Source organism: Streptomyces sp. Act143, assembly GCF_003143935.1.
Classification (GTDB): Bacteria; Actinomycetota; Actinomycetes; order Streptomycetales; family Streptomycetaceae; genus Streptomyces.
Map to the genome: position 1 here is coordinate 8,735,059 of NZ_QFRX01000001.1, position 56,284 is coordinate 8,791,342.

A 56,284-nucleotide genomic window follows, 5' to 3' on the forward strand; every position below is an offset into this window, starting at 1 on the left:
GGCCGCCACCTCACCTGGTACGGCCCGTCCCTCAGGGAAGCGCCACGGGTACTGGCCGCGGCCCTGCGAGCAGCGCACCGCTGACGACCCCGCGCACGGTGTGCAGGGCGGCGACGCCCCAGGCGGCGACGAGGACGGCGTACAGCCCGATCGCGAGCCACTCGAGGACGGCCAGCCCGGTGTGCCGGGCCAGTCCCTCCGCCCCGGTGACACAGGTCCCGACGGGGAAGGTGAACGCCCACCAGGTCATCGCGAACCCCATCCCCTCCCGGCGGGCCCGCAGCACATGCGCGACGGCGAGGGCGGACCACAGCAGCGCGAACCCCATGACGGGCACGCCGTAGAGCACGGCGAGGACCGAGAACCCGTCGCTGTACGGGGCGGGCACCACGCCGGGGGCGACGTCCGCGAACTTGTCGACCGCGGTGGTGGACTGCCCGAGCGGCCCGAGGACGAGGAACAGGGTCGGGGTGAGGGCGAGCGGCAGCGGCCCGCCCGTGATCAGCCGGCCGAAGACGAGGGGGAGCATGAGCAGCGTCGCGAGCAGCGAGACCCCGAACAGGCCGACGCAGCCGAGCAGCAGCGTCTCCCGCGCCTGACCCGCCGGGAGATGGGGCACGAGGAGCGGCCCGAGCGCCGCGGACACCATCGGCGCGACGAGCGGCAGCAGCCACACGGGGGTCGCCTGCCCCGGCTCGACGCGATGGCGTACGGCCATCAGGTAGGGGACGGCGACGGCCGCCGCGAGTCCGACGACCGTCCCGGCGGTGAACAGCACGGCGTCGACCGCCACCGCCGCCTTCGTCCCGGTCCAGTCCGCCCCGAGGGTGAGCGCACCGCCGCCGACGGCGAGCAGGGCCATGGCCAGGCAGCCGTAGAAGGGCGCCATGGCGGGGTCGAGGAGGTGGGCGCGGGCCTGGTCGCGGTGGTGCGTCCAGTGCAGGGCGCGGGCGCAGAGCAGCGCGAGGAGGAGGACGAGGGAGAGCGCCCAGACACCGGTGAGGGCCGTGCGCAGACCGGGGACGGCGGCGGCGCCGGGCAGGCCCGCGCCGGCGGTGGCGAGGATGGCGGTGCCCATGACGGTGGCGTACCAGTTCGGTCCGAGGTGACGGACGGCCCCGGCGCGCGGGGGACGTGCGGTGGCACGTGGCGGGAGGAGAGGCTGGGCTGCGGTGACCATGCTTCGAGCGTCCCGTCCCGGAGCGTTCCCCACCAGGGACGATGTCTCTATGAGGGCATAAACTGGATTTATGAGCAGTGCGCAGCATGATTCCCCGCCGTCCCCGGCCGGTTCGCTGGCACACCGCGTGCCCGACCTGGGGGCGCTGGAGCTGCTGCTCGCGGTGGCGCGACTGGGCAGCCTCGGCGCGGCGGCCCGCGAGGTCGGCATCACCCAGCCCGCGGCCAGCAGCCGCATCCGCTCCATGGAACGCCAGTTGGGCGTGGCCCTGGTGGACCGTTCACCGCGCGGTTCGCGACTGACGGACGCCGGGGCGCTGGTGACCGACTGGGCGCGGCGGATCGTGGAGGCGGCCGAGGCGTTCGACGCGGGCGCGCAGGCGTTGCGCGACCGGCGCGACTCCCGGCTGCGGGTGGCGGCGAGCATGACGATCGCCGAGTACCTGCTGCCGGGCTGGCTGCTCGCGCTGCGCGCCCAGCGCCCCGACACCGCGGTGTCGTTGCTGGCGGGCAACTCCACGGCGGTGGCGGCACGTCTGCTGTCGGGCGAGGCGGACCTGGGGTTCGTGGAGGGGCTCACGGTTCCGTCGGGCCTGGACTCGGTGGTCATCGCCCACGACCGCCTCATCGTCGTGACCGCCCCGGCCCACCCGTGGGCCCGGCGCCGACGCCCGCTGGCCGCCGGGGAGTTGGCGACGACCCCGCTGATCCTGCGGGAGAAGGGTTCGGGCACACGGCAGGTGCTGGACGCGGCACTGGGCGGCCTGGCCCGGCCCCTGATCGAGCTGTCGTCCACAACGGCGGTGAAGGCGGCGGCGGTGAGCGGGGCGGGGCCGGCGGTGCTGAGCGAGCTGGCGGTGGGCGAGGAGATGGCGATGCGGAGGCTGGTGCGGGTGCCGGTGGAGGGGGTCGCGCTGGCCCGTGATCTGCGGGCGGTGTGGCCGACCGGACACCGACCGGTGGGGCCGGCCCGGGAACTGCTGTCGCTGACGCGGGGGTAGGGGCTTTCCTCCGCCCTCGTCCTCACCCGCCGGACGGGCTCGGAGACCCAGCCCGTCCGGCGGGTGAGGACGAGGCCCGTTCGGGGCCGAAGCGGGGGTACGGGGGCGGTAGCTCCCAGGGGCGGGACGGGTAAGGGGGCGGCAGCCCCCAGGGACGCGACGGGTCAGGGGGGGGGCGGCAGCCCCCAGGGACGCGACGGGTCAGGGGGCGGGGGCGAAAATGCATGGTGCGCGACCACCCCCGACCTGCACCATTCCCTACATGCCACCCACCGCCCCGCCCGCCGCAGGCGTCCGCACCCCCTGGGAAGACCTCCCGTCGCACGTCCACGCCGCCGTCGCCGGCATCCTCGGCGCCCCCGTCGTCCACGCCACCACCCAGCCCGGCGGATTCTCCCCGGGCACGGCCGCCCGGCTCCGGACCAGCCGCGGCCACCGCGCCTTCGTGAAGGCGGTCAGTGCGCAGGTCAACGCGGCGAGCCAGGTGTTCCACCGGCGAGAGGCCCGGCACACCGCCGCCCTCCCGTCCGCCGTCCCCGCGCCGCGTCTCCTCGGCAGCCACGACGACGGCATCTGGACCGTGCTGGTCCTGGAGGACATCGAGGGCCGCCAGCCCCGTATCCCCTGGCGGCGACCGGAGTTGACCCGCGTCCTGGGCGCGGTGACCGACCTCGCCCACGCCCTCACCCCGTCCCCCGTACCCGACGCGCCGCTCGCCGCCGACGCCCTCGCCGACCAGTTCGACGGCTGGCAGCGCCTCTTGGCGGAGCCGGCCCCGGCGGGACTCACCCCCGACGCCCTCGGCCCCTGGTCCATGGCCCACCTCCCGCGCCTCGCCGAACTCGCCGCCCCCTGGCCCGACGCCGTCGCCGGCGACACCCTGGCCCACGGTGACCTGCGCGCCGACAACATGCTGCTCACCGACGACGACCGCGTCGTCTTCGTCGACTGGCCGCACATCGTCAGGGGCGCCCCCTGGCTCGACCTGCTGCTGATGCTCCCGTGCGTCAGGGCCCAGGGCGGCCCGGACCCCGAGGAGCTGTTCGCCGCGCACCCGCTCGGCCGCGCCGCCGACCCGGACGCCGTCACCGCCGCCCTCGCGGGCCTGGCCGGCTACTTCGTCCACCGCTCGCTCCAGCCCCCGCCCCCGGGCATCCCCACGGTCCGCGCCTTCCAACGCGCCCAGGGCGAGGCGGCGTTGGAGTGGCTCAGGAAGCGGCTGTGACCAGCCCCCGCACCACCCGCAGATCCGCGCCCATCTCCGGATGCCACTGCACCCCCAACGCCCAGTCGGCGGTGGGCAGTTCCACCGCCTCCACCGTGCCGTCCGCCGCGTACGCCGAGGCCAGCAGCCCGGTGCCGAGCCGGTCCACGGCCTGGTGGTGGTACGTCGGTACGGACGTCTCCTCCGGGACGAGCCCGGCGTACAACGTCCCCGGCACCGGCTTCACCGCATGCCGCCCGAAGACGCCGACCACCTCCGCGTGGCCCTCGATGTGCTGGACGAGCGTGCCGCCGAGGGCGACGTTCAGCAGCTGCATGCCGCGGCAGATCCCCAGCAGCGGAACGCCCGCCGCCAGGGCCGCGTCGATCAGCGCCAGCTCCCAGGCGTCCCGTTCCCGCGCGGGCGGGCCGGTGCGGGGCTCGCGCTCGGCGCCGTAGCGGACCGGCTCGACGTCCGGGCCGCCCGCGATCACCAGCCCGTCGAGGCGGGCCACCGTCGCGGCGGCGTGCTCGGGCGCGTCCGGCGGCAGCATGGCCGCCAGCCCGCCCGACCGCTGGACGAGCCGCGGATATCCGGCGGGCAGCAGCGCCGCCTCCAGCTCCCACACGCCCCAGCGCGCCCCGGCCTCCAGATACGTACTGATGCCGATCAGCGGCCTGCCCGCCATGCGCCCTCCCGGTTCGGCAAAGGATTGTTTCCATACCTTTGTCGACGGAAGGTATCCAAAACAAGTCCCCGGCGGCCTCTTCCGCGCCTGCTACGCCAGGAATCCCCTGAGCAGCGCCGCCGTCCCCGCGCAGTGCTCCCGCATCATCTCCCGCGCGCCGTCCGCGTCCCCGTCCAGCACCGCCTCCACCAGCGCGCCGTGCTGCCGCTGGGAGTGCTCCAGGTTCCGTACCAGCAGCGGGATGCAGTCCAGCAGGTCGTTCACCGTGGCCCGCACCGCCGCGTACTGCGCGGTCAGCGTCGGCGAGCCGCACAGCTCGGCCAGCGTCAGGTGCAGCAGAGTGTCCAGGCGCCGGTAGTCCGTCAGCGGCGCGTCCTGCGTGCGGGCCAGGGCCTCGCGCAGCCGGTCCGCCTGCTCGTCCGTCAGTCCGTGCGCCGCGCACAGGCCCGCCGCCCCGACCTCCAGCACCTCCCGGAACCGGAGCACGTCCTCGATGTCGACCTCGGCGATCCGCCGCCGCAGCTCACCCTCGCCGAGGTCGCCCGCGTCCGCGCGCGGCAGCACGAAGGTGCCGCCGTACCGCCCGCGCCGCGACTCGACCAGCCCCTGGTCCTGGAGGACCTTCAGCACCTCGCGCAGCGTCACCCGGCTGATCCCGAGCCGCTCCGCCAGCTCCCGCTCGGCCGGCAGCCGCTCGCCCCCCGGCACCAGCCCCAGCCGTACGACCTGCAGGATCTGCTCCAGCGCCTCCTCGAACCCGTTGCCCGCCCGCACCGGCCGCAGCACCGGCGTCAGACGGTCCTCCGGACCGGCCTGCGGATCCAGCGACATCCCGCCGCACCCCCTTCCCAAGCAATGGTTCTCCGCAATACCTTATGGCTTCCGGCCGGGCCGAAAAAAGCGCAGAAGCCGAAGGAGCTCTCCCGTGGCAGACCGCACACCCCCGCTGAGCGTCGAGGAGCTGCACGCCCTCGTCGCGAGCGGTGAGATCGACACCGTCGTCCTGGCCTTCCCCGACATGCAGGGACGGCTCCAGGGCAAGCGGTTCGCCGCCCGCTTCTTCCTCGACGAGGTACTCCACCACGGCACCGAGGGCTGCAACTACCTCCTGGCCGTCGACACCGAGATGAACACCGTCGACGGCTATGAGATGTCCTCCTGGGACCGCGGCTACGGCGACTTCGCCATGCACCCGGACCTCTCCACCCTCCGCCGCGTGCCCTGGAACGCCGGAACCGCGATGCTCATCGCAGACCTCGCCTGGGAGGACGGCTCCCCGGTCGTCGCCGCGCCCCGCCAGATCCTGCGCCGCCAGCTCGACCGCCTCGCCGAGCACGGCTACACCGCCCAGGTCGGCACCGAGCTGGAGTTCATCGTCTTCAAGGACACCTACGAACAGGCCTGGGACGCCAACTACCGGGGCCTCACCCCGGCGAACCAGTACAACATCGACTACTCGGTGCTCGGGACCGGCCGTATCGAGCCGCTGCTCCGCCGCATCCGCAACGAGATGGCGGGTGCCGGCCTGACCGTCGAGTCCGCCAAGGGCGAGTGCAACCCCGGACAGCACGAGATCGCCTTCCGCTACGACGACGCCCTGCGCACCTGCGACCAGCACGCCGTCTACAAGACCGGCGCCAAGGAGATCGCCGCCCAGGAAGGCGTCTCGATCACCTTCATGGCCAAGTACAACGAGCGCGAGGGCAACTCCTGCCACATCCACCTCTCCCTCGCGGACGCGGCGGGCAACAACGCGATGGCCGACGACGGCGGCATGTCCGACGTCATGCGGTACTTCCTCGCCGGACAACTGGCGGCCCTCCGCGACTTCTCGCTCCTCTACGCGCCCAACATCAACTCGTACAAGCGCTTCCAGCCCGGCTCCTTCGCCCCGACCGCCGTCGCCTGGGGCCACGACAACCGCACCTGCGCCCTGCGGGTCGTCGGCCACGGCCGCTCGCTGCGCTTCGAGAACCGGCTGCCGGGAGGCGACGTGAACCCCCACCTGGCGGTCGCGGGCCTGGTGGCGGCCGGGCTGTACGGCATCGAGCAGAAGCTGGAGCTGCCGCAGGCATGCCCCGGCAACGCCTACACCGGCGAGTACGCGCACGTCCCCACCACCCTCCGCGAGGCCGCCGAACTCTGGGAGAACAGCCCCATCGCCAAGGCCGCCTTCGGCGACGAGGTCGTCGCCCACTACCGCAACATGGCACGCGTCGAACTGGACGCCTTCGACGCGGCCGTCACCGACTGGGAGCTGCGCCGCTCCTTCGAACGTCTGTGAAAGGTCCTGCGTTGTCGTACGAGCATGAGCTCAAGATCCTGAACCCGGCCACCGAGGAGATCATCGCCACCGTTCCCGCCGCCACCGCCGCCGACGTGGACGCGGCGGTCGCCCGGGCCACCACGGCACAGGCGAAGTGGGCCGCACTGGCACCCGCCGACCGGGCCCGGCTGCTGCGCCGGTTCGCCGACGCGGTCGACCGACACGGGGAGGAACTGGCCCGGCTGGAGGTCCGCGAGGCCGGCCACCTGCTCGGCAACGCCCGCTGGGAGGCGGGCAACGTCCGGGACCTGCTGGAGTACGCGGCCGGGGGAGTGGAGCGCCTGAACGGCCGGCAGATCCCGGTCCCCGGCGGACTCGACGTCACGATCCTCGAACCGCTCGGCGTCGTCGGGATCATCGCCCCCTGGAACTTCCCGATGCCCATCGCGGCCTGGGGCACGGCCCCCGCCCTCGCCGCCGGCAACGCGGTCCTCCTCAAGCCCGCCGAGACCACCCCGCTGACCGCCCTGCGCCTCGCCGAACTGGCCCTTGCGGCGGGCCTGCCGGAAGGGCTGTTCCAGGTGCTGCCCGGCCACGGCCCGGTCACCGGCAACGCCCTGGTCGAACATCCCGGCGTCGCTAAGATCGTGTTCACCGGGTCCGCCCGCACCGGCCACGCGGTCATGGAGCGCTGTGCCCGCCGGATCAAGCCGGTCACCCTCGAACTCGGCGGCAAGAGCCCCAACGTCGTCTTCGCCGACGCGGACCTCGCCGCGGCGCTCGACCCCTTCTCCTTCCTCGACAACTCAGGCCAGGACTGCTGCGCCCGCACCCGCATCCTGGTCCAGGAGTCCGTCTACGACGAGGCGCGCGAACTGCTCGCCGGCGCGCTGAAGGCCGTCGTCGTGGGCGACCCGGCCGACGAGAGGACCCAGATGGGCCCGCTGATCTCCCGTCAGCAGCTCGACCGGGTCAGGGCATTGGCACCCGAGGACATCCCCGGCCTGCGCGGCAGCGCCCCCGACGGCCCCGGCTTCTGGTTCGCGCCGACCGTGCTCACCGGCGCGACCCCCGACTCCGAGGCCGCCCGCGAGGAGATCTTCGGCCCGGTCGCCGTCCTGCTGCCGTTCACCGACGAGGCGGACGCGATCCGCCTCGCCAACGACACCCCGTACGGCCTCTCGGGCTCCATCTGGACCCGGGACGTGGGCCGCGCCCTGCGGGTGTCGAGCGCCGTGCGGGCCGGCAACCTGTCCGTCAACTCCCACTCCAGCGTCCGCTACTGGACCCCGTTCGGCGGTTACAAGCAGTCCGGACTCGGCCGTGAACTCGGCCCGGACGCCCTGACCGCCTTCACCGAGACCAAGAACGTCTTCATCAGCAACGTCTCCCCGAGCACGGAGGGCCCCGCACAGTGACCGAACAGATTGTGTGCCGCCGCCTGGTCGGCCGTACGGCCGTCATCACCGGCGCCGGCAGCGGCATCGGCCTCGCCACCGCACGCCGGCTCGCCTCCGAGGGCGCCCACGTCGTCTGCGCCGACGTCGACGAGGCCCGCGGCAAGGCCGCCGCGGACGAGGTCGGCGGCCTCTTCGTGAAGGTCGACGTCACCGACGCCGAGCAGGTGGAGGCGCTGTTCAGGACGGCCTACGACACCTACGGCAGCGTCGACATCGCCTTCAACAACGCGGGCATCTCCCCGCCGGACGACGACTCCATCCTGGACACCGGCCTGGAGGCATGGAAGCGCGTCCAGGAGGTCAACCTCACCTCCGTCTACCTGTGCTGCAAGGCTGCGATCCCCTACATGCGGCGGCAGGGCAAGGGTTCCATCATCAACACGGCGTCGTTCGTGGCACGCATGGGCGCGGCGACCTCGCAGATCTCGTACACCGCGTCCAAGGGCGGCGTCCTGGCCATGTCCCGCGAGCTGGGCGTGCAGTTCGCGAGGGAGGGCATCCGGGTCAACGCCCTCTGCCCGGGCCCGGTCAACACCCCCCTCCTCCAGGAGCTGTTCGCCAAGGACCCCGAGCGGGCCGCCCGGCGCCTCGTCCACATCCCCGTGGGCCGGTTCGCCGAGGCCGAGGAGATCGCCGCCGCCGTCGCCTTCCTGGCCAGCGACGACTCCTCCTTCGTCAACGCCAGCGACTTCCTGGTGGACGGCGGAATCTCCGGCGCCTACGTCACGCCGCTGTAGGCCGCGCCCTACAGTGCCGGGATGAGCATGACGCCCCCGCCCGGCTGGTACCCCGACCCGCACGCCCCGCACCTGGAGCGCTGGTGGGACGGAACCACCTGGACCGAGCACCGGCGCGAGCCCGCACTCCCGGGCCCGCCGGTGCCGGTCGCGGCCGACGGCACCTCGGGGCGGGCCAGGGCGATCGCCCTCACCACCGCCGGGGCGGTCCTGGTCGCCGCGATCGTCACGGGCGCGTTCGTACTGCGTGAGGACGACGGCGGCGAGGGCACCGGGGCCGACGTGGCCGCGACGGAGTCGATCACCCCCACTCACGCGCCGACCAGCGAGCCACCGTCACCCGCGGACACCGCCCCCGAACCCGCCGCCGACGACCCGGCCGTGGTGGAGGACCAGCTCAACGGCATCACCGTGCCGCTGCTCGACGGCTGGGTGCGCCCGCAGTACACGGTCGACGACGACATCCTCATGACCACCGACGGCACCTACGACTGCCCCGGCGACCCCGGCGTCTGCCGACATGGCCTCGTCACCTCCCGCACGGTCACCGACAACGACGAGACGTCCCCCGAGGCCCTCGCCGAGGCGGACATCTCCGAGGCCGCCGACGCCGCCTACGACCGCGACCTGATCGGCAAGCGGCCCTTCGGCGGCATCGAGTCCCACCAGCTCGTGAAGTCCGGGCCGGTCGCGGTGGCGGGGCGGGCCGGCTATTTCGTGCGCTGGCGCGTCAAGACGGCCGAAGGGCCCGGCGGTTACGTGCAGTCCCTCGCCTTCCAGTCCAGCGTCGGCACCGAGGCCCCGGTCATCGTGCGCTATGTCTTCGACGCGGGCGAGGACGGTCCGCCGCTCGCCGACATGGACCGGATCACCCAGGGCATCCGGTCCCTGTCGGGCACGGCGGACGGCGGCGTGGGCAGCAGCATCGGCCCCACCGGCTGACCTACAGGAAGGTCTGCCCTTCGCCGCGATACGTCGGCACGGTCGCCGTCACGGCATCCCCCGCCACGAGATGCAGCGCGTCGAACCGCTCGCACAGCTCACCGGCCTTGGCGTGCCGGAACCACACCTTGTCGCCGATGAGGAGGTCGTCGGCGGGGGAGCCCAGCAGCGGGGTCTGCACCTCGCCCGGACCCTCCTGAGGGTCGTACTTCAACCCCTCGGGGAGGTAGGGCACGGGCAGCCGGTCGGGCCCCGGGGCACCGGAGGCGGGGTAGCCGCCGCCGAGGACCGTCACGACCCCGACCCCCGGCCGCCGCACGACGGGCTGGGCGAACAGGGCCGCCGGGCGCCCGCTGAAGGACGTGTAGTTGTCGAACAGCCGCGGCACGTACAGCCCGGACCCGGCGCCGATCTCCGTGACGGCGTCCTCCGCGGCCGTGGTCTGCACACTGCCCGTGCCACCGCCGTTGACGAACTCCAGATCCGGCACGACGGCCCGCAGGGCGCGCACCACCCCAGCCCGCCGCTCGGCGAGCTCACGGCGCGCGGTGGCCTGCATCAGCCGCACGGCACGCGACCGGAACGGATGCCCGGCGACGGAGTCGCCCACCCCGGCGATATGCCCCTCGTACGCCATGATCCCGACGACCTTGAAGCCGGGCCGCCGGGCCACCGCCCGTGCCAGGTCGGCGACTTGGGCGGGGGAGTGCAGCGGGGAGCGGCGCGCCCCGACCCGCACCCGCCCGCCGAGAAGCCTGAGCGAGGTGTCCAACTCCAGGCAGACCCGGACGACTTCACGCCCGCCGTCCCGGGAGCGGTCGATGAGATCGAGCTGGGCGACGTCGTCGACCATGACGGCGACGGCGGAGGCGAGCTTGGGATCGGAGGTCAGTTCGGCGAAACCGGCGCTGTCCGCGGACGGGTAGGCGAGCAGGACGTCGTCGAATCCGGACCGGGCCAGCCACAGCGACTCGGCGAGGGTGAAGGACATGATCCCCGCGAAGCCGTCCTTCGCGAGTACTCGTTCCAGCAGCGCCCGGCACCGCACGGACTTGCTGGCGACCCGGATCGGCTTCCCGCCCGCCCGGCGGACGAGATCGTCCGCGTTGGCGTCGAAGGCGTCGAGATCCACGATCGCGAGAGGGGCGTCGAGGTGGGCGGTGGCCCGGTCGTAACGGGCCCGGTCGGCGGCGCGCGCAGTCATGAACGAAGCCTGCCAGACAGGATTACCGCAGGGTAGGGGGACGTTCCGGGCAGATGCCCCGGGCTCGTGGACTGGTTCCCGCTCGCCCGGGGACAAGCCGTAGAGTGACGCGCACGTACGAAGGGTGTGCCGGGATGCCGGGCCATCCGCGCGGGTATGCGTGCCCGGGGACGGAGAACGACGGAGAGCTCCGCCCGCGCCCGGGCGCCCGCGTACGACCACAGGCCCGGGCACGAGGGAAACGGGGGGCGCATGAGCACGGAAGCGCGGCACGCCTCCATCCCCCCACGCCCCACCACGCCACCCCGCCCCACGGCCCCGAAGCAAGCCGAACCCTCCGAACGGCCCGCGGGTGCGCAGGGCGAGGCAGGGGCAGGCGCTGATATGACGGACGGCGGCCGACAGGTTTCGCGCGAGTCCGCCCCCGAGCGCCCGGCGGCCCCCACCACCCCGGACACCCCGCCCCGCTTCCCACCCCTGCGCACCCCTACGGCCAACCACACCGCCACCACACCTACGCCCCCGCCGCCGGCTTCCGCCGAGGGCGCGGGGCCCACGCGCATGTCTCCGCCTGCGTCTCCGCCTTCTGCTTCCGCCGAGGGCGGAGCGTCGACACGTATGTCCCGTCCTGCTGCTTCCGCCGAGGGCGCGGGGCCTGCGCGCATGTCTCCGCCTTCCGCTTCCGCCGAGGGCGCGGCGTCCACGCGTACGTCCTCGTCTCCTGCCTCCGCCGAGGGCGCGGCGTCGACGCGCCTGACCCCGCCGCAGGCCTCTGCCGAGGGCGCCGCGTCCACACGTACCCCCCCGCCGTGTCCCTCCGCGGGCGGCGCCGCCACCCCCCGTGGGCCACTGCCCCCGCCTCGTGCCTCGGCACGCTTTCCGGACGCTCCACCGGTTGCCGGGGGCGGTGCGCGGGACGGCGCTGCGGGGAGCGCGGGCGGCGCGGAGGCCGACGGCGACGGACCCGGCCGGCCCGGCGGGGCCGGCGCGGCTGGCGGGGCAGGGACGGTCGTACCGCCGCGTCCGGCACACCGGCCCTCGGTGTCGCCCGAGCCTTCGGTGTCGCCCGAGCCTTCGGTGTCGCCCAAGTCCTCGGTGTCGCCCCAGCCTCCGGCGCCGCCCCGGCCTTCGGTGTCGCCCCGGCGTGGCGGTGTGCCCCCGGCGTCCGCGGCGGAGACGACGTTCCGGCTGCGCCCGGTTCCCGCGGAGCGGGGAGGCGAACCGGACGTCCGGCGCGGCCCGGCCGCGGCCACGTCGGCCGGTTCCGGCGCCGCGGCCCCCATCCACCCCGACCCCGCCCTCTCCTGGAGCGCTCCCCTGACATCCGGCCCTACACCTGGAGAAACCCTCGGATCCGGGCGACCCGTCGTGTCGTTCGGGGAGCCCGAGGGGTACGACGAGAACGCCCGGCCCCGGCCACTGGGCATGCGGGCCGGAGCGCGCACCGCCGCCGTGGCCGTCTGCCTCGTGCTCGGCCTCGGGCTCATCGGCGGTGCGGTGACCGGGAGCTGGCTCGTCGGCGACTCGGCCGCGGCAGGGGAGAAGGATTCCTTCACCGCCGCCGAGGCACTGTGGCACAGCGTCCCCGTGGACCAGCTCTTCCCGCCCACCGTGCAGGGCCGCGGCGCCGGACCCGGCGGCGCCGACCGCACCTGGACGCGGATCGCCGTCGCCCCGGACAGCGGCTGCGAGGACGCCTTCGACCCACTGCTGAAGAAGGCGCTCGCCCCCGTCGGGTGCCGACGCCTCCTGCGCGCCACCTACACCGACGCCACCCAGAGCCATGTCACCACCGTCGGCCTCCTGTTCACCAAGGCCGACGCGACCGGCATGGCCGCCCTCGACACCCGCTTCACCAAGGAACGTCTCGGCGACCGCGCCGACCTGATGCCCCGGACGTACCCCGCGAAGGGCACGGCCGCCGCGGACTTCGGCAGCGGGCAGCGCGCCTCCTGGGCGATCTCCGTCCTCACCGACGCCCCCGTCGTCGTGTACGCCGTCTCCGGCTGGGCCGACGGCCGCGCCGTCGACGAGCCGCAGTCCGCCACGGCCGCCATGCAGTCCGGCGCGACCACCCCCGTCGCCCAGGCCGGCCTCGGCCACGAGGCACAGGGCCTCGCCGACCGCGTCGAACGCGGCCTGCGCAAAGCCGTCGGCTCCCCGGCCACGGAGGGGACGGGAAAGACCTCATGAGCGCCGCCACCCACACCCGCCGGGCCGGCATCGTCAGCGCCCTCCTCGCCGCCTCCCTCGCCCTCGTCCCGGCCACCGCCGCGCACGCCGACGGCATACGCGCCAAGCAGTGGGCCCTCGACGCCATGCACACCCAGGAGGCCTGGCAGACCACCAAGGGCAAGGGCGTCACCGTCGCCGTCCTGGACACCGGTGTCGAGGCGGACCACCCCGACCTCGTCGGCAACGTCCTCGACGGCAAGGACATGGTCGGCTTCGGGGCGAGCCGCGGCGACGCCACCTGGGCCCGCCACGGCACCGCGATGGCTGGCATCATCGCCGGGCACGGCCACGGCTACGCGAACGGCGACGGCGTCATGGGCATCGCCCCGGAGGCCAGGATCCTCCCCGTCCGCGTGATCCTGGAGGACGGCGACTCCGCCCGCGGCAAGGCCCGCAACACCCGCGGCAACGCCCTCGCCGAGGGCATCCGCTGGGCCGCCGACCACGGCGCCGACGTCATCAACCTCTCCCTGGGCGACGACTCCAAGTCCGCCCACCCCGAACCCGCCGAGGACGAGGCCGTCCAGTACGCCCTGAAGAAGGGCGTCACCGTCGTCGCCTCGGCCGGCAACGGCGGCGAGAAGGGCGACCACATCTCCTACCCGGCCGCCTACCCGGGCGTCATCGCCGCGACCGCCGTCGACCGCTACGGCACCCGCGCCTCCTTCTCCACGCGCCGCTGGTACGCCACGGTCGCAGCCCCCGGCGACGACGTCGTCATCGCCGACCCCGACCACAAGTACTACGAGGGGTGGGGCACGAGCGCGGCGGCGGCCTTCGTCTCCGGCGCCGTCGCCCTCGTCAAGTCGGCCCACCCCGGCCTGACCCCCGCGCAGGTCAAGAAGCTCCTGGAGGACACGGCCCGGGACGCCCCCGTCGGCGGCCGTGACGACTCCCGCGGCTACGGCTTCGTCGACCCCGCCGCCGCCCTCAAGGCAGCCGCCCGCCTCGACCCGGAGGGCCTGAAGTCGGCGGCGTACGGGGAGCGTTACTTCGGCGCGGGCCCCGACGCCCCCGAGGCGGAGGACGACACCGCCGACTGGGCGGCTCCCCTGGCGGGCAGCGTCGGAGGCGTGCTGCTGGTGATGGCGGTGGTGCTGTGGCGGGGCCGCAGGGAACGGTACGACGGCTTCTAGGACGTCACTGGGAGGCGGTGGTGGCGGCAGCTGACGCCGAGGCGTGCGTGCTCTCGCCCGCGAACACCGACACCGCCGCCCGCGCCGCCGACTCCACCAACGAGATCCCCTTCTCCTTCGTCGCGTTGCCGTTCGACAGCGCGACGACGAGATAGTCGTTCCCGTCCGCAGCGGTCACCCGCCCGATGCTGTTGATGTCCCACAGCCCGGTCGTACTGCGCGGCAGCCAGCCGTTCTTGAGTGCCCACGAGGAGCCGTCGGCGGCGGCCGAAACCCCCCAGTGCTGGTCGGTGGCTATCTGCCCCATCAGCCCCTGGAGGTACTTCCGGGAGGTCTCGCTCAGCTTCGAGCCGTCCCCGAACACCTGCTGGAGCAGGGCGAGTTGATCGGCGGCCGTGGTCTGGGTCAGCCCCCACAGCATGCCGTCGCCGCCCTCGGTGCCGGTGAGCCCGAAGCGCTCGTTCGCCGCGTCCAGCCCCGCCGCCTTGCCGATGGCCCGCCACAGCGCCGACGCGGAGGCGTTGTCGCTGTTCTCGATCATTGCGGTGGCGTACGACTTCTCCGCCGCCGTCAGTGAGCGGTCCTCGTCCTGCGCCTGGAGCAGCAGCGCCGCCAGGATGTCGACCTTGACGATGCTCGCCGTGTCGAAGGCGGCGTCCCCGTACGTGGCGCTGTCGCCGGAGTCCAGGTCGAGCACGGCCACCGACACGTCCGCGTCGTCCGGCACGGCCACCGCGTCCAGCGCGTCGGCCAGCAGCCCGTCGTAGTCCACCGCGGGCACCGCCACGGGCTCCACCGAAGCCTCCTCGCTCGCCGCACTCGCCGCCGCGTCCGGCGACGCGGCCGACGATACGGGCCGGGCACCGGAGTGCGCCTGCGCCTTCACATAGACCGTCCCGGCGGCCGTACCGCCGACGACGGCCACGGAGGCGAGGACGGTGTATACGAGAGGGCGGCGCCGGGATGGGCGGGCGCGGCGGTTCCGGCGGGCTCTGGGGGACTCCATGCCCGTGATGCTCGGGCCGCCGGCTGTGCGGACCGTTAGACGGACGTTAGATGTGTGTCAGGGAAATCTGAGATTCCCGTGAGGGCGGTCACGCGCGGGTTTCCGGCCCCGCACAAGGCCAGCAGCATCCCCCCTATAGGGTCGGTGACCGTGGCGAACAAGAACATTCCCGACCCCGGCTTCTCCGACGACGACGGCTCCGCCGACCCGCGGCTGAGCGCGGCGCTCGCCGCCTGGGCCGAGGACCGCACCGCCGTGGCACCCGTCCTGGAGGCACTCAAGGGCGCCCGGCTGCTCGTCCCCGTCGTGGCCGTGCTCGGCGAGGTCGAGGAGGACGAGAACGGACTGCGCCGCGAGAAGACCAGCGACATGGCCGTGCCCACCCTCAAGGCCGGAGCCCGGACCGCCCTGCCGGCTTTCACCTCCACCGACTCGCTGTCCCGCTGGGACCCGGCGGCCCGCCCCGTCGCCGTGCCCCTGCACCAGGCGCTCCAGGCCGTCGCGCACGAGAAGGCGGACACCCTCCTGCTCGACATGGCGGGACCGGTGACCTTCGAACTGACGGGGCCGGCGCTGCTCGCCCTCGCCGAGGGCCGTACGACGGCCGACCCGCTCGCCGATCCTGCGGTCGTCGCGGCGGTACGGCAAGCGGTGGCCGCCGAACCGGCCGTGCTCCGCGCCCACCTCGGGCCCGGACAGGCGGACGGCACCCTGGCCCTCGTACTCGACCCGGCGGCGCCCCCCGCGGAGGCCGCCCGTGCCGTCGCCGAGCGGATCGCCGCCGACGAAACGCTGAGGGCCCGCCTGGTGCGCGGCCTCGACCTGGCACTGCTGCCGGCCACGGCCACGCCTCCGGGCGAGCCCCTGTACGTGCGCGGGTGAAGACGCGGGGAACTAGCCGTAGATCGGGCCGGTGTACTTCTCGCCCGGCCCCTGGCCCGGCTCGTCCGGGACGATGGACGCCTCGCGGAACGCCAGTTGCAGCGACTTCAGGCCGTCGCGCAGCGGGGCCGCGTGGAAGGAGCTGATCTCGGTCGCGCTGCCGTCCAGCAGACCGGCGAGGGCGTGGATCAGCTTGCGGGCCTCGTCCAGGTCCTTGTACTTGTCACCCTCCTCGGTCAGACCGAGCTTCACCGCGGCGGCGCTCATCAGGTTCACGGCGACCGTCACGATCACCTCGACGGCGGGGACCTCGGCGATGTCGCGGGTCATCTCGTCGAAGTCGGCGGGCGCGGCGGCGGGCGCGGGGGTGGACTCAGGAGGGGTGTCACTCATGTCCCACACGATAGGGCCCGGGGCGTACCGCTCCGCACCGGGCCTGGTGCACACCGGTTCGCACCACCGCCGGGTTGCTGCTAACCTTGTGTGACGACCGGCTGGATACTCGCGTGTCCGGCCCACAAGTGGAGGCTCCGATCTCCCACCTGACCGCCCCCAGGGCGGCGGGTCACCCGGTCAGGCGGCCGCCATCGTTCCGTACGGACGATGGAGTCGCCCGAAATCGCGCCCCGCGATCATCGTGGCGGTGCTCCGGTAGTGCTTTGGAGCCCCCTCATGTGATCGTCCGGGGCATTTTTTGTGCTTCGGTGCGGTTAGGTCCTACGAAAAGAGACGTACGCGGCTGTCCGCCAGACCGCCGTATGGTGCTACCGAGGAGGATCCATCAGCACCGAGCCCCGCATCAACGACCGGATTCGCGTTCCCGAGGTGCGACTTGTCGGTCCCAGTGGCGAGCAGGTCGGGATTGTCCCGCTTGCCAAGGCCCTGGAGCTTGCGCAGGAGTACGACCTCGACCTGGTCGAGGTGGCGGCGAACGCCCGCCCGCCGGTCTGCAAGCTCATGGACTACGGGAAGTTCAAGTACGAGTCGGCCATGAAGGCCCGTGAGGCGCGCAAGAACCAGGCGCACACGGTCATCAAGGAGATGAAGCTCCGGCCGAAGATCGACCCGCACGACTATGACACCAAGAAGGGTCACGTCGTCCGGTTCCTCAAGCAGGGCGACAAGGTCAAGATCACGATCATGTTCCGTGGTCGCGAGCAGTCCCGGCCGGAGCTCGGCTACCGACTGCTGCAGCGTCTCGCGGAGGACGTCCAGGACCTCGGCTTCGTGGAGTCGAACCCGAAGCAGGACGGCCGCAACATGATCATGGTTCTCGGTCCGCACAAGAAGAAGACCGAGGCGATGGCCGAGGCGCGCCAGGCGCAGGAGGCCCGCAAGGCCGACGCGAAGGCCAACCCTGGCAAGTCGCAGAACGCCGCGGAGGCCCAGGCCGACGAGGCTCCTGAGGCCGCCGAGGCGCAGGCCGAGGCTCCGGCCGAGGCGTGATCCCAGGGACGCGAGTCCCCAGGACGTAACCGATACAAGAGCGACGCTCCACCCGTGCCCGGTTTCGCGACCGGGCACCGGAGCGCCACCCAGAGGAGAGAACGGCGCTATGCCGAAGAACAAGTCGCACAGCGGTGCCAGCAAGCGCTTCAAGGTCACCGGCTCCGGCAAGGTGCTCCGTGAGCGCGCCGGCAAGCGCCACCTGCTCGAGCACAAGTCGTCCCGCGTGACGCGTCGCCTCACCGGCAACGCCGAGATGGCCCCGGGCGACGCCGCGAAGATCAAGAAGCTTCTCGGCAAGTGAGGTCGGGCGCGCAGCGCCTGATCCACCTCCAGACCGGGACCCCATCGATTTCCGGGCCGTGTGAGTCCAACCACGGCCCCGCTACAAGGAGTTAACAAGTGGCACGCGTCAAGCGGGCAGTCAACGCCCACAAGAAGCGCCGGGCGATCCTCGAGCAGGCCTCCGGCTACCGCGGTCAGCGTTCGCGCCTGTACCGCAAGGCCAAGGAGCAGGTCACCCACTCGCTGGTCTACAACTACAACGACCGCAAGAAGCGCAAGGGCGACTTCCGTCAGCTGTGGATCCAGCGCATCAACGCCGCTGCCCGCGCCAACGGCATCACGTACAACCGCTTCATCCAGGGTCTGAAGGCCGCGAACATCGAGGTCGACCGCAAGATCCTGGCCGAGCTGGCCGTGAACGACGCCACCGCGTTCGCCGCGCTGGTCGAGGTCGCGCAGAAGGCCCTGCCGGCCGACGTCAACGCCCCCAAGGCGGCCTGACGCTGCGCTTGGCCTAGGCCGACGTGAAAGTGCGGACCCGTGGGCTGCTGCCTGCGGGTCCGTTGCGTTGAGTGGCGCGGATGGGTTTGGCACCGCCGAATTCCGCCGTCGTGATTGATCGCCGTTGCGGCGGAAAACCGGTACCGAAGGTGAGTTGGATGCCCCCTGTTGCCCCCGAGCTGATCTCCCCCCGTTCCCCCCGCGTCTCCGCCGCCCGGCGGCTCGCCAAGCGGAACTTCCGGGGCAAGGAGCGGCTGTTCCTGGCCGAGGGGCCGCAGGCCGTGCGGGAGGCCGCCGGGCACGGGCTGGTGGAGCTGTTCGCCACCGTCGAGGCGGCTGAGCGGTACGCCGACATCATCGGCGAGGCCCGTGCCGTCGGCGCCCGCGTGCACCTCGCCTCCGAGGACGTCATCGCCGACATCTCCACCACCGTCACCCCGCAGGGGCTCGTCGGGGTGTGCGGGTTCCTCGACACGCCCTTCGAGGACATCCTTGCCGCCCGCCCCAAGCTGGTCGCCGTCCTCGCCCACGTCCGCGACCCCGGCAACGCCGGCACCGTCCTGCGCTGCGCCGACGCCGCCGGCGCCGAGGCCGTCGTCCTGACCGACGCCTCCGTCGATCTCTACAACCCCAAGGCCGTACGGGCCTCGGTGGGCTCGCTGTTCCATCTGCCGGTCGCCGTCGGCGTGCCCGTGGAGCAGGCGGTCCAGGGGCTCAAGGACGCCGGAGTGCGGATCCTCGCCGCCGACGGGGCCGGGAGCGACGACCTCGACGACGAGCTCGACAAGGGCACCATGGGCGGGCCCACCGCGTGGGTGTTCGGCAACGAGGCGTGGGGGCTCCCGGAGGAGACCCGCGCGCTCGCGGACGCCGTGGTGCGCGTCCCGATCCACGGAAAGGCCGAGAGCCTGAACCTCGCGACCGCGGCCGCCGTATGTCTCTACGCGTCGGCCCGTGCACAGCGCGCCTCCGGAGGGTGCCGCTCCGTCACCCACAGCTAGTAGGGTGACCAGCTCGGGGGCCCCTCAGCCGTCGTGAGAGGTGGGGTACGGGGATGAGTGTCGGGGCGAGCAGCGCACCGGGAGCACAGGCTGGTGAGCACGCCGCGCACGCCTGCGACCCCAACGACCTGCCCGACGGTCTCGTCGTCGCCGACGAGCAGGGCCACGTGATCTGTTACAACGCCGCCGCCGAGCGCATCACCGGGGTCCCCGTCGCCGAGGCCCTCGGGCAGCGGCTGGAGAAGGCCCTGCCGTTAGAGGACCTGGAGGGGCGGCGCTGGTGGCAGCTGACCGACCCCTACGGCGGACTCGCCATCCGGACCCGGCAGCCCGAGCGCAACCTGCTGCTCCCCGGCGGCCGTGAGGTCCTCGTCTCCGCCCGCTACGTCCGCACCGGACCCACCGGACCCGTCCGGCGGGTCGTCGTCTGCCTGCGCGACACCGAGGCACGGCGCCGCACCGAGCGCAGCCACGCCGAACTGATCGCCACCGTCGCCCACGAGCTGCGCTCCCCGCTCACCTCGGTCAAGGGCTTCACCGCCACACTGCTCGCGAAGTGGGAGCGTTTCACCGACGACCAGAAACGGCTGATGCTGGAGACGGTCGACGCCGACGCCGACCGGGTCACCCGGCTCATCGCCGAGCTGCTCGACATCTCCCGGATCGACTCGGGACGGCTGGAGGTGCGGCGGCAGCCCGTCGACATCGGGGCCGCCGTCGGGCGGCACATCCAGGCGTACGTCGCCGCCGGGCAGACCGCCGACCGCTTCCTGCTCCGCGTGGAACAGCCGCTGCCCCCGCTCTGGGCCGACCCCGACAAGATCGACCAGGTGCTCAGCAACCTGCTGGAAAATGCCGTGCGCCACGGCGAGGGAACCGTCACGATTGACGTCACGCCCGCCGCGTCCCCCCGGGAAGGGGAGGACATCGGCACATCGGTCACCGTGAGCGACGAGGGGCCCGGCATCCCGGAGGAATCCATGAACCGCGTCTTCACCCGCTTCTGGCGGGGCAGCAAGCGCGGCGGCACGGGCCTCGGGCTGTACATCGTCAAGGGCATCGTCGAGGCCCACGGCGGCGTCATCACGGTCGGCCGCGCCCCCGGCGGCGGCGCCGAGTTCCGATTTACGTTGCCCGTGGCGGCCCCGGCGTATCTCACCTGAGAGCCGGAGAGCGGCCCCACGGGCGCATTCGTATACCTCCACCCCGTTAGACTCGGCCTTTGGCACCTTTGTGTCCTGCGCACGGCCCTCAGCCGGTCTAGGGGACCTTCAGCCAGCCAATCGGAAGCACGGGAAGAGATGTCGGCACCGAATAAGTCGTACGACCCTGTCGAGGTCGAGGCATTGAAGCCAGAAGAGATCGAGCGCATGCGGGACGAGGCGCTCGCCGCCTTCGCCGCCGCGGACTCCCTCGACGCGCTCCAGGAGGCCAAGGTCGCCCACACCGGCGGCACCTCGCCGCTGGCCCTCGCCAACCGCGAGATCGGCGCCCTGCCCCCGCACGCGAAGGCCGCCGCCGGAAAGCTCGTCGGCCAGGCCCGCGGCGCGGTGAACAAGGCCCTCGCCGGCCGCCAGGCCGAGCTGGAGGCGGAGCGCGACGCCCGCGTGCTGGTCGAGGAGTCGGTGGATGTCACGCTGCCGTACGACCGCGTGCCGGCCGGCGCCCGCCACCCGCTCACCACGCTGTCGGAGCGCATCGAGGACGTCTTCGTGGCCATGGGCTACGAGGTCGCCGAGGGCCCGCAGGTCGAGGCCGAGTGGTTCAACTTCGACGCCCTCAACATCGGCCCGGACCACCCGGCCCGCGGCGAGGCCGACACCTTCTTCGTGGAGGGCCCTGAGGGCGGCACCGAGTCCGGTGTCGTGCTGCGCACCCACACCTCGCCCGTGCAGATCCGCTCGCTGCTCGACCGTGAGCTGCCGGTGTACGTGATCTGCCCCGGCGTCGTCTACCGCACCGACGAGCTGGACGCCACGCACACCCCCGTCTTCCGCCAGGTCGAGCTGCTGGCCGTGGACGAGGGCCTCACCATGGCCGACCTCAAGGGCACCATGGACCACATGGTCCAGTCCCTGTTCGGCGAGGGCATGAAGACGCGGCTGCGCCCGAACTTCTTCCCCTTCACCGAGCCGTCCGCCGAGATGGACATGGTGTGCTACGTCTGCCGCGGCGAGTCCGTCGGCAACCCCGACCGCCCCTGCCGCACCTGCTCCTCCGAGGGCTGGATCGAGCTCGGCGGCTGCGGCATGGTCAACCCCAAGGTGCTCACCGCCTGTGGCGTCGACCCCGAGAAGTACAGCGGATTCGCCTTCGGGTTCGGCATCGAACGGATGCTGATGTTCCGCCACAACGTCGAAGACATGCGAGACATGGTCGAGGGTGACGTCCGGTTCACCCGGCCGTTCGGGATGGAGATCTGATGCGGGTCCCGCTTTCTTGGCTGCGGGAGTACGTCGACCTGCCGGCGACGGAGACCGGGCGTGACGTCCAGGCCAAGCTCATTTCGGCAGGCCTCGAGGTGGAGACCGTCGAGCAGCTCGGCGACGGCCTCAAGGGCCCCCTGGTCGTCGGCCAGGTGCTGACCATCGAGGAGCTGGAGGGCTTCAAGAAGCCGATCCGGTTCTGCACGGTGAACGTCGGCACCGCCAACGGCACCGGCGAGCCCCAGGAGATCGTCTGCGGCGCCCGCAACTTCGCGGTCGGCGACAAGGTCGTGGTCGTGCTCCCGGGTGCGGAGCTGCCCGGCGGTTTCGCCATCTCCGCCCGCAAGACCTACGGCAAGACGTCCCACGGCATGATCTGCTCCAGTGACGAGCTGGGCATGGGCGACGACGGCACCAAGGGCATCATCGTGCTGCCGCCGGAGACCGAGGTCGGCAAGGACGCCATCGAGCTGCTTGAGCTGGTCGACGAGGTCCTGGACATCGCCGTCACCGCCAACCGCGGCGACTGTCTGTCCATCCGCGGCGTGGCCCGGGAGACCGCCATCGCCTACGGGCTGCCGCTGCGTGACCCGGCCCTCCTCGACGTCCCGGGCCCCAACGCCTACGGCTACCCGGTCCAGGTCTCCGAGCCCTACGGCTGCGACCGCTTCACGGCCCGTACGGTCAGCGGCCTCAGCCCCGAGGCCCGGTCCCCGATCTGGCTCAAGCGCCGCCTCCAGAAGGTCGGCATGCGCCCGATCTCGCTCGCCGTCGACATCACCAACTACGTGATGATGGAGCTCGGCCAGCCGCTGCACGCCTACGACCGCAAGCTGGTCCAGGGCACCATCGGCGTCCGCCGGGCCGGCGAGGGCGAGAAGATCGTCACGCTGGACGGTGTCGAGCGGAAGCTGCACGCCGAGGACCTGGTCATCACCGACGACCGCGGCCCGATCGGCCTCGCGGGCGTGATGGGCGGCGCCAACACGGAGATCGCCGACCACGAAGAAGGCGAGGGCACCACCGACGTCGTCATCGAGGCCGCGCACTTCGACGCGGTGTCGATCGCCCGTACGGCCCGCCGTCACAAGCTGTCCTCCGAGGCGTCCCGGCGCTTCGAGCGGGGTGTCGACCCGGCCGCCGCGGCCGCCGCCGCCCAGCGCACGGTCGACCTTCTGGTGCTGCTGGCGGGCGGCACCGCCGACGCCGGCGTCACCGAGATCGCCGCGCCGTCCGCGCCGCACACCATCGCCGTCCCGGCCGACCACCCGGACAAGGTGGCGGGCGTGGAGTACGGCCGCGAGACCGTCGTCCGCCGTCTTCAGCAGGTCGGCTGCGACGTGTACGGGCAGGACGAGCTGATCGTCACCGTGCCGTCCTGGCGTCCCGACCTCACCGAGGTCAACGACCTGGCCGAAGAGGTCATCCGCCTGGAGGGCTACGAGAACCTGCCCTCCACGCTGCCCAAGCCCCCGTCGGGCCGCGGCCTGACCCACCGGCAGCGGCTGCACCGCCGGGTCGGCCGGGCGCTGGCCGGTGCCGGCTACGTCGAGGCGCCGAACTACCCCTTCGTCGGCGAGCAGGTCTTCGACCAGCTTCTCCTGGAGGCGGACGACCCGGCCCGCCGTGTCGTCAAGCTGACCAACCCGCTCAACGACGAGGAGCCCGCGCTCCGTACCTCGCTGCTGCCGGGTCTGCTGGGTGCGCTGCGGCGCAATGACGGGCGCGGCTCGCACGACCTCGCGCTGTTCGAGACGGGGCTGGTGTTCCGGCCGCGCGAGACGCGGGGCACGGCCGCCCGGCTGCCCGTCGACCGGCGTCCGACCGACGAGGAGATCGCCGGGCTGAACGCCGTACTGCCGGAGCAGCCGCGCCATGTGGCGGCGGTTCTGGCGGGCGCGCGTGAGCAGGCCGGCTGGTGGGGCAAGGGCCGTCCGGCGGACTGGGCCGACGCGATCGAGGCGGCGCGGGCGGTCGCCCGTGAGGCCGGCGTCGAGCTGGTTGTCCGCGGGGGTCAGTACGGTCCGTGGCACCCGGGCCGGTGCGCCGAGCTCGTGGTCGTCACCGACGGTGCGGAGACCGTGGTCGGTCACGCCGGTGAGCTGCACCCGCGCGTGGTGAAGGCCTTCGGTGTGCCGGCGCGGACGTGCGCGATGGAGCTGGACCTGGACGCGGTGGAGGCCGTCGGCGACGACACGCCCCAGGCGCCGGGCATCTCCACGTTCCCGGTGGCGACGCAGGACGTGGCGCTGGTCGTGGACCGGTTCGTGCCGCATGCCGACGTCGAGGCGGCGCTGCGCGAGGGCGCGGGTGAACTGCTGGAGGCGATCCGGCTGTTCGACGTGTACGAGAACGCGGAGCAGCTGGGCGACGGCAAGAAGTCGCTGGCGTACGCGCTGCGGTTCCGGGCCGGCGACCGGACGCTGACCGTGGACGAGGCCTCGGCCGCGCGGGATGCGGCCGTCGCCCTGGCGGGGGAGCGCACGGGAGCGGTTCTGCGCGGCTGACGACCGACCGTCACCTCACTCGTTCGAGTGAGAACTCCCAGTGATCTGGCCCATCCGGGCCATGGATCGACAGAATCGGACCGGCCTTTCGGGGTCGGTCCGATTCTGCTGTCTGGGCCTATATGGGGGGCCATCGGCATGATCCGTATCAGGGGTCGGGTTCCCCGCAAGGCCCTGGGGTTGGGGCTGCCCCTGGCCTGGGGTGCCGTGGCGATCACGTACAGGATGGCCTGTCCGCTCGCCCAGCAGACCGGGTTCGAGGCGCGGCTCCTCTCCAGTGCCGTCTTCTTCGCCATCGGCACCGGGCTGATAGCGCACGCCCGCCGGGCGCTGCTGCGGGAGTTGCGGCAGATCCGCCAGATCGCGGGGGCCGCGCAGAGCGCGTTGCTGCGTCCGTTGCCGCCTCGGATCGACGGACTCGATGTCGCCGCCGCCCAGCTCTCCGCCGATCGCGGGGCGTCCGTCGGCGGCGATCTCTACGAGGTCATCGCCACCGAGCACGGCGTGCGCGCGGTCATGGGTGACGTCCGTGGCCATGGGCTCGCCGCCATCGCGACCGCCGCCGCCGTCCTGGGCAGCTTCCGCGAGGCCGTGCACGACGAGGTCGAACTCGGCTGTGTCCTGCGGCGGCTGGAGCGGGCGCACGCCCGGCATCTGCGGGAGCGGGCCCGCGCGGAACATCCGTCCAGCGGGGTGGAGCCGGAGCATCCGGTCGCCGAGGAGTTCGTCACCCTACTGCTGCTGGAGATCCGCCAGGACGGCGCGGTGTACGCGCTGAACTGCGGTCATCCCTGGCCGTACCTCCTCAGCGGCCCGCAGGTGGACCCCCTCACCCGAGCGGATCCCCTCCCTCCGCTCGGGCCGTTCCCTCTGCCGTCCCACCTGCCCGCGGTGCCCTGCGGCCACCTGCTCCCGGGCGAGACCCTCGTCCTCCACACGGACGGGGCCGAGGACGCGCGGGACGCGCATGGCCGGTTCTTCTCCCTGCCGGCGGCACTGAGGAAGGCAGCGGGCCAGCCCCCGCAGGCGCTGCTGGGCTCGGTCTTCACAGCGCTTCTACGGCACTCGGGAACGCCACAGGACGACATCGCCTTGCTGATCCTGCGCAACGACCGCCCGCCCAGACGCTGCTCGGAGGCGCGGGGAACTGCGCGACCAGCCGCAGCTGACCCGCAGCCGACAACGCACCTCTAGCCCAACGGCGCTGAGTCGCTCGGCCAAGCCGGCGGCGGCCGTCCGCCCCGCCACGGAGTGTCGGGCAGGCAGCTGGGCGGACGGCGCGGAATCGGGCCGCCGCACTGTACGAGGGGGAGCCGGCGGCCCGGCCGGCCTCTTGCGAGGCATTTCAGTCAACCGGCAGGAAACTCTCCGCGACAGTGCGCGCACGCTGCGGATTCGAGCACTCCGTTCACACCCCGTGTGAACCCCGACCCACTACTCTGTCCGCACCGAGGCACCCGGGGGGCATATATGCAGCCCAATACTCTGCTCGACGCGATCCTGGACGAGGCGGGGATCTCGCACGCGGGGTTGGCCGCGCACGTGAACCAGGCGGGACGGGCGCGCGGACTCGCGCTCCGCTACGAACACACCGCCGTGGCACGCTGGCTGAAGGGGCAGCGCCCCCGTGGCCAGGTACCCGACCTCATCTGCGAGGTGCTCGCGGGCCGGCTGCACCGGACCGTCACCCTCGACGACATCGGCCTCGGTGTGCCCGGCGAGCCCGCCACCCCGCACGGCACCTCGCTGTCCGGGTTCGTGGAGCGGGCCACCGCCCTGTGGCGCTCCGACGAGCAGCAGCGCCCGCACATCCTGGGCGCTCCCGCGGTCACCGGCACGCCCGCCGTCATGCCGGTGTGGGAGTGGGAGAACCCGCCCGAGGACGTCGATGTCTCGCGAGGCGGCCGGCACCGGGTGACCGCCGGGGACCTGGAGATGCTGCGGGCGGCCCGGACGCACTACGAGCAGATGTACCGCAAGGCCGGCGGCATAGCGACCCGGACCCGGATCGTCGGGTTCCTCAACGCCGAGGCGGCGCCGTTACTGCGCGGCAGCTACACCGACGCCACCGGCCGCCAACTGCACCGGGCCACGGGCGGCTTGGTGGCGATCGCCGGGATCTGCGCGTACGACTCCGACGCGCACGGCCTCGCCCAGCGCTACTTCCATCAGGCGCTCAGGCTGGCGAAGGCCAGTGGGGACCGGGGGCTCGGTGCCTATGTGATCGCGCTGCTCGTCAACCAGGCGCTGTTCATGCGCGAGCACCGGCAGGCGGTCGCCTTCGCGGAGGCGGCGCTGCGGGCCGCCGGCAAGCACATCACCCCCGCCCTCGCCTCCGACCTGTACGCGATGCAGGCGAAGGCGTACGCGCACCTCGGTGACGGTACGAGCGCGCTGTCCTGCATCCGGCGTGCCGAGCAGGCCGCCGAACGCATCCGGCGCGGTTACGAACCCGACGAAACGGGCTATGTCCAGCCGGGGTTGGTCAACGTCCAGGTGGCGGAGGCGCTGCTGAGCCTCGGCGAACTGGTGGCGGCGGGGGAGCATGCCGCGGCGGCCGTGGACAACCCGGCGCACGACCGGGGCCGGGTGCACCGGCTGGCGATGCTCAGCACGATCGAGCTGCGCCGGGGCAACGCCGACAAGGCGGTGGCCACCGCGGTGCAGATGGCGGAACAGGCCCGCGGAATGGAGTCGCAGCGACTGCGCGACAGACTCCGGGCGGTGCGTGAGCACCTCGTGCGCAGCGGCTGCGCGGGCACGGCCGAGGCGGCCGAACTCATCGACGGAGCGCTGCGCGTACCGTTGTAAATCCCCACACGGACACTGCCGTACGTCTCACCAGGAGGCTGCGCGGCGGCTGCGAGTGCTCTCTGTGCGCCTGCTGCCGTGCCGCTCCTGCTGCGATATTGCCACTTACTCAGCGGAAGGTGGCAGAACCGTGCAGTGGACGAAACAGAACGAACAAACTGTGTATAAAAACCGCTGGTTCAGCGTCAACCTCGCGGATGTCGAGCTGCCGGACGGGCGGCACCTCGATCACTTTTTGATACGGCTGCGGCCCGTCGCCGTGGCCACGGTGGTGAACGAGGCCAACGAGGTCCTCCTCCTGTGGCGCCACCGCTTCATCACCGACAGCTGGGGGTGGGAACTGGCCGCGGGCGTCGTCGAGGACGGCGAGGACATCGTGAGCGCGGCCGCCCGGGAACTCGAGGAAGAGACCGGCTGGCGGCCGGGACCGCTGCACCACCTCATGAGCGTGGAGCCGTCCAACGGCCTCACCGACGCCCGGCACCACATCTACTGGGCCGAGGAGGGAGAGTACGTCGGACACCCCGTGGACGACTTCGAGTCGGACCGCCGGGAATGGGTCCCCCTCAAGCTCGTCCCCGACATGGTCGCCCGCGGCGAGGTCCCGGCCGCCAACATGGCGGCCGCGTTACTCCTGCTGCACCATCTCAGGCTCGGGCAGGACGTCTTGCCCTGATTCCCCCCACCACGTCCCGGTCCCTAGTGCCCGATGGCCTGCCAGACCGCGACGACGAGCGCGCCCACGGCCGTGAGGGCCGCCACCGCGGGCAGCGGCCAACGGGCGTGCTCCAGGGCGATGATGCGGGCGCTCAGATCGTCGAGTTCCTTGTCCGTCTCCTTAGTGCGATGGCTGAGCAGAGCGAGTCCTCCCTCGACGCGTGCGTACGCGACATCGAGGCGGCGACGTAACTCTGCGAGTTCTCCATGGACCACGGGATGCTCCGGGTCGGCGGTCACGGGTCCGCTCCTTTCCGTAGTCATCACATCCCTTGCATGCGCATGAGGAGTCAACTCCCCTGGTGGGCGCATGGGGAGCGTGTGCGACGGGCATATGCGTGCCCGCCGCGCACACGGTGTGTGAATACGACGGGCCCGGCGCTCCGAAGAGTGCCGGGCCCGTGTTCGTCGCACTGTGTGAGCGGCACCCTGCAACGGGCACTGTGCACAGCGGGGCGAGCGTCAGCCGTAGGTGTAGAAGCCGGAACCGGTCTTGCGGCCCAGCCGGCCGGCGTCCACCATGCGCTGGAGCAGCGGGGGAGCGGCGTAGAGCGGCTCCTTGTACTCCTCGTACATCGAGTGGGCGATGGAGACGATGGTGTCCAGACCGATCAGGTCGGACAGCTTCAGCGGGCCCATGGGGTGGGCGCAGCCCATCTCCATGCCGTTGTCGATGTCCTCGCGGCCGGCGATGCCCGACTCGAACATCCGGATGGCGGACAGGAGGTACGGCACCAGCAGCGCGTTCACCACGAAGCCGGAGCGGTCCTGGGCCCGGATCGCGTGCTTGCCGAGCAGCTTCTCGGCGAAGAGCTGGGCGCGGCTGAGGGTGCCCTCGGAGGTGGTGAGGGCCGGGATCAGCTCGACGAGCTTCTGCACCGGGGCGGGGTTGAAGAAGTGGATGCCGATGACGTGGTCGGGCCGCGAGGTGGCGACCGCCAGCTTCACCAGGGGGATGGAGGAGGTGTTGGAGGCGAGGATCGCGTCCGGGCGGGTCACGACCTGGTCGAGGACCTGGAAGATCTCCGTCTTCACCTGCTCGTTCTCGACGACCGCCTCGATCACCAGGTCACGGTCGGCGAACTCGCCGAGGTCCGTGGTGAAGGACAGCCGGGCCAGGGCCCCGTCCCGCTCGTCCTCGGTGATCTTGCCGCGCTCGGCGGCCTTGCCCAGGGAGTTCAGCAGCCGGGTCCGGCCGATCTCCAGGGCCTCGCCGGTGGTCTCGGCGACCTTCACGTCCAGACCGGAGCGGGCGCACACCTCGGCGATGCCCGCTCCCATCTGGCCGCAGCCCACCACTCCGACGCGCGAGATGTCTCCCGACGGGAAGTCCGTCACATCGTTCCCTTCGCTGGTCTACGAATGCGGCAGGATCCGCGTGGTTTCGGTGCCTGCTCCGTTCGTGCACGTTACTGGAAAGTATCGATGATCGATCGGGCGGGTCGGCCATGCTCGACGTCGGGTCCGCCGGAGATCGAGCGGATCGGCGGCCCCGCGCGGTGCGCGGAGGTGGTCCGGGACGGGTCGCGCCCTGCCCCAAACCTGCACGTTCCCTTCGGCGATCGTTGATCGAATGCCGGGGGGCCGCGTGGCAGGCTGACCGCGAACAGACGGCGCACGGAGGTTCGGTTGAGGATGCATCGGAAGTCACGGCTGTCGAGGCGGGCGTTCGCGGCGACCGCCCTGTCGGCTCTCGTGGCGGGCGGCGGCGCACTGGCGGCGGGCGCGGCGACGGCGGGCGGATCGGACTCCCCCCGGCGCCGGGGGCCCGGTGAGATGCGCGGCATGTGGGTGGCGAGCGTCGCCAACCGCGACTGGCCCTCGAAGGCGGGGCTGACCGCCGCACAGCAGCGGGCCGAACTGATCAAGCTGCTCGACCAGGCCGTGGAGCGGCACCTGAACGCGGTGATCCTTCAGGTGCGGCCGGCCGCCGACGCGCTGTGGCCCTCGCCGTACGAACCCTGGTCGCAGGTCCTCACCGGCACCCAGGGCAAGGCCCCCGGCTGGGACCCGCTCGGCACGGCCGTCGAGGAGGCCCACGCCCGCGGCCTGGAACTGCACGCCTGGTTCAACCCGTACCGGATCGCCAACCACGCCGACCCGACGAAGCTCGTCGCCTCCCACCCCGCCCGCGTGCACCCGGACTGGGTGGTGACGTACGGCGGCAAGATGTACTACAACCCCGGGCTGCCCGAGGTCCGCGCCTTCGTGCAGAAGGCGATCCTGGACGCGGTGCGCAAGTACCCGGTGGACGCGGTCCACTTCGACGACTACTTCTACCCGTATCCGGTCGCGGGCCAGACCTTCGACGACGACGCGGCCTTCGACGCCCACGGCGGCGGCTTCGACACCCGGGCGGACTGGCGGCGCGCCAACATCGACAAGCTGGTCCTGGAGACCGCCGCGCGGATCAGGCAGATCCGGCCCACCGCCCAGTTCGGGATCAGCCCGTTCGGGGTGTGGCGCAACGCCTCGACCGACCCGCTCGGCTCGGAGACGAAGGCGATGCAGGCGTACGACGACGTCTTCGCCGACACCCGGAAATGGGTCCGGGAGGGCTGGATCGACTACATCTGCCCGCAGCTCTACTGGAACATCGGCTTCGCGGTCGCCGACTACGCCAAGCTCGTGCCCTGGTGGGCGAAGCAGGCCCGGGGCAGCAGGACGAAGCTGTACGTCGGCGAGGCCCTCTACAAGGCCGGCGATCCGGCGCAGCCCGCCGCCTGGCAGGACCCCGCCGAACTGTCGAAGCACCTCGCGCTGGCGTCCGACCACACCCAGGTGCGCGGTCATGTCTTCTTCGCGGCCCGCGAGGTCGCGGCGGACCCGACCGGGGCCATGGCGCGGGTGGTCGCCGATCACTACCAGGAACCGGCGGAGCCCCCGCGCTGAGTCACCGGCGGCTCCGCGCCGGATTACTGGCCGCTCTGCTGCCGGTGCCGGATCTCGGTGTCGGGGCCGGGTGAGCACACGCCCTCGTGCCCGTCCTCGAAACGGACGCGGTACGGGGGGTTGCCGCCCTGTCCCATGACCTCGACGATCTCGCCGACCTTGTCCTGCTGTCCGACCACCCTGCCGTGCTGGACGAGCTGGTCGCCCACGGTTGCACGCATCTTCGGGGCCTCCTCACCAAGTGCGGGAGCAGCGGTTCGTGGCCTTGAGTCTACGGCGCGAGGACCGGGTGGGAACCGGCGCGTGCACGCCGCTCAACCGCGCGCCCGCTGGGTGACGGCGATGCACACCAGCACCGCCGCGGCCGTCAGTGGGGCGGCCACCGTCAGGTGCTCGCCGAGCAGCAGCACCGACCACACCAGTGTGAGCAGCGGCTGGGCCAACTGCAACTGGCTGGCCTTGGGGATGCCGATAGCCGCCATGCCCCGGTACCAGACGACCAGACCGAGGAACTGCGAGCCCGCCGAGACCCACAGCAGACCGCTCACGCTGTGGAAGGTCAGCTGGACGGGCTCGTACGACAGCGCCGCCACCGCTGCGGGCAGGCTGAACGGCAGGCACAGCACCAGCGCCCAGCCGATGACCTGCCAGCCCGGCATGACCTTGGCCAGCCGTCCGCCCTCGGTGTAGCCGGCCGCGCACACCAGCAGCGCGGCGAAGAGGTAGAGGTCCGCGGTGGTGAGGGCGCCGCCGCTCTGCTGCACGGTGAAGGCGACCACCGCGGCGGCACCGGCGAGGGCGGCCGACCAGAAGGTGCGGGAGGGGCGGGTGCCCATGCGCAGGGCGGACAGCAGCGCGGTGGTGAGCGGGAGCAGACCGACCACGACGGCGGCGTGCGCGGTGGTGGAGGTCTGCAACGCGAGGGTGGTGAGCAGCGGGAAGCCGACCACGACCCCGGCGGCGACGACCGCGAGCCCGGCACGGTGCCGCCGCTCCGGTACGGGGACGCGCAGGACGAGCAGACAGGTCCCGGCGATCAGCGCGGCGAGGACGGACCGCACGGCGACCAGCGACCACGGGCCGAAGCCCTCCAGGCCCCACGCGGTGGCGGGGAAGGTGAGGGAGAACGCGACGACACCGAGCGCGGCGAGGAGAGTGCCGGTCGCCCGGGACGGCTCGGCGGCCTGAGTTGCCTGAGCCGCAGGGGACGCTGGAGCCACCTGGGACGCCGGAGCCGCCTGAGTCGTCTGAGCCGCCTCGGACGGCTGGGTGTCGACCGCTATCGTGGCCCGGTTAGTAGCGCTACTCTGTGCTCTCATGCAAGAGCGTAGCAGTGTCCATGAGCTGGCGGAACGGCTGCGGCAGGAGCTCGACCGCTACTCGCCCGGTGGAAAGCTCCCGTCGAGCCGGGCCCTCGTCGAGCAGTACCGGGTGAGCCCGGTGACCGTCTCCCGCGCCCTGGCCCAGCTCGCCGCCGAGGGTCTGGTGGTGACCCGTCCCGGCGCCGGGGCGTTCCGGGCCCGGCCACGCACGACGCCCGCCCCGTCCGGCGACACCTCCTGGCAGGAGGTCGCGCTGAGCGCGGACGCGTCCACCGACCTCGTGCCGCGCTCGGTGGACGACTCCGGCGTCGTGGTCTCCCTCGCCGTGCCGCCGCCCGGCGTCATCGAGTTCACCGGCGGCTATCTGCACCCCTCGCTCCAGCCCGAGCAGGCCCTGGCCGCCGCGCTCTCCCGGGCCGCCCGCCGCCCCGGCGCGTGGGGGCGACCGCCCCTGGAGGGGCTGGTGGAACTGCGGGAGTGGTTCGCGCGGGGCATCGGCGGCGGCGTCAGCGCCGCCGAGGTGCTGATCGCCGCGGGCGGCCAGTCGGCGCTGACGATCGCGTTGCGCGCGCTGGCGACCCCCGGCGCCCCGGTACTGGTCGAATCGCCCACCTATCCGGGCATGCTGGCGATCGCCAGGGCTGCGGGGCTGCGCCCGGTACCGGTCCCCGTGGACGCCGACGGCGTGCGCCCCGAACTGCTCGCCGACGCCTTCCGGGCCACCGGCGCCCGGGTGTTCATCTGCCAGCCCCTCTTCCAGAACCCGACCGGCGCGGTGCTGGCCCCCGAACGCCGGGGCGAGGTGCTGCGCATCGCGCGCGAGGCGGGCGCCTTCGTCGTCGAGGACGACTTCGTGCGGCGGCTCGTGCACGAGGACGCGGGCGAACTCCCGCGCCCGCTCGCCGCGGAGGACGCGGACGGGGTCGTCGTCCACGTCGGCTCGCTCACCAAAGCGACCTCGCCGAGCTTCCGCGTCTGCGCGCTCGCCGCCCGAGGGCCGGTCCTGGAGCGCCTGCGCGCCATCCAGGTCGTCGACACCTTCTTCGTCCCGCGGCCCCTTCAGGAGGCGGCGCTGGAACTGGTCGGCGCCCCGGCCTGGCCCCGCCATCTCCGGGCGATCTCGGCGGACCTGCGGACCCGCCGCGACACCATGACGTCCGCCCTGCGGCTGCACCTCCCCGAACTCGCCCTGCCGCACGTCCCGTCCGGCGGCTACCACCTCTGGCTGCGCCTGCCGGAGGGGATGCCCGAGGCCCCCCTGACGGCCGCGGCCCTGCGCGCCGGTGTCGCCGTCACCCCGGGCCGGCCCTACTTCAGCGCGGAACCGCCCGCCGGACACGTCCGGTTGAGCTTCGCGGCGGTCGCGGGGGCGGGGGAGATCGCGGAAGGGGTACGACGACTCCGTACGGCCTGCGACGAGGTGCTCCGGGGGACCGGGGCGGAAACCGTTCGCCCCTGACGCCCGCATCCTGCGAGGATCCCGCCATGACCGACCTCGCCACTGGCTACGAGCTCTCCACCGACCCCGGCCGTCTCGACGCGGAACGCGTCCATCGCTGGCTGTCCACCGACGCGTACTGGGCGATCGGACGCTCGCGGGAGAAGCAGGACCGGGCCATCGCCGGGTCGCTCAACTTCGGGGTGTACGACACCGCCTCGGGGGAGCAGGTGGCGTACGCCCGGGTGATCACCGACCGGGCGACCTTCGCCTGGCTGTGCGATGTGTACGTCGACCCGTCGGTACGGGGCAAGGGGATCGGGACCTCGCTGGTCGAGGCGGTGCGGGAGCATCTGCGGGACTACGGGCTGCGGCGTGTCCTGCTCGCCACGCACGACGCGCACGGGGTGTACGAGAAGGCCGGTTTCGCGCCGCTCGCACAGCCCGACCGGTGGATGGCGTACCTCTACTAGCCCTCCTCGTTTCAGGCGACTTGTCCGACCCGTCCTGACCTTCGCGTAAGGTTTCGCCGACCCTGCGTAACGCCCGGCCAACACCCCTTGACCTGCGTACTTTCTCCACCCACCATCACCGCATGGCACTCCGGGTCACATTCGTCGCCGCCGCCCGCAGCTCCCCGCTGCTCGCGGAGCGGTTCGAGGACGACCGGCCCCTCGATCAGGCCGGCTGGGACGAGGTGCAGCGCTGCGCGCAGGAGCTGCTGCCCCTGGCCGCCGCCGAGCTGCGCTACTGCTCGCCGACCCCGCGCAGCCGCGCCACCGGGGACGCCCTCGGCTACGCCCCGCTCGTGCAACTGGCGCTGCGGGACTGCGACATGGGCCGCTGGCGCGGTCTGACGCTGGGCGAGGCGATGGCCCGGGAGCCGGCGGCGGTGGACGCCTGGCTCGCCGACCCGCGCGGTGTCCCGCACGGCGGCGAGTCGCTGCTGGAGTTCATCACGAGGGTGGGCGGCTGGCTGGACACCCGGCCGGTGGGGGACGGCGGCCGGATCGTCGCCGTCGCCGAGCCCTCGGTGGTCCGGGCGGCCCTGGTGTACGCGCTGAAGGCGCCGCCGTCGACGTACTGGAACATCGACGTACGCCCCCTGTCCACGACCACCCTCACCGGCCGCGCGGGCCGCTGGAACCTGCGCTTCGACGGGGCGGCGGCTCAGTCCTCGCGTGCGTAGTCGGTGACCAGGACCAGATCCTTGGAGGGGCCCGCCACCCGCCACACCGTCCGCCAGCGGTCCGCGTCCAGGACGCTGAACTCGCCGCGGTAGAGGTCCGCCGAGCAGGGGTGGTCGGCGAGGTGCCGGCCGGTCGTCAGGTCCAGGTCGTGGAAGGCGCGGCCGTCGGCGAAGCGGACGTCCGCGGTCCCGGGTCGCGGGCCCGGCAGGAAGCGCAGGGTGCGCTCGGCGGGGCGCGGGACTCCGAGCCAGGTGAAGGTGCCCTCCTCGTGGTGCAGGAGGCCGTGCCTGTCCAGCGGGCTGAAAACCGTCGCACCGGAGAACGCGCCCGTCTCCCCGCTCGCCAGATCCCGCACGGTCCGCTCCGCCCGCCAGCTCCCGGCCAGATAGGCCAGTACGTCCGGTACCGGCCAGAACTCTCCCATCGGTCCCTCCCTTCCGACACTTTCGGTCCCGCGTGACCCGTTGACGCTCGTCGATCTCTCTCCCTATCTTGCCGTTCGAAGTGCTGATCAGTGTCTGATATCTCGAACAAGCCTTGAACGACTCCCCTTATCGAGCCGCGGAGTATTCATGTCACGCACCCGCTGGAGATACGGCATAGCCGCCACCGCCCTCATGGCGGCGGCCGGCCTCATCACCGTCCCCGCGCACGCCGAGGACGTCACCGACTACGCCATCACCGTCGACCCCGCCGCCAAGGGCGCGACGATCGACGACACGATGTACGGCGTCTTCTTCGAGGACATCAACCGGGCCGCCGACGGCGGTCTGTACGCCGAGCTCGTGCAGAACCGGTCCTTCGAGTACTCCACCGACGACAACAAGGCGTACACGCCCCTCACCTCCTGGACCGTCGACGGCACCGGCCAGGTCGTGAACGACGACGGGCGCCTCAACGCCCGCAACCGCAACTACTTCTCCCTGGGCGCCGGTTCGTCCGTCACGAACGCGGGCTACAACACCGGCATCAGCGTCGAGGAAGGCAAGCGGTACGACTTCTCGGTGTGGGCCCGCGCCGCGTCCGGCACCACCCTCACCGTCACCCTCCAGGACACCGACGGCAGCCTCGCCACCGCCCGCCAGGTGGCCGTGACGAAGAGCGGCTGGGCCAAGTACAAGGCCACCTTCACCGCGACCCGCACCAGCAGCGCAGGACGCCTCACCGTCGGCTCCTCCGCCGCGGCCGCCCTCGACATGGTGTCCCTCTTCCCGCGCGACACCTACCGCAACGAGCCCAACGGCCTGCGCAAGGACCTCGCCGAGAAGATCGAGGCCCTGCACCCCGGCTTCGTCCGCTTCCCCGGCGGCTGCCTGGTCAACACCGGCTCCATGGAGGACTACAGCGAGGCCTCCGGCTACCAGCGCAAGCGGTCGTACCAGTGGAAGGACACCATCGGCCCGGTCGAGGAGCGCGCGACCAACGCCAACTTCTGGGGCTACAACCAGAGTTACGGCCTCGGCTACTACGAGTACTTCCGCCTCTCCGAGGACATCGGCGCCATGCCGCTGCCCGTCGTACCGGCCCTGGTCACCGGCTGCGGCCAGAACAAGGCCGTCGACGACGAGGCGCTGCTCAAGCGGCACATCCAGGACACCCTCGACCTCATCGAGTTCGCCAACGGCCCGGTGACGAGCGAATGGGGCAGGAAGCGCGCTCAAATGGGCCACCCCAAGCCCTTCCACCTCACCCACATCGAGGTCGGCAACGAGGAGAACCTCCCCGAGGCGTTCTTCGCCCGGTTCAAGGAGTTCCGCGCCGCCATCGAGGCCAAGTACCCCGGCATCACCGTCATCTCCAACTCCGGCCCGGACGACGCCGGTACCACCTTCGACACGGCGTGGCGGCTCAACAAGGACGCCAAGGTCGACATGGTCGACGAGCACTACTACAACAGCACCCAGTGGTTCCTGCAGAACAACGACCGCTACGACTCCTACGACCGGAACGGCCCGAAGGTCTTCCTCGGCGAGTACGCCTCCTGGGGCAACGCCTTCAAGAACGGTCTCGCCGAGGCGGCGTACATGACCGGCCTGGAGCGCAACGCGGACGTCGTCAAGCTCGCCTCGTACGCCCCGCTGTTCGCCAACGAGGACTACGTCCAGTGGCAGCCGGACCTGATCTGGTTCAACAACCACGCGGCCTGGAACTCGGCCAACTACGAGGTCCAGAAGCTCTTCATGAACAACGTCGGTGACCGCGTCGTCCCGTCGACGGCCACCGGGACCCCGTCGCTCACCGGCCCGATCACCGGCGCCGTCGGCCTGTCCACCTGGGCGACCACCGCCGCCTACGACGACGTCCAGGTCACGGACGCCGACGGCAACTCCCTGCTGAGCGACGACTTCTCGGGTGACGCCTCGAAATGGACGCACACCGGAGGCGGCAGCTGGAGCATCCAGGACGGACAGTACGTGCAGACCGACGTCGCCGCCGAGAACACCATGGTGTCGGCCGGTGACCCGAACTGGCACGACTACGACCTGAAGGTGAAGGCGACCAAGAAGTCCGGCAAGGAGGGCTTCCTCGTCGCCTTCGGCGTCAAGGACACCGGCAACTACTACTGGTGGAACCTGGGCGGCTGGAACAACACCCAGTCCGCCGTCGAACAGGCCGTGGACGGCGGCAAGTCCACCCTGATCTCCAAGCCCGGCACGATCGAGACGGGCCGCACCTACGACATCGACGTCAAGGTGCGCGGCCGTCAGGTCACCCTGTACCTCGACGGCCAGGAGTGGGGCAGCTTCACCGACGACAAGCCGGCCGAGCCGTTCCGTCAGGTCGTCACCAAGGACAAGAAGACCGGCGACCTGATCGTCAAGGTCGTCAACGCCCAGGCCGGCGCGGCCCGTACGGCGATCGACCTGGGCGGCGCGAAGGTCGCTTCCAAGGCGCGGGTCACCACGCTGACGGCCGACGCGAACGCGGTGAACACCGAGACCGAGACCCCGGTCGCACCGGTGCGGTCCACGTTCGACGGCGTCGCCGACCAGTTCACGTACACCTTCCCGGCGAACTCCGTCACCTTCCTGCGGATCAAGCAGAAGTAGGCGGGCCGTCATGGGGCGTGGGCTGCTGCCGGCCGACCGGCAGCAGCCCACGCTCGTCGAAGACCTTCTTCGCGACGAACGTGGCGTTCAGGGCCCGGGGGAAACCGCAGTAACCGGCCGAGTGCAGCAGCGCCTCGACGATCTGCTGCGGCGTCAGGCCCACGTTCAGCGCGGCGTTGATGTGCACCTCCAGCTGCGGCTCGCAGCCGCCGAGCGCGGTGAGCATGCCCAGCGTCACCAACTGGCGGTCCCTGGGCTGCAGTTCGGGCCGGGAGTAGATCTCGCCGAAGCCCCAGGCGACGATCTGGTGGCCCATCTCGGGGCTGATGTCGGCGAGCGAGTCGATGACCCGCTGCCCGACCTCGCCGTCCACGCTCCGCAGCACCTCCAGGCCCCGCGCGAAACGCTCCTCACGGGTGGTGCTCCCGCTCACATCGGGTCGTCCGTCAGTCATGGACAAAACCGTAGAGCCTGGAGCGCACTCCAGTCCCGCGCACCCGCCATTAACCTCCGAACAAGCTGGAATTCATTCCACCACTTCTGGCGCGCGCACAACCCGCCGGATTCCCCCTCTGTCTAAAAGGGCGCAGTGAATTGAAGCGCGGGGGTGAACCCCCGGACAGGGGGACCGAATTGCGCAGCGGAATTTCCGACGAGGCATCTGCCGAGCCTCGGGCCGCCGATTCGCAGAACGGTCACCGGCGCTCTCCTTCCCCGTCCCTCGCGCACCCGGCGCGAGGGAGGCGGGCCGCGGCCGGGCTCGCGGCGCTGATCACCGTCGCCGTCCTCTGCACCGCGGACGCCGTCGCCCGCAGCTACCCGTTCGGACCCCGCACCCGGGCCGTCAACGACCTGGGCAACCAGTACGTGCCCTTCCACGCCCACCTGTGGGACCTGCTGCACGGCAGGGCCGACGGCGGTCTGCTCGTCAACTGGCAGTCCGGGTACGGCGCCGGCTTCCTGCCCGACCTCGGCACCTATCTCACCAGCCCGTTCGCCTTGCTCGTGGCGGTCTTCCCGCGCGACGGGATCGACCTCGCGGTGTACGTGATCACCGTCCTGAAGGTCGCTGCCGCCGCGGCCGCCATGACCTGGTCGCTGCTCGCGCTGCGCCCCGGCCGCTGGTGGGTGGCGGGGCTGCTGGGCGCCTCGTACGCCCTGTGCGGGTGGACCGTCGCCGCGGCCGTCTACAACCTCATGTGGCTCGACGGGCTCATCGCCCTGCCGCTGTTGTGCCTGGTCGGCACCTGGGTCCTGGAGCGGCGCCGTCCGCTCCTCGGGGTGCTGGTCGTCGCGGAGGCCTGGGTCGCCAACTTCTACACCGCGTACATGGCCACACTCGCCGCCGGGCTGGTCCTGCTGCTGCGGATCGCCCTCTCCGGCCTCCCGGCGCGCCGGAAGGCCGCGGTGGCGGGCCGCGCCGGTCTGACCGCGGCCCTCGGGATCGGCCTGGCCGCACCGATCGTCTCGGTGATCTGGTTCGGCACCACCCACGCCTCCCCGGGCAGGTTCACGGAGTTCAAACCGGTGGGCACCGCGGACCTGCTGGCCCGGCTGCTGCCGACGACGTACAGCTTCGGCTCACCGGCCCTCTTCGTGGGCACCACGGCCCTGCTCCTCGCCCTCGCCCTGCCCTTCCACCGGGCGGCTCCCCGCAGGGTGCGCGCCGGGTGGACGCTGCTGGTGGCCGGGGTGACGCTGTCGATGCAGTGGGGCCCGACCCACCTGCTCTGGCACGCCTTCGCCGCGCCGCAGGGCAGCCCGTACCGGCAGGCCTTCGTGGTCTGCGCCCTGCTGGTGACGGCGGCCTGGCACACACTCTCGTACGGCGTGCCCGCCCCGCGGGCCCTGGGCGCGGCGGCCGGCCTGTTCGCCCTGCTGGTGGCTGTCGCGAGCCGGAGCGATCTGGTGCGCCAGGCCGCCTGGCCGGTGCTGCTCCTGGCCACCGCGGGCACACTGGCCGGGCTGTCGCTGCTGGGCTGGGCGAGCGGGAAGGGCGGGTGGCGTCCGCTCGGGGGTGGAGGGAGGGGAGGCCCTGGCACCGGCGACGGGGGCGGTATCGCTGCCGGCGACCGGCGTGTGCGCGGGCTCGGGCTCGGTGGCCGGCATCTGGAAGGCGGCGCCCGGCGGGTCCTCGGCGGCGGGTGGCGTACCGGCGGTGGGCGGCGTGCCGTGCCGGTTGCGCTTGCCGTGTTCCTCCTGCTCGGCGCCCAGTTCGGCGAGACCGTCGCCACGTCGGCCGTGGCCTCCCGGCTGCGGCTCGCCCACCTGGACGACTACGCGTCCTGGGGCGACCGGCAGCAGCGGCAGGCGGAGGCCGTCGCGCGGGCCGACGACTGGCCGCGCCACCGCACCGACCCGGGCCGGGAGCAGACCGTCGCCAACGACCCGCTGCTGGTCGGCGGCCAGGGCGCCCAGTACTACAGCAGCCACACCTCCGACGTGCTCCTGCGCACGCTCACCGCCCTCGGCGGCGGCTGGACCTCGGGCGGCCGCAGCCTCCAGAGCCTGGACAACGCCGTCACGGACGTGATCTTCTCCGTCGGCGCCCGGGTGCACTCGCCGCCGGACCCGCACCAGAGCCGGTCCCCGGAGACGGCCGGCCGGGTGACCGTGTCCCGCCGGGACGTGCCGCCCCTGGTGACCGTGCGACCCGCGCAGGCCGCCCCGCCCGCCTTCGGCTCGTCGCCGTACCGCAACCAGGAACTGCTGCTCGGTGCCCGCGTCTACACCGTGCCGCGCCTCACCACGGACGCCGGGACCGTCACGGCCCGGTGCCCGGCGGGCGGCGAGGTCTACCTCTGGGCCCCGCACTTCGCCGGCACGGCCCAGCTCACCGGCACCGCCGGGCCCGCCGCCCGCTTCCGGGCCGACGCGAGCAAGCGCGCCGCCATGCAGCGCCTCGGCACGGTCCCGCCGTCCGGGCGCCTGACCATCGAGCTGTCCCCCCACCGGCCGGGCGCGATCCCCAAGGGCGCCGTCGGCTGTCTGGACACCGGGGAACTGCGCACCGTCATCCAGCGGCTCAAGAGCACCGGTGCCACGAAGGTGACGGTCTCCGACGGCACGATCCGGGCGGAACTCCCGTCGGGCAGTACCGGAATCGCGCTTGTCGCCGCTCCGCGGATCGCCGGATGGCGCTGCGCCGTCGGAAATTCCGCCGCCGAACCGGCCGGGAATTACCACGGGTTGATATCCGTGCCTCTCGACGGCACGTCGAACGACGTCATTTGTTCTTTCCGGCCACCCGGTCTGCGACTCGGCGCCGCGATCGGGGGAGCGGCACTGGTGACCGTGATCCTGCTCGGAGCCGCCGGCATGGTCCGACAACGGCGCGGCCTCCCGTCGGCGGCCACGGGGCGACGGCGGCCGTCAGGTCGTCCTGTCCGGTGAAGGGGGAGAGGGAGCGGGCGGTCATCTTCACCAGGGCGCCCGGGCGTTGGTGGCGGGCGCTGACTCCGAAGAGGTCGAACAGACCGAACGACGCGGCGGTCGGTGGAACCCCCCTTCGCGCTGCGCCCACGAGGCGGTCGCCGCCAGGCGGCGCATCGCGGCCGAGATCTGCGCGCTCGTCGCCGACGGCGAGAGCGTCCTGCTGGACAGCGGCACCACCTGCCTGGAGGGCGCCCGGCTGCTGCGCGAGCAACCGGTCACCGTGATGCCCCTGTCCCTTCAGGCCGTCCACCTGCCCGGTGAGACGCCCGGACCGGCCACCCTGGTCGTGCCCGGCGGGCAGCCCCGCGCCGCCGAGGGAGCCCTTACCGGCTCCCTCACGCTCGCCTCCCTGGCCGCCCTGCGCTTCGACACCGCGACCGTCGGCTGCTGCGGGCTGAGCGCGGCCGACGGACTGACCGCCTACGACCTCGACGACGCCGCTGTGAAGAAGGCGGGCATCGCCTCCGCCCGCCGCGTGATCGCCGCCGCCGACAGCAGCAAACTCGGCCGCACGGCCTCCGCACATGTGGCCCCCGGGAACGGCCGCCGGTCCGGCCTGGGGTTTCGGCTGTATGCGGCCGGGGTGGGCCCCACTCAAGATTGCATAAACGTGCATCGCTGCGTATAGTCATGCCATCCAAGAGGAGGGTGACATGGCGGTACGTGCGGCAGTGGCCGGAGCGAGCGGTTATGCGGGCGGCGAGGTCCTGCGGCTGCTCCTGGCCCACCCCGAGGTCGAGATCGGCGCCCTGACCGGCAACTCCAACGCCGGGCAGAAGCTGGGCGCCCTCCAGCCGCACCTGCTGCCGCTGGCCGACCATGTGCTCCAGGAGACCACCCCCGAAGTGCTCGCCGGGCACGACGTCGTGTTCCTCGCGCTGCCGCACGGCCAGTCCGCCGCGGTCGCCGAGCAGCTCGGCCCGGACGTCCTCGTCGTCGACATGGGCGCCGACTTCCGGCTGAAGGACGCCGCCGACTGGGAGACGTTCTACGGCTCCGCGCACGCCGGGACCTGGCCCTACGGCCTCCCCGAACTTCCGGGTGCCCGCGCCGCGCTGGAGGGGTCCAAGCGCATCGCGGTACCCGGTTGCTACCCCACCGCCGCCACCCTCGCCCTCTTCCCGGCGTACGCCGCCGGGATCGCCGAGGCCGAGGCCGTGATCGTCGCCGCCTCCGGCACCTCCGGCGCGGGCAAGGCGCCCAAGGCGCACCTGCTGGGCAGCGAGGTCATGGGCTCCATGACGCCGTACGGCGTCGGCGGCGGCCACCGGCACACGCCCGAGATGATCCAGAACTTCAGCGGCGTCGCGGGCGAGCGGATCACCGTCTCCTTCACCCCCACCCTCGCGCCGATGCCCCGCGGCATCCTCGCCACCTGCTCCGCCAAGGCGAAGCCCGGCGTCACCGCCGAGTCCGTCCGCGCCGCCTACGAGAAGGCCTACGCCGACGAGCCCTTCGTCCACCTCCTCCCCGCGGGGCAGTGGCCCGCGACGGCGTCCGTCTACGGTTCCAACGCCGTTCAGGTGCAGGTCGCGTACGACGAGGCCGCGGGCCGCATCATCGCGATCAGCGCCATCGACAACCTCACCAAGGGCACCGCGGGCGGTGCCGTACAGAGCATGAACATCGCCCTCGGTCTCGACGAGACCACGGGACTTTCCACGATCGGAGTCGCACCGTGAGCGACGCACGAGCAGCCGCCGGGCCGCAGACGACGACGAAGGCCGCACCGCTGCGCTGCACGGGCGGAGAAGCGAACAAGGAGTCACAGTGAGCGTCACGGCAGCCAAGGGATTCACGGCGGCGGGCATCGCCGCCGGGATCAAGGAGAACGGCAACCCGGACCTGGCCCTCGTGGTCAACAACGGGCCCCGCCGCGCCGCCGCCGGTGTCTTCACCTCCAACCGTGTGAAGGCCGCGCCGGTCCTGTGGTCCGAGCAGGTCCTGAAGAGCGGCGAGTTGACGGCCGTCGTCCTCAACTCCGGCGGCGCCAACGCCTGTACGGGACCGAAGGGTTTCCAGGACACGCACGCCACCGCCGAGAAGGTCGCCGACGTGCTGGGCATCGGCGCGGGCGAGGTGGCCGTGGCCTCCACCGGTCTCATCGGTGTCCTGCTGCCGATGGACAAGCTGCTGCCCGGGGTCGAGACGGCCGCCGCCCAACTCTCCGAGCACGGCGGTGAGAAGGCCGCCATCGCCATCAAGACCACCGACACCGTCCACAAGACCTCCGTCGTGACGAAGGACGGCTGGACGGTCGGCGGCATGGCGAAGGGCGCGGGCATGCTCGCCCCCGGCCTCGCCACCATGCTCGTCGTCCTCACCACCGACGCGGACCTCGACAGCGAGACCCTGGACAAGGCGCTGCGGGCCGCCACCCGCACCACCTTCGACCGCGTCGACTCCGACGGCTGCATGTCCACCAACGACACGGTCCTGCTGCTCGCCTCCGGAGCTGCCGAAGTCGCCCCCGCCCACGAGGAGTTCGCCGAGGCAGTACGGCAGGTCTGCGACGACCTCGGCCAGCAGCTCATCCGGGACGCCGAGGGCGCCAGCAAGGACATCAAGGTCGAGGTGGTCAACGCCGCGACCGAGGAGGACGCCGTCGAGGTGGGCCGCTCCATCGCCCGCAACAACCTCCTCAAGTGCGCCATCCACGGCGAGGACCCCAACTGGGGCCGCGTCCTCTCCGCGATCGGCACCACCAGGGCCGCCTTCGAGCCGGACCGGCTCAACGTCGCCATCAACGGCGTCTGGGTCTGCAAGAACGGCGGCGTCGGCGAGGACCGCGACAAGGTCGACATGCGCTACCGCGAGGTGCACATCGTCGCCGACCTCGCCGCAGGGTCCGAGACCGCCACGATCTGGACCAACGACCTGACCGCCGACTACGTCCACGAGAACAGCGCCTACTCCTCATGAGCACCACGCGAAAGCACACCGCGCTCCCCAAGGCCCAGATCCTCATCGAGGCGCTGCCCTGGCTGGTCAAGCACAACGGCAGGACGGTCGTCATCAAGTTCGGCGGCAACGCCATGATCGACGAGGATCTGAAGGCCGCGTTCGCCCAGGACGTCGTCTTCCTGCACCACGCCGGCCTCAAGCCGGTCGTCGTGCACGGCGGCGGCCCGCAGATCAGCGCCGCCCTCGACCAGGCCGGCATCGTCAGCGAGTTCAAGGCCGGGCTCCGGGTCACCACCGAGGACGCCATGGACGTCGTACGGATGGTGCTGGCCGGGCAGGTCCAGCGCGAGCTGGTCGGGCTGCTCAACCAGCACGGACCGCTGGCCGTCGGGTTGACCGGCGAGGACGCGCACACCATCACCGCCACCAAGCACCAGCCGGAGATCGACGGCGAGTTGGTCGACATCGGGCGGGTGGGCGAGATCACCGCGATCGACACGGGCGCCATCGAGGCCCTGCTCGCCGACGGCCGCATCCCGGTCGTCTCGTCGATCGCCCGTAGCCAGGACGACGGACATGTCTACAACGTCAATGCTGACACGGCGGCTGCGGCACTCGCTGCTGCTCTTGGAGCGGAGACTCTCATGGTCCTCACGGACGTCGAGGGTCTCTACGAGGACTGGCCGCACAGCGACGAGGTGATCAGCCGCCTCACCGCTTCCCAACTGGAGAAGCTGCTGCCGGAGTTGAGCTCCGGCATGGTCCCGAAGATGGAGGGCTGCCTGCACGCCGTGCGCAACGGCGTCACCACCGCCCGGGTCATCGACGGACGGGTCCAGCACTCGATCCTGCTGGAGATCTTCACCGACGAAGGCATCGGCACGATGGTCGTGCCGGACGCGCAAGAGGGGGATGGGGAATGACCGACAATCAGGAGCTCACCCAGCGGTGGCAGGGCTCGCTCATGAACAACTACGGCACCCCGCGCCTCCCCCTCGTCCGCGGTGCGGGCCTGAAGGTCTGGGACTCCGAGGGCAAGCAGTACCAGGACTGGGTCGGCGGCATCGCCACCAACGCGCTCGGCCACGCCCACCCCGCGATCGTCGACGCCGTCAGCAGGCAGATCGCGTCCCTCGGCCACATCTCCAACTTCTTCATGGCCGAGCCGACCGTCGCCCTCGCCGAACGGCTGCTCCAGCTCTTCGGCCGGGACGGCAAGGTCTTCTTCTGCAACTCCGGCGCCGAGGCCAACGAGGCCGCCTTCAAGATCGGCCGGCTGACCGGCCGGCCCCACATGGTCGCCACCAGCGGCGGCTTCCACGGCCGGACCATGGGCGCCCTCGCGCTCACCGGCCAGCCCGCCAAGCGGGAACCGTTCCTGCCGCTGCCGGGTGACGTCACGCACGTGCCGTACGGCGACGCCCAGGCACTGGCCGCCGCGGTCACCGAAGACACCGCCCTCGTCGTCATCGAGCCCATCCAGGGCGAGAACGGCGTCGTGGTCCCGCCCGCCGGCTACCTCAAGGCGGCCCGGGCGATCACCGCGGCCAAGGGCGCGCTGCTGGTCCTCGACGAGGTGCAGACCGGCATCGGCCGGACCGGGCACTGGTTCGAGTACCAGGCCCACGAGGGCGTCCTGCCCGACGTGGTCACCCTCGCCAAGCAGCTCGGCGGCGGCCTGCCGCTCGGCGCCACGGTCGCCTTCGGCCGGGCCGCGGAGCTGCTCCAGCCCGGCCACCACGGCACGACCTTCGGCGGCAACCCGGTCGCGTGCGCCGCCGGACTCGCCGTTCTGGACACCATCGCCGGTGAGGGGCTGCTCGAGAACGTCAAGCGGCAGAGCGCCACGCTGAGCGACGGGATCGAGTCACTGGGACACCCGTTGATCGCCCACGTCCGGGGCTCCGGGCTCCTCCTGGGTATCGTGCTCACCGAGCCGCTCGCGCCCCAGGTGCAGCAGGCGGCTCAGGACGCCGGTTTCCTGGTGAACGCGCCCGCCCCCGATGTCGTACGGCTCATGCCGCCGCTGAACCTCGGCGACGACGAGGTGGCCGCGCTGCTCCAGGCGCTGCCCGGCGTTCTTGACGTGGCCAACGGGGACGGATGATCCGGAGAAATGAGACGTCGATGAGCCAGGCGCAGGAGCATGAGCAGAACGGGGCCGGCGGGCCTGCGGTGCCGCAGACCCGCACGGCGCGGCACCGTCGGATCGTGGACATCCTCAACCGGCAACCGGTGCGGTCGCAGAGCCAGTTGGCGAAGCTCCTGTCCGACGACGGGCTGAGCGTCACACAGGCGACGCTCTCCCGGGATCTCGACGAGCTGAACGCGGTGAAGATCCGCAACACCGACGGGGATCTCATCTACGCGGTGCCGAGCGAGGGGGGTTTCCGGACTCCGCGGGCGCCGCTGGGGGAGTCCGCGAAGGAGGAGCGGATGCGGCGGTTGTCGCAGGAGCTGCTGATCTCCGCGGAGGCGTCGGCGAATCTGGTGGTGCTGCGGACGCCTCCGGGTGCGGCTCAGTTCCTCGCCTCCGCGATCGACCAGGCGGAACTGCACGACATCCTGGGCACGATCGCGGGTGACGACACGCTGTTGCTGATCAGCCGCGATCCGGTGGGTGGGCAGGCGCTCGCCGAGCATTTGCTGCGGTTGGCTCAGAACGGGCATTGACCGTCGCCGGCTGCGGGTGCGCGGGGGCCGGTCGCGCGGTTCCCCGCGCCCCTGGCGACGTCCACTCAGCCCAGTCGTGAAGCCAGGCCCCCTGTGCATCGCACCTCGTCCCCTGCCGTGATCAGCAGCGCCTCCACGTCCGGCAGCGACTCCAGCCAGCGCAGCCCCTCCCGCGAGCCCATCGCGAACGCCGCCGTCGCCCAGCAGTCAGCCCAGGTCACGCTGGGGGCCACGACGGTGACCGCCACCAGATCGGTGACCGCCGAGCGGCCCGTGCGGGGGTCGACGATATGGGCGCCGCGTTCGGCCGTGCCGGAGGTGGCGACCGCCAGTTCGTCGGTTCCGGCGGCGGAGACCACCGCCGCCAGCCCGCCCGGCCGCAGCGGATCGGCCACCCCCACCCGCCACGGCCGCTGCGGCCCCGGCGTCCCGAGCAGTTGCACGTCCCCGCCGCCGTTGAGGCTGACGCCGGTCGCGCCCGCCTCGAACAGCTGCCGGGCCGCGCGCTCCACCGCCCAGCCCTTGACGATGCCCGTCGGGTCGAGGCGGCCCTCGTAGCGCAGGCTGAACCAGCCGTCGCTGGTGCGTTCGGCCCGTGCGCCCAGCTCCAGGACCTCGGCGACCTCCGGGTCGCACTCCTCGACCGTCAGCTCGCCCCGCGCCAGGCGTGAGATCTGGCTGTCGTCCCGGTACGTGCTGAACACCGCGTCCACCCGGTGCAGCCCGGCCACCGCCCTTTCCAGTGCCGCCGTGACGGCACCGGGGTCCCCGCCGCGGACGTCGAAGGAGAAGACGGTCCCCATGACCTCCTCCGCACGACGTACCGCGGCGGGAGCATCTGCCGACTCGGCCACGGTGTCAGCCACCGGCCTGGTCCAGCGCCGACTGGAGGGACTTCTTGTAGCCCGCGCTGGTGTAGGTGGCCCCCGACACCGAGTCGATGTCCGCGCTGCCGGCCGCCACCGCCGCCGCGTTGAGCTTCGGCACGGCCAGTTCGGTCTTCTGGGTGCTCTGGCCGCCGCTCGGCGCCTGGACGGCCTCGGCCTTGGTGATCTTGCCGTCGCTGACGGTGATCCGGACCTGGACCGGGCCGTACTGGGTCTGCGCGACCGTGCCCGTGAGGGTCTTGGCGGCGGCGCCCTGGGCGGGGGCGGACGCGCCCTGCGAGGGCTGGGCGGCGGAGGCGGCGGCGTTCGCCTTGTCGATCGCCGACTGGAGGGACTTCTTGTAGCCCTCGCTCGTGTACGTCGCCCCCGACACGGTGTCGATGTCCGGACTCTGCTGGGCGACCACCGCGGCGTTGAGCTTGGGCACCGCCAGGTTGGTCTTCTCGGTGCTGGTCCCGCCCTGCGGCGCCTGGACGGCCTCGGACTTGGTGATCTTGTTGCCGGCGAAGGTGATCCGGACCTGGACGGCGCCGTACTGGGTCTGCGCCACATCCCCGGTGGCCGTGTTCGTCCCCGCCGCCTGCGCTCCGCCCTGCGCCGACTCCTGCGCGGCGGCCGGTGGCGCGCCGCCCGCCGCGGCCGCCGAGGCCGGGTCGGACGCCGGCTTCAGCGACAGCAGCAGCACGATCCCGGAGACGGTGGCGGCGCCGGCCAGGACGACACGCCGGATCGGATGACTCTTCCTCATGGCTTTGCGAACTCCTGAAGTCTGGGGCGGCCGTGCGGGGTCGAGCGGCCGTGAGGTCCGTGCGGAACCGTCGCTCACATCTCGAACGACTCGTGATGGATACGGCGGGCGGGCACCCCCGCGCCGCGCAGGGACTCGTACACGGACTGCGCGAAGCCGGGCGGCCCGCACAGGAACACGTCGTGTTCCTCGATGTCCGGCAGCTTCTGCCGCAGCCGCTCCGCCGAGATGTCGGGCCGCTCGCCGTCCGGACTGTTGACCGCGTACATCAGCCGGGCGCCCCGCTCGTCGGCGATGGCGGCCAGCTCGTCCCACAGCGCCAGGTCCTGGGTGCTGTTGGCCCGGTAGAGCAGGGTGATGTCACCGGACGCGCCGGGCAGCGTCTCGAACAGCGCCCGCATCGGCGTGATGCCGACGCCGCCCGCGACCAGCAGCACCTTGCCGCGGCTGCGGCGCTGAGCGGTCAGGGCGCCGTAGGGGCCCTCGGCCCACACGCGCGTGCCGGGTCGCAGCTCGCGCAGCCGGGCGGTGTGGTCACCGATCGCCTTGACCGTGATCCGCAGCATGTCGGGGCGGGGTGCCGCCGACAGCGAGTACGGGTGCGAGCTGAACCGCATGCCGGGCGCCAGGAACCGCCAGCGGAAGAACTGGCCGGCCTCCGCGCCCATCCGGTGCAGCTTCTTCCCGCCGATCAGCACCGACACGATGCCGGGCGTCTCCTCGATGACCGCCTCGACGTACATCCGGTGGCGCAGGTTGAGGCGGAGCGGGGTGAGGATCCGGTACCAGACCACCAGCGCGGTGACGGCGCCGTAGAGCCCGTACCAGAAGGTCTTCGCGGCCGGCTGGACGGCGAACTCGTTGCCGGTGGTGATCTGGTGCCAGAACGTCAGGAACACCACGGCGTAGGTGAGCAGATGGACGTGGTACCAGGTGTCGTACGGCAGCCGCCGCCGGACCCCGCCGACCGACAGCAGCGCGATCACCACCAGCAGTCCGGTGCCGATGGCCGCCTTGCCCATGTCCGGCAGGGTCGTGACCATGTCCATGAACTGCTGCACGACGTCGCCGAGCGTCTTGCCGGCCTGGAGCGCGTACGCCCAGGTGATCAGGAAGACGTGCGCGATGACCAGGCTGACCGTGTACCGGCCGCTCATCGCGTGCCAGCGGGCGACCCGGTCCGAGCCGACCCGCCGCTCCAGCGCCGGCACCCGCGCCATCTGGAGCACGACCAGTGCCATCAGATAACCCGCGAGCAGCCCGGTGATCCGCCCCGCCGCGAGGATCCTCGCGGTGTTGTCCGCGAGGGACGGGGTGCAGTCCCACCACAGCCACAGCACCGCCGCCGCGCCCGCCCATAGGGCGATCACCAGCGGGACGGCCGGGGAGCGGCGCGGGCGGATGCGGCGCATCGTCTGGCGGCGGGCGGCGCGGCCGCCTGCGAGCGTGGTGGTCACGGTTCCTCCGGGGCGGGGCAAGGGGGGTGGCGTGGTCCCTTGGCCCTGAGATACGTGCCGTGACGCCCGGGTGTTCAGCCGGTCGCCGAGTCGAGGGCGGACTGGAGCGACTGGCGGTAACCGTCGCTCGTGTAGGTGGCGCCGGAGACCGTGTCGATGTTCGCGCTCTGCGCTGTCAGGGCCTCGGTCCGCAGCCGCGGCAGGGCGTAGCTGTTGATCTCCTGGTCCCGCGGATTGTCCGAGGGGTAGGCGACCGCCGTGACGTCGGTGAGCTTGCCGTCCTTGAGCGTGATCCGCACCTGGACGGGCCCCCAGCGGGTCTGCACGGTGTCGCCGGTGACCGTCTTCGTCCCGGTCGTCGAACCGGAGGAGCCGGACGAACCAGACGAACCGGAGGAGCCGGACGAGGGTGCCGTCGACGGGGCCGGGACGGCTATGGCGGCCGGGGTGTCGTGCGGCTTCAGCGACAGCAGCAGGACCATCCCGGAGACGGTGGCGGCGCTCGCCAGGACGATCCGGCGCAGCGGGTGGGTCTTCCTCAGTGCGTGCACGTGCGTGGCCTCACAGCTCGAAGGACTCGTGGTGGATACGGCGGTCGGGCACCCCGGCGGCGCGCAGCGCCCCGTACACCTCGCGGGCGAAGCCTTCCGGCCCGCACAGGTACACGTCGTGCCCGGCGAGTCCCTCCGGCACGGCCGCCCGCAGCGACTCGGCGGTCAGGCGCGGGCGTTCGCCGTAGGGACCGTTGAGGAGGTAGTGCACCCGCGCCCCGCGCCACCGGGCCAGGGCCTCCAGCTCGCCGCCCAGCGCGAGGTCCTCCACCGACCGCGCCCGGTACAGCAGGGTCACCTCGCCCGGCAGGGTCTCGAACAGCGCCCGCAGCGGGGTGACCCCGACGCCGCCCGCGATCAGCAGCGCCCGGTGCGAGGTCCGCCGCTCGGCGGTCAGCGCGCCGTACGGACCCTCCGCCCACACCCGGGTGCCGGGCCGCAGCAGCGCCACGGCCGTGCTGTGGTCGCCGAGCGCCTTGACGGTGATCCGCATCCGGTCCCCGCGGGGCGCCGCCGACAGCGAGTACGGCGTCGACGTCCACCACATGCCCCGGGTGAGGAACCGCCAGCGGAAGAACTGCCCCGCCTGCGCGTCCAGGCCCGCCAGCCCGTGCCCGTGCACGACGACGGACCACACGCCCGGCGCCTCCCGGTACACGGACTCCACCCGCAGCCGGTGCCGCAGATTGAGCCGCACCGGCACGAGCACCCGGAACCACAGCACCAGCGCCGCCACACCCAGGTACAGCGCGTACCACGCGGCCTGGGCCGGCCCGGCCGTGAGGTCGGAACCCAGCTGGACCTGGTGGAAGAAGGTCAGGAACACGGCCGCGTACGTCAGCAGGTGGACGTAGTACCAGAACTCGTGCCCGACCCGGCGCCGCACCGCCCGTGCCGAGGTGATCCCGACCGCGAGGAGGACCACGGTGCCGGCGGTCGCCTTCAGCATCTCCGGGTAGTCCAGGACCACCGTCAGCGTCTCGTGCACGAGCGACTGGCCGTCCTGGGCGGCGTACCCGGCCAGGATCAGCACCACGTGCGCCACCAGCAGACTGATCGTGTAGCGCCCGGCCATGGCGTGCCAGCGCGCCACCCGGTCCGAGCCGATCCGGCGCTCCAGCAGCGGCACCCGCGCCATCAGCCCGACCAGCACGGCACAGGCGTATCCGCACAGCAGCCCGGCGATCCGCCCGCCGTTCGTCAGCCAGCCCGCCGCCCCGACGACGGAACCGGTGTTCGCCCACCACAGCGCGACCGCGCCCGCCGCCCCGCCCCACAGCAGGGCGAGCAGCGGGCCCGCGGGGGAGCGCCGGGCGGTGCGCGGCACGGGTGGCGCCGTCCGCTCGTGCAGGGTGGTCATGGGTGCGTCCTTTCGTCCTGACAGGACGCAACTGTGCGGGCCGAACTTCTCAGAACGCTCTGAAACGGCGCCCCTCAGAGCGCACTCAGAGGAAACTCAGAGCAACCGAGGGCGGTGTCGGGCCACGGCAGGGGCGATCCTTGAAGGGCCACGCACACGTTCCCGTGAAGCCACTTTTGTGAAGGGCCATGAACACCACCCGCTCCGGCCGCCCCGCCCTCGCCCGCCCCGACGGCACCCCCCTGCGCGTCCTCGTCGTGGACGACGACGAGGACCTCGCCGAGGTCCTCTGCGGCGCCCTGCGCTACGAGGGCTGGCAGGTGCGCACCGCCGGCGACGGGGCCTCGGCGGTCGCCGCGGCCCGCGAGCTGCTGCCCGACGCCGTCGTCCTGGACGTGATGCTCCCCGACACCGACGGCTTCGCCGTGCTGCGCGGGCTGCACGCCGTCAAGCCCGACGTGTGCGTGCTCTTCCTCACCGCCCGCGACGCCGTCGAGGACCGCATCGCCGGGATCACCGCGGGCGGCGACGACTACGTCACCAAACCGTTCAGCCTGGAGGAGGTGGTCGCCCGGCTGCGTGGACTGCTGCGCCGCGCCGGCATGGCCCGGCAGCTGGAGGAGGGCCCGCGGCTGATCATCGGCGACCTGGTCATGGACGAGGAGGCCCGCGAGGTGACCCGCGCGGGCGAGCTGATCGAGCTGTCCCCGACCGAGTTCGAACTGCTCCGCTTCCTCATGCGCAACCCCCGGCGCGTGCTCAGCAAGGCCCAGATCCTCGACCGGGTGTGGTCCTACGACTTCGGCGGCCGCGCCCATGTCGTCGAGCTGTACATCTCCTACCTGCGCAAGAAGGTGGACGCGGGCCGTGAACCGATGATCCACACCGTGCGCGGCGCCGGATACGTGCTCAAGCCGGTGACCCCGTGACCTCCGCCTTCGTCCGCCGCCTGCCCCGCCCGCACACCCTGCGCGCCCGGCTCACCTGCGGTCTGGTGGTGCTGCTGGCGGTGAGCTGTGCCGCGGTCGGCCTGGCGGCCGTCGTCGGACTGCGCGGCTTCCTCACCGGCCGGCTCGACGAGCAGCTGACCGAGGCCGGCAACCGCTTCGCGGTCAGCCTGGAGCACAACGGAACCCTCCCTGACGACCACGACGGCGACGAACGCGGCGACACCCGCCACCAGGCCACCGGCACCTTCGGCGCCCGCCTGGTCGACGGCACGGTCACCCACGCGGCGGTCGTCCGCCCGAGCGGTACGAAGCACGTCTCGCTGACCGACGGCGACCGACGACAGCTCGCCGCCCTCCCCGCCGACGGCAAGGGCCACACCGTGGACCTCGCCGCGCTCGACGACTACCGGGTGCTCGTCACCAGCGGCGCCGACGGCGACGTCCTGTTCACCGGCCTGCCCCTGGAGCCGGTGGAGGCCACGGTCCACCGCCTGGAACTGCTCGCCGGGATCGTCTTCGGCCTCGCCCTCACCGTCACCGGGGTGGCCGGGGCGCTGTGGGTGCGCTGGTCGCTCCGCCCGCTCAGCCGGGTGGCGGCGACCGCCACCCGGGTCAGCGAACTGCCGCTGGCCAGCGGCGAGGTGGCCCTGCCGCCGCGGGCCCCGGAGTCCGACCCGCGCAGCGAGGTCGGCCAGGTGGCGGGCGCTTTCAACCGGATGCTGGGCCACGTCGAGGACGCGCTCACCAAACGGCAGGCCAGTGAGGAGCGGCTGCGCAGCTTCGCGGCCGACGCCAGCCACGAGCTGCGCACCCCGGTCGCGTCGGTGCGCGGCCACGCGGAACTGGCGCTGCTGCACCCCGGCCCGGTCCCGCCGGAGGTCACCCGGGCCCTGGAACGCATCGCCGCGGAGTCGTCCCGCATGGGTGAGATGGTCGACGAGATGCTGCTGCTGGCCCGGCTGGACGCGGGCCGCCCGCTGGAGCGCCGCCCGGTCGACCTGACGATGCTCGTGCTGGACGCGGTGACGGACGCCCGGGCCGCGGGTCCCGACCACCGCTGGACCCTGGAACTCCCCGAGGAACCGATCACCGTCACCGGCGACGCCCACCGCCTCCAACAGGTGTTGGCCAACCTGTTGGCCAACGCGCGTGGGCACACACCCGTGGGCACCAAGGTGACGGTCTCCCTGGAGACCGAGGGCACGTGGGCCGTCCTCAAGGTCCACGACGACGGCCCCGGCGTCCCCGAGGACATTCAGCCCGGCGTCTTCGAACGCTTCACCCGAGCCGACCGCCGCCGCACCGATGCCCCGGGGGGCGGCGCGGGCCTGGGCCTGTCGATCGTGGCCGCGGTGGCCGAGGCTCACGGCGGTGAGGTGAGCCTGCACAGCGCACCGGGCTCGACCACCTTCACGGTCCGGCTCAGTACCGAGTGATCGCCGTGGGCCCGCCCGTCGTACCGATGGCGATGTGCGGCTGCCGCCCGGGATCGGCCCAGCGCAGGATCCGCCGCATCGCGTCCCCGGACACGGACACGCAACCCGCCGTCGCCCCGCTCCCGTTGACGTGCAGGAAGATCCCGGCTCCCCGCCCGCGCACCGGCTTCGCGTAGTTGAACCCGATCACCAGGGCGTACGCGTACTGCTTCTCGTAGGAGATCAGGTGCTCGGACTCGGCGGCCCGGCAGTCCTTGGCGCGGGGCTCGCTCCAACGGTTGTAGACACGCGAGTCGTTGTCCTGGCACCACCATGAACTCCCGCGCACGGGGCGGTACTTGTATGCCGTCCCGCTCGGCGCGCCCTTGATGCCGAAGGCGTACGGCAGGTCGTAGAGCCCCGCCGGCGTGGTGTTCGTCCCCTGTTTGCGCGAGGCGCCCTCCACCAGCCCGTTGGCCCCGAACCGCGCGTCCGCCGAACCGGCCTTCACCCACCGGCCGTCACGCAGGTCCCACCAGGTGACCGTGCCCGAGGTGGACGAGGTCCTCGCGGCGACCGCGGTGATCAGCTGGGTCCCGCCGCCGGTGTCGGCCATGCGGGCGGGAAGCGGTGGCTGCCCGCCGCCGGGCGCGGCGCCGAGCAGGAGGAGGGACGCGGACGCGAGAGCCGTGGCGACGGCGGGGGAGCCCATGGCTCAGACGGTAGAGGGCGGCAGCGGCAACGGCAGCCCGGGCAGGCCGTCCAGGCTGGTCGCGATGTGCTCCTTCTTGGCGAAGTAGGCGCTCAGCGACTCGTCGTCCTCGCGCGCGAACCGCCTGCCGTGCAGGTCGCGGTCCTCGTCGTACGTCATGAAGGGCACCGCGTAGCCGCAGGAGTCCCGGATCGTCCGGGCCGTCACGACGATGATCGCCCGCAGGCCGTGCAGGCTCGGGTCGATGTCGGGGAAGTGCGTGAGCAGTTCCTTGAAGCGGGGGTCGTCGCGCAGCACCGCCTCGCCGTCGCCGTGCACCCGGACGATGTTGGGCGGGCCCTGGAAGGCGCACCACATGAGGGTGATCCGGCCGTTCTCCCGCAGGTGCGCGACGGTCTCCGCGGTGGATCCGGCGAAATCCAGGTAGGCGACGGTGAGTTCGTCGAGGACGGCGAAGGAGCCCTTGAGGCCCTTGGGGGACAGGTTGACCGTGCCGTCGCCGGAGAGGGGGGCGGTCGCGGTGAAGAAGAGGGGCTGCTCCTCGATGAAGGTACGCAGCCGGCCGTCTATGCGCTCATAGGTCTTTCCCATGTCTAACGATTATGGGGTCAGATCTTTCGCCTGTCTAATGAATTCCGGTATCCGTTTTTACAGGCCGTCCGGCATGCCGGCGGCCGCCCCGGCCGGCGCATCACTCGGGGCGGCCACGGCACCTGTCACGTCACTGGGTGAGCGTGCAGGCGGCCAGGGAGTTCAGGCCCTGGGGCTTCTCGGCGGTCCGGCCGATGGAGATGGCGATACGGTCGATGGTGGACGTCCGCTTGCCCTCCAGGGGGCCGAGGATGGCGTTCTGGACGAAGTTGGGTCCGCCCTGGCCGACGGTGTCGACCAGGCGCTTGTTGGCCTCGTCGATCTGGGTCTGGAGGAGCGTGAGGTTGCGGTCGACCTCGGCCTGGGCGGAGGCCGGGATCGCCGGGAGTTGGGAGGCGACGTCCGGGCAGCTGATGGTGCCGACACCGGCGTTGCCCGCGTCCTCGCCCGCAGTGCCGGTGTCCTGGCCCGTGTCCCCGGCGGCGTCCGAGGCGGTGGCGCTCGGCGTGGCCTCGGCCGCGCCGCCCGCGCCCGCCTCCTCGCCCGCTCCGGCGCCGCCGTCGGCGTTCAGGGTGCAGGGCGCGAGCGCGTCCAGGCCCTGGGGCTTCTCGGCGGTCCGGCCGATGGCGGTGGCGATCCGGTTGACGGTCGCGATCCGCTTGTCCTCCAGGGGGCCGAGGATGGCGTTCTGGACGAAGTTGGGTCCGCCCTGGCCGACGGTGTCGACCAGGCGCTTGTTGGCCTCGTCGATCTGGGTCTGGAGGAGCGCGAGATTGCGGTCGACCTCGGCCTGTGCGGAGGCCGGGATCGCGGGGAGCCGGGAGGCGACGTCCTGGCAGGTGATGGTGCCGGGGCTCGCGAGGGTGCGGGCGGTGGTGTCGCCGCCGCTCTTGGAGCTCTCCCCGGCGAGGGCGGAACCGGCGATCACCGCACCGGTCAGCACCAGTGCGGTAGCGCTGCCGATGAGGGCGACGCGGCGCTTGTTGTACTTCGGAAGAGCCCTGGACATGCGGATGCCTCACAAGGGTCGGGAGTGTCTTCGAGTTCGTCGTGTGCACAAACGCGGCGCCTGCGT

General features: G+C 72.3%; 53 protein-coding genes and 1 pseudogene (1 of these 54 cut by a window edge). 34 read left to right on the top strand and 20 right to left on the bottom strand.

Annotated elements, in window-relative coordinates:
- Positions 1-84: the 3' portion of a helical backbone metal receptor gene (locus tag DI272_RS39900; protein WP_109500040.1), read on the top strand. 633 nt of this gene lie to the left of the window's left edge; only the last 84 of its 717 coding nucleotides appear in the window; its start codon lies off the left edge, out of view; it ends in the stop codon at positions 82-84.
- Here DI272_RS39900 and DI272_RS39905 read toward each other — a convergent pair.
- Positions 32-1,180 carry a TDT family transporter gene (locus DI272_RS39905; RefSeq protein WP_109500041.1) on the bottom strand — a complete coding sequence of 383 codons (1,149 nt, stop codon included), beginning with the start codon at positions 1,178-1,180 and terminating at the stop codon, positions 32-34. The two genes, DI272_RS39900 and DI272_RS39905, sit on opposite strands and share 53 nt — an antisense overlap.
- A 70-nt stretch (positions 1,181-1,250) precedes the next feature.
- On the opposite strand from DI272_RS39905, the gene DI272_RS39910 reads away from it, so the two are divergent.
- A complete protein-coding gene (locus tag DI272_RS39910) occupies positions 1,251-2,180 on the top strand; it encodes a LysR family transcriptional regulator (protein ID WP_109500042.1) in 930 nt (309 codons plus the stop codon).
- 262 nt (positions 2,181-2,442) lie between these two features.
- Positions 2,443-3,405 carry a phosphotransferase family protein gene (locus DI272_RS39915; protein WP_109500043.1) on the top strand — a complete coding sequence of 321 codons (963 nt, stop codon included), beginning with the start codon at positions 2,443-2,445 and terminating at the stop codon, positions 3,403-3,405.
- On the opposite strand, the gene DI272_RS39920 is transcribed toward DI272_RS39915, so the two are convergent.
- Both DI272_RS39920 and DI272_RS39925 read right to left on the bottom strand, forming a co-directional pair.
- Positions 3,389-4,072 (bottom strand): gamma-glutamyl-gamma-aminobutyrate hydrolase family protein, encoded by a 684-nt coding sequence (locus DI272_RS39920; RefSeq protein ID WP_109500044.1) that lies wholly within the window; start codon positions 4,070-4,072, stop codon positions 3,389-3,391. The genes DI272_RS39915 and DI272_RS39920 overlap by 17 nt on opposite strands.
- A 90-nt stretch (positions 4,073-4,162) precedes the next feature.
- On the bottom strand, positions 4,163-4,903 hold the full coding sequence (locus DI272_RS39925; protein WP_109500045.1) for a FadR/GntR family transcriptional regulator: 741 nt from the start codon (positions 4,901-4,903) through the stop codon (positions 4,163-4,165).
- Positions 4,904-4,997: 94 nt separating this feature from the next.
- On the opposite strand from DI272_RS39925, the gene DI272_RS39930 reads away from it, so the two are divergent.
- Genes DI272_RS39930 through DI272_RS39945 form a run of 4 tightly spaced genes read left to right on the top strand, consistent with a single transcriptional unit; the run spans position 4,998 to position 9,477 of the window.
- On the top strand, positions 4,998-6,356 hold the full coding sequence (locus DI272_RS39930) for a glutamine synthetase family protein (RefSeq protein WP_109500046.1): 1,359 nt from the start codon (positions 4,998-5,000) through the stop codon (positions 6,354-6,356).
- Positions 6,357-6,367: 11 nt separating this feature from the next.
- Positions 6,368-7,756: an aldehyde dehydrogenase gene (locus DI272_RS39935; RefSeq protein ID WP_109500047.1), complete on the top strand. Its 1,389-nt coding sequence runs from the start codon at positions 6,368-6,370 to the stop codon at positions 7,754-7,756.
- Positions 7,753-8,535 carry a 3-oxoacyl-ACP reductase gene (locus tag DI272_RS39940; protein ID WP_109500048.1) on the top strand — a complete coding sequence of 261 codons (783 nt, stop codon included), beginning with the start codon at positions 7,753-7,755 and terminating at the stop codon, positions 8,533-8,535. Before DI272_RS39935 ends, DI272_RS39940 begins: the two co-directional genes overlap by 4 nt.
- 27 nt (positions 8,536-8,562) lie before the next feature.
- The gene (locus DI272_RS39945) at positions 8,563-9,477 is read left to right on the top strand and encodes a DUF2510 domain-containing protein (RefSeq protein WP_109500049.1); all 915 of its coding nucleotides are present in this window, start codon (positions 8,563-8,565) and stop codon (positions 9,475-9,477) included.
- A 1-nt stretch (position 9,478) separates the two neighbouring features.
- On the opposite strand, the gene DI272_RS39950 is transcribed toward DI272_RS39945, so the two are convergent.
- On the bottom strand, positions 9,479-10,681 hold the full coding sequence (locus DI272_RS39950; protein WP_109500050.1) for an amino acid deaminase/aldolase: 1,203 nt from the start codon (positions 10,679-10,681) through the stop codon (positions 9,479-9,481).
- Between the two features lie 1,368 nt (positions 10,682-12,049).
- Between DI272_RS39950 and DI272_RS39955 the strand changes: the two genes are divergently transcribed.
- Positions 12,050-12,874, top strand: coding sequence for a hypothetical protein (locus DI272_RS39955; protein WP_109500051.1), 825 nt, complete (start codon positions 12,050-12,052; stop codon positions 12,872-12,874).
- Positions 12,871-14,052 (top strand): type VII secretion-associated serine protease mycosin, encoded by a 1,182-nt coding sequence (gene mycP, locus DI272_RS39960; protein WP_109500052.1) that lies wholly within the window; start codon positions 12,871-12,873, stop codon positions 14,050-14,052. The genes DI272_RS39955 and mycP overlap by 4 nt, the downstream gene beginning before the upstream one ends.
- Positions 14,053-14,056: 4 nt before the next feature.
- Here the strand turns inward: mycP and DI272_RS39965 are convergent, their stop codons facing one another.
- Positions 14,057-15,058: a serine hydrolase gene (locus DI272_RS39965; protein WP_109500053.1), complete on the bottom strand. Its 1,002-nt coding sequence runs from the start codon at positions 15,056-15,058 to the stop codon at positions 14,057-14,059.
- 150 nt (positions 15,059-15,208) lie between these two features.
- Here DI272_RS39965 and DI272_RS39970 point away from each other — a divergent pair, with 150 nt between their 5' ends.
- Complete coding sequence (locus DI272_RS39970) at positions 15,209-15,940, top strand: SseB family protein (RefSeq protein ID WP_109501287.1); 732 nt, start codon at positions 15,209-15,211, stop codon at positions 15,938-15,940.
- Between the two features lie 12 nt (positions 15,941-15,952).
- On the opposite strand, the gene DI272_RS39975 is transcribed toward DI272_RS39970, so the two are convergent.
- A complete protein-coding gene (locus tag DI272_RS39975; protein ID WP_109501288.1) occupies positions 15,953-16,333 on the bottom strand; it encodes a DUF1844 domain-containing protein in 381 nt (126 codons plus the stop codon).
- Between the two features lie 387 nt (positions 16,334-16,720).
- Between DI272_RS39975 and infC the strand changes: the two genes are divergently transcribed.
- The 10 genes from infC to DI272_RS40025 all read left to right on the top strand — a co-directional run bounded on the left by infC (position 16,721) and on the right by DI272_RS40025 (position 27,593).
- Positions 16,721-17,386, top strand: coding sequence for a translation initiation factor IF-3 (gene infC, locus DI272_RS39980; RefSeq protein WP_109500054.1), 666 nt, complete (start codon positions 16,721-16,723; stop codon positions 17,384-17,386).
- 109 nt (positions 17,387-17,495) lie between these two features.
- Positions 17,496-17,690: a 50S ribosomal protein L35 gene (gene rpmI / locus DI272_RS39985; RefSeq protein ID WP_004933563.1), complete on the top strand. Its 195-nt coding sequence runs from the start codon at positions 17,496-17,498 to the stop codon at positions 17,688-17,690.
- Positions 17,691-17,788: 98 nt separating this feature from the next.
- Positions 17,789-18,172, top strand: coding sequence for a 50S ribosomal protein L20 (gene rplT, locus DI272_RS39990; RefSeq protein ID WP_033531708.1), 384 nt, complete (start codon positions 17,789-17,791; stop codon positions 18,170-18,172).
- Positions 18,173-18,330: 158 nt separating this feature from the next.
- Positions 18,331-19,173, top strand: a complete 843-nt coding sequence (locus DI272_RS39995) for an RNA methyltransferase (RefSeq protein ID WP_109500055.1) — start codon at positions 18,331-18,333, stop codon at positions 19,171-19,173.
- A gap of 53 nt (positions 19,174-19,226) precedes the next feature.
- Positions 19,227-20,336 (top strand): ATP-binding protein, encoded by a 1,110-nt coding sequence (locus DI272_RS40000; RefSeq protein WP_109500056.1) that lies wholly within the window; start codon positions 19,227-19,229, stop codon positions 20,334-20,336.
- Between the two features lie 138 nt (positions 20,337-20,474).
- On the top strand, positions 20,475-21,596 hold the full coding sequence (pheS, locus tag DI272_RS40005; protein WP_109500057.1) for a phenylalanine--tRNA ligase subunit alpha: 1,122 nt from the start codon (positions 20,475-20,477) through the stop codon (positions 21,594-21,596).
- A complete protein-coding gene (pheT, locus tag DI272_RS40010) occupies positions 21,596-24,106 on the top strand; it encodes a phenylalanine--tRNA ligase subunit beta (RefSeq protein WP_109500058.1) in 2,511 nt (836 codons plus the stop codon). Before pheS ends, pheT begins: the two co-directional genes overlap by 1 nt.
- Before the next feature lie 138 nt (positions 24,107-24,244).
- Positions 24,245-25,300: a PP2C family protein-serine/threonine phosphatase gene (locus tag DI272_RS40015; RefSeq protein WP_109500059.1), complete on the top strand. Its 1,056-nt coding sequence runs from the start codon at positions 24,245-24,247 to the stop codon at positions 25,298-25,300.
- A 276-nt stretch (positions 25,301-25,576) separates the two neighbouring features.
- Positions 25,577-26,917 carry a transcriptional regulator gene (locus DI272_RS40020; RefSeq protein ID WP_109500060.1) on the top strand — a complete coding sequence of 447 codons (1,341 nt, stop codon included), beginning with the start codon at positions 25,577-25,579 and terminating at the stop codon, positions 26,915-26,917.
- A 130-nt stretch (positions 26,918-27,047) separates the two neighbouring features.
- On the top strand, positions 27,048-27,593 hold the full coding sequence (locus DI272_RS40025; protein WP_109500061.1) for an NUDIX hydrolase: 546 nt from the start codon (positions 27,048-27,050) through the stop codon (positions 27,591-27,593).
- 23 nt (positions 27,594-27,616) lie between these two features.
- Here DI272_RS40025 and DI272_RS40030 read toward each other — a convergent pair whose 3' ends face one another.
- Both DI272_RS40030 and DI272_RS40035 read right to left on the bottom strand, forming a co-directional pair.
- Complete coding sequence (locus DI272_RS40030) at positions 27,617-27,874, bottom strand: hypothetical protein (protein ID WP_109500062.1); 258 nt, start codon at positions 27,872-27,874, stop codon at positions 27,617-27,619.
- A 222-nt stretch (positions 27,875-28,096) separates the two neighbouring features.
- Positions 28,097-28,972: a 3-hydroxybutyryl-CoA dehydrogenase gene (locus DI272_RS40035; RefSeq protein WP_109500063.1), complete on the bottom strand. Its 876-nt coding sequence runs from the start codon at positions 28,970-28,972 to the stop codon at positions 28,097-28,099.
- Between the two features lie 297 nt (positions 28,973-29,269).
- Between DI272_RS40035 and DI272_RS40040 the strand changes: the two genes are divergently transcribed.
- Positions 29,270-30,526 (top strand): glycoside hydrolase family 10 protein, encoded by a 1,257-nt coding sequence (locus tag DI272_RS40040; RefSeq protein ID WP_109500064.1) that lies wholly within the window; start codon positions 29,270-29,272, stop codon positions 30,524-30,526.
- Between the two features lie 23 nt (positions 30,527-30,549).
- Here DI272_RS40040 and DI272_RS40045 read toward each other — a convergent pair whose 3' ends face one another.
- Positions 30,550-30,747, bottom strand: coding sequence for a DUF1918 domain-containing protein (locus DI272_RS40045; protein ID WP_109500065.1), 198 nt, complete (start codon positions 30,745-30,747; stop codon positions 30,550-30,552).
- Positions 30,748-30,840: 93 nt separating this feature from the next.
- Entirely contained in the window at positions 30,841-31,845 is a 1,005-nt protein-coding gene (locus tag DI272_RS40050; protein ID WP_109500066.1) for a DMT family transporter, read from the bottom strand.
- Between DI272_RS40050 and DI272_RS40055 the strand changes: the two genes are divergently transcribed.
- The 3 genes from DI272_RS40055 to DI272_RS40065 all read left to right on the top strand — a co-directional run bounded on the left by DI272_RS40055 (position 31,844) and on the right by DI272_RS40065 (position 34,475).
- On the top strand, positions 31,844-33,307 hold the full coding sequence (locus DI272_RS40055) for a PLP-dependent aminotransferase family protein (RefSeq protein WP_109500067.1): 1,464 nt from the start codon (positions 31,844-31,846) through the stop codon (positions 33,305-33,307). The two genes, DI272_RS40050 and DI272_RS40055, sit on opposite strands and share 2 nt — an antisense overlap.
- Before the next feature lie 26 nt (positions 33,308-33,333).
- Positions 33,334-33,759 (top strand): GNAT family N-acetyltransferase, encoded by a 426-nt coding sequence (locus DI272_RS40060; protein ID WP_109500068.1) that lies wholly within the window; start codon positions 33,334-33,336, stop codon positions 33,757-33,759.
- A gap of 122 nt (positions 33,760-33,881) precedes the next feature.
- Positions 33,882-34,475, top strand: coding sequence for a histidine phosphatase family protein (locus DI272_RS40065; RefSeq protein ID WP_109500069.1), 594 nt, complete (start codon positions 33,882-33,884; stop codon positions 34,473-34,475).
- On the opposite strand, the gene DI272_RS40070 is transcribed toward DI272_RS40065, so the two are convergent.
- Entirely contained in the window at positions 34,457-34,900 is a 444-nt protein-coding gene (locus DI272_RS40070; protein ID WP_109500070.1) for a DUF6314 family protein, read from the bottom strand. The two genes, DI272_RS40065 and DI272_RS40070, sit on opposite strands and share 19 nt — an antisense overlap.
- 148 nt (positions 34,901-35,048) lie before the next feature.
- On the opposite strand from DI272_RS40070, the gene DI272_RS40075 reads away from it, so the two are divergent.
- Positions 35,049-37,526, top strand: coding sequence for an alpha-L-arabinofuranosidase C-terminal domain-containing protein (locus DI272_RS40075; protein ID WP_109500071.1), 2,478 nt, complete (start codon positions 35,049-35,051; stop codon positions 37,524-37,526).
- Here DI272_RS40075 and DI272_RS40080 read toward each other — a convergent pair.
- Positions 37,513-37,959, bottom strand: a complete 447-nt coding sequence (locus tag DI272_RS40080; protein ID WP_109500072.1) for a carboxymuconolactone decarboxylase family protein — start codon at positions 37,957-37,959, stop codon at positions 37,513-37,515. The two genes, DI272_RS40075 and DI272_RS40080, sit on opposite strands and share 14 nt — an antisense overlap.
- 200 nt (positions 37,960-38,159) lie before the next feature.
- Here DI272_RS40080 and DI272_RS40085 point away from each other — a divergent pair, with 200 nt between their 5' ends.
- From DI272_RS40085 to DI272_RS40115, 7 genes and pseudogenes are all read left to right on the top strand, one after another.
- Positions 38,160-40,919 (top strand): YfhO family protein, encoded by a 2,760-nt coding sequence (locus tag DI272_RS40085; RefSeq protein WP_375138094.1) that lies wholly within the window; start codon positions 38,160-38,162, stop codon positions 40,917-40,919.
- A 96-nt stretch (positions 40,920-41,015) separates the two neighbouring features.
- Positions 41,016-41,496 (top strand): annotated as a pseudogene (locus DI272_RS40090) (DeoR/GlpR family DNA-binding transcription regulator); the annotation flags it as partial.
- A 118-nt stretch (positions 41,497-41,614) separates the two neighbouring features.
- Positions 41,615-42,643 carry an N-acetyl-gamma-glutamyl-phosphate reductase gene (argC, locus tag DI272_RS40095; RefSeq protein WP_109500074.1) on the top strand — a complete coding sequence of 343 codons (1,029 nt, stop codon included), beginning with the start codon at positions 41,615-41,617 and terminating at the stop codon, positions 42,641-42,643.
- Positions 42,644-42,731: 88 nt separating this feature from the next.
- On the top strand, positions 42,732-43,883 hold the full coding sequence (gene argJ / locus DI272_RS40100; protein WP_109500075.1) for a bifunctional glutamate N-acetyltransferase/amino-acid acetyltransferase ArgJ: 1,152 nt from the start codon (positions 42,732-42,734) through the stop codon (positions 43,881-43,883).
- Positions 43,880-44,788, top strand: coding sequence for an acetylglutamate kinase (gene argB, locus DI272_RS40105; RefSeq protein WP_109500076.1), 909 nt, complete (start codon positions 43,880-43,882; stop codon positions 44,786-44,788). Before argJ ends, argB begins: the two co-directional genes overlap by 4 nt.
- Positions 44,785-45,972, top strand: coding sequence for an acetylornithine transaminase (locus DI272_RS40110; protein WP_109500077.1), 1,188 nt, complete (start codon positions 44,785-44,787; stop codon positions 45,970-45,972). Before argB ends, DI272_RS40110 begins: the two co-directional genes overlap by 4 nt.
- Positions 45,973-45,992: 20 nt before the next feature.
- A complete protein-coding gene (locus DI272_RS40115; RefSeq protein ID WP_059196460.1) occupies positions 45,993-46,538 on the top strand; it encodes an arginine repressor in 546 nt (181 codons plus the stop codon).
- 65 nt (positions 46,539-46,603) lie between these two features.
- Here the strand turns inward: DI272_RS40115 and DI272_RS40120 are convergent, their stop codons facing one another.
- The 5 genes from DI272_RS40120 to DI272_RS40140 form a co-directional block, all read right to left on the bottom strand.
- Positions 46,604-47,404 carry an FAD:protein FMN transferase gene (locus tag DI272_RS40120; RefSeq protein WP_258314814.1) on the bottom strand — a complete coding sequence of 267 codons (801 nt, stop codon included), beginning with the start codon at positions 47,402-47,404 and terminating at the stop codon, positions 46,604-46,606.
- On the bottom strand, positions 47,397-48,173 hold the full coding sequence (locus DI272_RS40125) for an FMN-binding protein (protein ID WP_109500078.1): 777 nt from the start codon (positions 48,171-48,173) through the stop codon (positions 47,397-47,399). The genes DI272_RS40120 and DI272_RS40125 overlap by 8 nt, the downstream gene beginning before the upstream one ends.
- Before the next feature lie 74 nt (positions 48,174-48,247).
- The gene (locus tag DI272_RS40130; RefSeq protein WP_181387467.1) at positions 48,248-49,630 is read right to left on the bottom strand and encodes a ferric reductase-like transmembrane domain-containing protein; all 1,383 of its coding nucleotides are present in this window, start codon (positions 49,628-49,630) and stop codon (positions 48,248-48,250) included.
- A 74-nt stretch (positions 49,631-49,704) separates the two neighbouring features.
- Complete coding sequence (locus DI272_RS40135; protein ID WP_109500079.1) at positions 49,705-50,181, bottom strand: FMN-binding protein; 477 nt, start codon at positions 50,179-50,181, stop codon at positions 49,705-49,707.
- Between the two features lie 10 nt (positions 50,182-50,191).
- Complete coding sequence (locus tag DI272_RS40140; RefSeq protein WP_109500080.1) at positions 50,192-51,541, bottom strand: ferric reductase-like transmembrane domain-containing protein; 1,350 nt, start codon at positions 51,539-51,541, stop codon at positions 50,192-50,194.
- A gap of 188 nt (positions 51,542-51,729) precedes the next feature.
- Here DI272_RS40140 and DI272_RS40145 point away from each other — a divergent pair, with 188 nt between their 5' ends.
- Positions 51,730-52,470 (top strand): response regulator transcription factor, encoded by a 741-nt coding sequence (locus DI272_RS40145; protein WP_109500081.1) that lies wholly within the window; start codon positions 51,730-51,732, stop codon positions 52,468-52,470.
- On the top strand, positions 52,467-53,927 hold the full coding sequence (locus DI272_RS40150) for a cell wall metabolism sensor histidine kinase WalK (protein WP_258314815.1): 1,461 nt from the start codon (positions 52,467-52,469) through the stop codon (positions 53,925-53,927). The genes DI272_RS40145 and DI272_RS40150 overlap by 4 nt, the downstream gene beginning before the upstream one ends.
- Here the strand turns inward: DI272_RS40150 and DI272_RS40155 are convergent.
- The 3 genes from DI272_RS40155 to DI272_RS40165 all read right to left on the bottom strand — a co-directional run bounded on the left by DI272_RS40155 (position 53,914) and on the right by DI272_RS40165 (position 56,218).
- On the bottom strand, positions 53,914-54,618 hold the full coding sequence (locus tag DI272_RS40155; RefSeq protein ID WP_109500082.1) for a L,D-transpeptidase: 705 nt from the start codon (positions 54,616-54,618) through the stop codon (positions 53,914-53,916). The genes DI272_RS40150 and DI272_RS40155 overlap by 14 nt on opposite strands.
- Positions 54,619-54,621: 3 nt before the next feature.
- Positions 54,622-55,209 (bottom strand): pyridoxamine 5'-phosphate oxidase family protein, encoded by a 588-nt coding sequence (locus DI272_RS40160; RefSeq protein WP_109500083.1) that lies wholly within the window; start codon positions 55,207-55,209, stop codon positions 54,622-54,624.
- A 130-nt stretch (positions 55,210-55,339) separates the two neighbouring features.
- A complete protein-coding gene (locus DI272_RS40165) occupies positions 55,340-56,218 on the bottom strand; it encodes a hypothetical protein (RefSeq protein ID WP_109500084.1) in 879 nt (292 codons plus the stop codon).
- Positions 56,219-56,284: the final 66 nt, after the last annotated feature.

What these genes read in the sequence shown, in the direction of transcription:
- DI272_RS39905 (WP_109500041.1), bottom strand. Translation starts at nt 1,180, where the DNA reads ATGGTCACCGCAGCCCAGCCTCTCCTCCCGCCACGTGCCACCGCACGT.
- DI272_RS39910 (WP_109500042.1), top strand. Translation starts at nt 1,251, where the DNA reads ATGAGCAGTGCGCAGCATGATTCCCCGCCGTCCCCGGCCGGTTCGCTG.
- DI272_RS39915 (WP_109500043.1), top strand. Translation starts at nt 2,443, where the DNA reads ATGCCACCCACCGCCCCGCCCGCCGCAGGCGTCCGCACCCCCTGGGAA.
- DI272_RS39920 (WP_109500044.1), bottom strand. Translation starts at nt 4,072, where the DNA reads ATGGCGGGCAGGCCGCTGATCGGCATCAGTACGTATCTGGAGGCCGGG.
- DI272_RS39925 (WP_109500045.1), bottom strand. Translation starts at nt 4,903, where the DNA reads ATGTCGCTGGATCCGCAGGCCGGTCCGGAGGACCGTCTGACGCCGGTG.
- DI272_RS39945 (WP_109500049.1), top strand. Translation starts at nt 8,563, where the DNA reads ATGACGCCCCCGCCCGGCTGGTACCCCGACCCGCACGCCCCGCACCTG.
- DI272_RS39950 (WP_109500050.1), bottom strand. Translation starts at nt 10,681, where the DNA reads ATGACTGCGCGCGCCGCCGACCGGGCCCGTTACGACCGGGCCACCGCC.
- mycP (WP_109500052.1), top strand. Translation starts at nt 12,871, where the DNA reads ATGAGCGCCGCCACCCACACCCGCCGGGCCGGCATCGTCAGCGCCCTC.
- DI272_RS39965 (WP_109500053.1), bottom strand. Translation starts at nt 15,058, where the DNA reads ATGGAGTCCCCCAGAGCCCGCCGGAACCGCCGCGCCCGCCCATCCCGG.
- DI272_RS39975 (WP_109501288.1), bottom strand. Translation starts at nt 16,333, where the DNA reads ATGAGTGACACCCCTCCTGAGTCCACCCCCGCGCCCGCCGCCGCGCCC.
- rpmI (WP_004933563.1), top strand. Translation starts at nt 17,496, where the DNA reads ATGCCGAAGAACAAGTCGCACAGCGGTGCCAGCAAGCGCTTCAAGGTC.
- DI272_RS39995 (WP_109500055.1), top strand. Translation starts at nt 18,331, where the DNA reads ATGCCCCCTGTTGCCCCCGAGCTGATCTCCCCCCGTTCCCCCCGCGTC.
- DI272_RS40000 (WP_109500056.1), top strand. Translation starts at nt 19,227, where the DNA reads ATGAGTGTCGGGGCGAGCAGCGCACCGGGAGCACAGGCTGGTGAGCAC.
- pheS (WP_109500057.1), top strand. Translation starts at nt 20,475, where the DNA reads ATGTCGGCACCGAATAAGTCGTACGACCCTGTCGAGGTCGAGGCATTG.
- pheT (WP_109500058.1), top strand. Translation starts at nt 21,596, where the DNA reads ATGCGGGTCCCGCTTTCTTGGCTGCGGGAGTACGTCGACCTGCCGGCG.
- DI272_RS40015 (WP_109500059.1), top strand. Translation starts at nt 24,245, where the DNA reads ATGATCCGTATCAGGGGTCGGGTTCCCCGCAAGGCCCTGGGGTTGGGG.
- DI272_RS40020 (WP_109500060.1), top strand. Translation starts at nt 25,577, where the DNA reads ATGCAGCCCAATACTCTGCTCGACGCGATCCTGGACGAGGCGGGGATC.
- DI272_RS40040 (WP_109500064.1), top strand. Translation starts at nt 29,270, where the DNA reads ATGCATCGGAAGTCACGGCTGTCGAGGCGGGCGTTCGCGGCGACCGCC.
- DI272_RS40045 (WP_109500065.1), bottom strand. Translation starts at nt 30,747, where the DNA reads ATGCGTGCAACCGTGGGCGACCAGCTCGTCCAGCACGGCAGGGTGGTC.
- DI272_RS40055 (WP_109500067.1), top strand. Translation starts at nt 31,844, where the DNA reads ATGCAAGAGCGTAGCAGTGTCCATGAGCTGGCGGAACGGCTGCGGCAG.
- DI272_RS40050 (WP_109500066.1), bottom strand. Translation starts at nt 31,845, where the DNA reads ATGAGAGCACAGAGTAGCGCTACTAACCGGGCCACGATAGCGGTCGAC.
- DI272_RS40060 (WP_109500068.1), top strand. Translation starts at nt 33,334, where the DNA reads ATGACCGACCTCGCCACTGGCTACGAGCTCTCCACCGACCCCGGCCGT.
- DI272_RS40065 (WP_109500069.1), top strand. Translation starts at nt 33,882, where the DNA reads ATGGCACTCCGGGTCACATTCGTCGCCGCCGCCCGCAGCTCCCCGCTG.
- DI272_RS40070 (WP_109500070.1), bottom strand. Translation starts at nt 34,900, where the DNA reads ATGGGAGAGTTCTGGCCGGTACCGGACGTACTGGCCTATCTGGCCGGG.
- DI272_RS40075 (WP_109500071.1), top strand. Translation starts at nt 35,049, where the DNA reads ATGTCACGCACCCGCTGGAGATACGGCATAGCCGCCACCGCCCTCATG.
- argC (WP_109500074.1), top strand. Translation starts at nt 41,615, where the DNA reads ATGGCGGTACGTGCGGCAGTGGCCGGAGCGAGCGGTTATGCGGGCGGC.
- argB (WP_109500076.1), top strand. Translation starts at nt 43,880, where the DNA reads ATGAGCACCACGCGAAAGCACACCGCGCTCCCCAAGGCCCAGATCCTC.
- DI272_RS40110 (WP_109500077.1), top strand. Translation starts at nt 44,785, where the DNA reads ATGACCGACAATCAGGAGCTCACCCAGCGGTGGCAGGGCTCGCTCATG.
- DI272_RS40115 (WP_059196460.1), top strand. Translation starts at nt 45,993, where the DNA reads ATGAGCCAGGCGCAGGAGCATGAGCAGAACGGGGCCGGCGGGCCTGCG.
- DI272_RS40125 (WP_109500078.1), bottom strand. Translation starts at nt 48,173, where the DNA reads ATGAGGAAGAGTCATCCGATCCGGCGTGTCGTCCTGGCCGGCGCCGCC.
- DI272_RS40140 (WP_109500080.1), bottom strand. Translation starts at nt 51,541, where the DNA reads ATGACCACCCTGCACGAGCGGACGGCGCCACCCGTGCCGCGCACCGCC.
- DI272_RS40145 (WP_109500081.1), top strand. Translation starts at nt 51,730, where the DNA reads ATGAACACCACCCGCTCCGGCCGCCCCGCCCTCGCCCGCCCCGACGGC.
- DI272_RS40155 (WP_109500082.1), bottom strand. Translation starts at nt 54,618, where the DNA reads ATGGGCTCCCCCGCCGTCGCCACGGCTCTCGCGTCCGCGTCCCTCCTC.
- DI272_RS40160 (WP_109500083.1), bottom strand. Translation starts at nt 55,209, where the DNA reads ATGGGAAAGACCTATGAGCGCATAGACGGCCGGCTGCGTACCTTCATC.
- DI272_RS40165 (WP_109500084.1), bottom strand. Translation starts at nt 56,218, where the DNA reads ATGTCCAGGGCTCTTCCGAAGTACAACAAGCGCCGCGTCGCCCTCATC.